This is a genomic window from Streptomyces sp. NPDC091972 (genome assembly GCF_044756385.1).
Lineage (GTDB): Bacteria > Actinomycetota > Actinomycetes > Streptomycetales > Streptomycetaceae > Streptomyces.
Genome location: NZ_JBIVSV010000008.1, coordinates 141990 through 199660, shown reverse-complemented (window position 1 = coordinate 199660; position 57671 = coordinate 141990). Strand labels below are relative to the sequence as shown.

General features: G+C 71.2%; 51 protein-coding genes, 1 pseudogene and 1 riboswitch (2 of these 53 cut by a window edge). Of the genes and pseudogenes, 39 read left to right on the top strand and 13 right to left on the bottom strand.

Features of this window, described 5'->3' with window-relative positions; genetic code table 11:
* Both ACIQJT_RS24705 and ACIQJT_RS24700 read left to right on the top strand, forming a co-directional pair.
* Window positions 1–716: the 3' portion of an NAD(P)H-dependent glycerol-3-phosphate dehydrogenase gene (locus ACIQJT_RS24705; RefSeq protein ID WP_402646813.1), read on the top strand. 295 nt of this gene lie to the left of the window's left edge; only the last 716 of its 1011 coding nucleotides appear in the window; the start codon falls outside the window, past its left edge; its stop codon occupies window positions 714–716.
* Between the two features lie 81 nt (window positions 717–797).
* Window positions 798–1955 carry a D-alanine--D-alanine ligase family protein gene (locus tag ACIQJT_RS24700; protein ID WP_365460527.1) on the top strand — a complete coding sequence of 386 codons (1158 nt, stop codon included), beginning with the start codon at window positions 798–800 and terminating at the stop codon, window positions 1953–1955.
* A 584-nt stretch (window positions 1956–2539) separates the two neighbouring features.
* Here ACIQJT_RS24700 and ACIQJT_RS24695 read toward each other — a convergent pair.
* Together ACIQJT_RS24695 and ACIQJT_RS24690 are read right to left on the bottom strand one after the other, a co-directional pair.
* The gene (locus ACIQJT_RS24695) at window positions 2540–3022 is read right to left on the bottom strand and encodes a DUF3515 domain-containing protein (RefSeq protein ID WP_402646810.1); all 483 of its coding nucleotides are present in this window, start codon (window positions 3020–3022) and stop codon (window positions 2540–2542) included.
* A gap of 20 nt (window positions 3023–3042) precedes the next feature.
* On the bottom strand, window positions 3043–3276 hold the full coding sequence (locus tag ACIQJT_RS24690) for an Lrp/AsnC family transcriptional regulator (RefSeq protein ID WP_003997603.1): 234 nt from the start codon (window positions 3274–3276) through the stop codon (window positions 3043–3045).
* A 206-nt stretch (window positions 3277–3482) separates the two neighbouring features.
* Here ACIQJT_RS24690 and ACIQJT_RS24685 point away from each other — a divergent pair, with 206 nt between their 5' ends.
* On the top strand, window positions 3483–4451 hold the full coding sequence (locus ACIQJT_RS24685) for a thiamine-phosphate kinase (protein WP_053852884.1): 969 nt from the start codon (window positions 3483–3485) through the stop codon (window positions 4449–4451).
* On the top strand, window positions 4448–5260 hold the full coding sequence (gene thiD, locus ACIQJT_RS24680) for a bifunctional hydroxymethylpyrimidine kinase/phosphomethylpyrimidine kinase (RefSeq protein ID WP_402646806.1): 813 nt from the start codon (window positions 4448–4450) through the stop codon (window positions 5258–5260). The genes ACIQJT_RS24685 and thiD overlap by 4 nt, the downstream gene beginning before the upstream one ends.
* 266 nt (window positions 5261–5526) lie before the next feature.
* Here the strand turns inward: thiD and rpmB are convergent, their stop codons facing one another.
* Complete coding sequence (rpmB, locus tag ACIQJT_RS24675) at window positions 5527–5712, bottom strand: 50S ribosomal protein L28 (protein ID WP_007384934.1); 186 nt, start codon at window positions 5710–5712, stop codon at window positions 5527–5529.
* A 255-nt stretch (window positions 5713–5967) separates the two neighbouring features.
* On the opposite strand from rpmB, the gene ACIQJT_RS24670 reads away from it, so the two are divergent.
* The gene (locus tag ACIQJT_RS24670; protein ID WP_402647033.1) at window positions 5968–7731 is read left to right on the top strand and encodes a DAK2 domain-containing protein; all 1764 of its coding nucleotides are present in this window, start codon (window positions 5968–5970) and stop codon (window positions 7729–7731) included.
* A 42-nt stretch (window positions 7732–7773) separates the two neighbouring features.
* Here the strand turns inward: ACIQJT_RS24670 and ACIQJT_RS24665 are convergent, their stop codons facing one another.
* On the bottom strand, window positions 7774–10707 hold the full coding sequence (locus tag ACIQJT_RS24665; RefSeq protein ID WP_402646803.1) for a tetratricopeptide repeat protein: 2934 nt from the start codon (window positions 10705–10707) through the stop codon (window positions 7774–7776).
* Entirely contained in the window at window positions 10707–12542 is a 1836-nt protein-coding gene (locus tag ACIQJT_RS24660; protein ID WP_402646800.1) for an HSP90 family protein, read from the bottom strand. The genes ACIQJT_RS24665 and ACIQJT_RS24660 overlap by 1 nt, the downstream gene beginning before the upstream one ends.
* Before the next feature lie 168 nt (window positions 12543–12710).
* Between ACIQJT_RS24660 and recG the strand changes: the two genes are divergently transcribed.
* The 8 genes from recG to mutM all read left to right on the top strand — a co-directional run bounded on the left by recG (window position 12711) and on the right by mutM (window position 20043).
* On the top strand, window positions 12711–14939 hold the full coding sequence (gene recG / locus ACIQJT_RS24655) for an ATP-dependent DNA helicase RecG (protein WP_402646797.1): 2229 nt from the start codon (window positions 12711–12713) through the stop codon (window positions 14937–14939).
* 75 nt (window positions 14940–15014) lie between these two features.
* Window positions 15015–15617, top strand: a complete 603-nt coding sequence (rsmD, locus tag ACIQJT_RS24650) for a 16S rRNA (guanine(966)-N(2))-methyltransferase RsmD (RefSeq protein WP_365460545.1) — start codon at window positions 15015–15017, stop codon at window positions 15615–15617.
* Window positions 15618–15643: 26 nt separating this feature from the next.
* Window positions 15644–16123, top strand: a complete 480-nt coding sequence (gene coaD, locus ACIQJT_RS24645; RefSeq protein WP_365460662.1) for a pantetheine-phosphate adenylyltransferase — start codon at window positions 15644–15646, stop codon at window positions 16121–16123.
* 57 nt (window positions 16124–16180) lie between these two features.
* The gene (locus tag ACIQJT_RS24640) at window positions 16181–17275 is read left to right on the top strand and encodes an ATP synthase F0 subunit B (protein ID WP_402646794.1); all 1095 of its coding nucleotides are present in this window, start codon (window positions 16181–16183) and stop codon (window positions 17273–17275) included.
* Between the two features lie 132 nt (window positions 17276–17407).
* Window positions 17408–18061 carry a DUF177 domain-containing protein gene (locus tag ACIQJT_RS24635; RefSeq protein WP_365460551.1) on the top strand — a complete coding sequence of 218 codons (654 nt, stop codon included), beginning with the start codon at window positions 17408–17410 and terminating at the stop codon, window positions 18059–18061.
* A gap of 2 nt (window positions 18062–18063) precedes the next feature.
* Entirely contained in the window at window positions 18064–18237 is a 174-nt protein-coding gene (rpmF, locus tag ACIQJT_RS24630; RefSeq protein ID WP_006139588.1) for a 50S ribosomal protein L32, read from the top strand.
* A 19-nt stretch (window positions 18238–18256) separates the two neighbouring features.
* Window positions 18257–19075, top strand: coding sequence for a ribonuclease III (gene rnc / locus ACIQJT_RS24625; RefSeq protein ID WP_365460664.1), 819 nt, complete (start codon window positions 18257–18259; stop codon window positions 19073–19075).
* 107 nt (window positions 19076–19182) lie between these two features.
* The gene (gene mutM / locus ACIQJT_RS24620) at window positions 19183–20043 is read left to right on the top strand and encodes a bifunctional DNA-formamidopyrimidine glycosylase/DNA-(apurinic or apyrimidinic site) lyase (RefSeq protein ID WP_365460555.1); all 861 of its coding nucleotides are present in this window, start codon (window positions 19183–19185) and stop codon (window positions 20041–20043) included.
* Here the strand turns inward: mutM and ACIQJT_RS24615 are convergent.
* Window positions 20016–20417, bottom strand: coding sequence for a helix-turn-helix domain-containing protein (locus ACIQJT_RS24615; protein WP_365460558.1), 402 nt, complete (start codon window positions 20415–20417; stop codon window positions 20016–20018). The genes mutM and ACIQJT_RS24615 overlap by 28 nt on opposite strands.
* A gap of 86 nt (window positions 20418–20503) precedes the next feature.
* A complete protein-coding gene (locus ACIQJT_RS24610; RefSeq protein WP_402646789.1) occupies window positions 20504–21604 on the bottom strand; it encodes a CAP domain-containing protein in 1101 nt (366 codons plus the stop codon).
* Between the two features lie 172 nt (window positions 21605–21776).
* Between ACIQJT_RS24610 and ACIQJT_RS24605 the strand changes: the two genes are divergently transcribed.
* From ACIQJT_RS24605 to ACIQJT_RS24590, 4 genes are all read left to right on the top strand, one after another.
* Window positions 21777–22058, top strand: a complete 282-nt coding sequence (locus ACIQJT_RS24605) for an acylphosphatase (RefSeq protein WP_053848536.1) — start codon at window positions 21777–21779, stop codon at window positions 22056–22058.
* A gap of 381 nt (window positions 22059–22439) precedes the next feature.
* Complete coding sequence (locus tag ACIQJT_RS24600) at window positions 22440–22643, top strand: hypothetical protein (RefSeq protein WP_016432419.1); 204 nt, start codon at window positions 22440–22442, stop codon at window positions 22641–22643.
* A gap of 243 nt (window positions 22644–22886) precedes the next feature.
* A complete protein-coding gene (smc, locus tag ACIQJT_RS24595; protein WP_402646786.1) occupies window positions 22887–26468 on the top strand; it encodes a chromosome segregation protein SMC in 3582 nt (1193 codons plus the stop codon).
* Between the two features lie 168 nt (window positions 26469–26636).
* Complete coding sequence (locus tag ACIQJT_RS24590; protein ID WP_402646783.1) at window positions 26637–28055, top strand: sugar porter family MFS transporter; 1419 nt, start codon at window positions 26637–26639, stop codon at window positions 28053–28055.
* Window positions 28056–28251: 196 nt separating this feature from the next.
* Here the strand turns inward: ACIQJT_RS24590 and ACIQJT_RS24585 are convergent, their stop codons facing one another.
* Window positions 28252–29223 (bottom strand): LLM class flavin-dependent oxidoreductase, encoded by a 972-nt coding sequence (locus ACIQJT_RS24585; protein ID WP_402646781.1) that lies wholly within the window; start codon window positions 29221–29223, stop codon window positions 28252–28254.
* A gap of 221 nt (window positions 29224–29444) precedes the next feature.
* On the opposite strand from ACIQJT_RS24585, the gene ftsY reads away from it, so the two are divergent.
* Window positions 29445–30641: a signal recognition particle-docking protein FtsY gene (gene ftsY / locus ACIQJT_RS24580; protein ID WP_053848468.1), complete on the top strand. Its 1197-nt coding sequence runs from the start codon at window positions 29445–29447 to the stop codon at window positions 30639–30641.
* An 84-nt stretch (window positions 30642–30725) separates the two neighbouring features.
* On the opposite strand, the gene ACIQJT_RS24575 is transcribed toward ftsY, so the two are convergent.
* Complete coding sequence (locus tag ACIQJT_RS24575) at window positions 30726–31382, bottom strand: bifunctional DNA primase/polymerase (RefSeq protein ID WP_365460572.1); 657 nt, start codon at window positions 31380–31382, stop codon at window positions 30726–30728.
* A 433-nt stretch (window positions 31383–31815) separates the two neighbouring features.
* On the opposite strand from ACIQJT_RS24575, the gene ACIQJT_RS24570 reads away from it, so the two are divergent.
* The 5 genes from ACIQJT_RS24570 (at window position 31816) to ffh (ending at window position 39401) form a co-directional block, all read left to right on the top strand.
* On the top strand, window positions 31816–33309 hold the full coding sequence (locus tag ACIQJT_RS24570; protein WP_365460576.1) for a hypothetical protein: 1494 nt from the start codon (window positions 31816–31818) through the stop codon (window positions 33307–33309).
* 313 nt (window positions 33310–33622) lie between these two features.
* Window positions 33623–34954 carry an ammonium transporter gene (locus ACIQJT_RS24565; protein ID WP_365460579.1) on the top strand — a complete coding sequence of 444 codons (1332 nt, stop codon included), beginning with the start codon at window positions 33623–33625 and terminating at the stop codon, window positions 34952–34954.
* Window positions 34951–35289 (top strand): P-II family nitrogen regulator, encoded by a 339-nt coding sequence (locus ACIQJT_RS24560; RefSeq protein WP_003997576.1) that lies wholly within the window; start codon window positions 34951–34953, stop codon window positions 35287–35289. The genes ACIQJT_RS24565 and ACIQJT_RS24560 overlap by 4 nt, the downstream gene beginning before the upstream one ends.
* A gap of 26 nt (window positions 35290–35315) precedes the next feature.
* Window positions 35316–37763, top strand: coding sequence for a [protein-PII] uridylyltransferase (locus ACIQJT_RS24555; RefSeq protein WP_402646775.1), 2448 nt, complete (start codon window positions 35316–35318; stop codon window positions 37761–37763).
* Between the two features lie 84 nt (window positions 37764–37847).
* Window positions 37848–39401, top strand: coding sequence for a signal recognition particle protein (gene ffh / locus ACIQJT_RS24550; RefSeq protein ID WP_053848463.1), 1554 nt, complete (start codon window positions 37848–37850; stop codon window positions 39399–39401).
* 72 nt (window positions 39402–39473) lie between these two features.
* On the opposite strand, the gene ACIQJT_RS24545 is transcribed toward ffh, so the two are convergent.
* A complete protein-coding gene (locus ACIQJT_RS24545) occupies window positions 39474–40331 on the bottom strand; it encodes an SAM-dependent methyltransferase (RefSeq protein ID WP_365460586.1) in 858 nt (285 codons plus the stop codon).
* Window positions 40332–40530: 199 nt separating this feature from the next.
* Here ACIQJT_RS24545 and proS point away from each other — a divergent pair, with 199 nt between their 5' ends.
* The 16 genes and pseudogenes from proS to ACIQJT_RS24465 all read left to right on the top strand — a co-directional run.
* Window positions 40531–41946, top strand: a complete 1416-nt coding sequence (gene proS / locus ACIQJT_RS24540; protein WP_402646772.1) for a proline--tRNA ligase — start codon at window positions 40531–40533, stop codon at window positions 41944–41946.
* Window positions 41947–42207: 261 nt separating this feature from the next.
* Entirely contained in the window at window positions 42208–42810 is a 603-nt protein-coding gene (locus ACIQJT_RS24535; RefSeq protein ID WP_020138752.1) for a hypothetical protein, read from the top strand.
* 254 nt (window positions 42811–43064) lie between these two features.
* Window positions 43065–43493 carry a 30S ribosomal protein S16 gene (rpsP, locus tag ACIQJT_RS24530; RefSeq protein ID WP_053848460.1) on the top strand — a complete coding sequence of 143 codons (429 nt, stop codon included), beginning with the start codon at window positions 43065–43067 and terminating at the stop codon, window positions 43491–43493.
* A 2-nt stretch (window positions 43494–43495) separates the two neighbouring features.
* Complete coding sequence (locus tag ACIQJT_RS24525) at window positions 43496–43735, top strand: RNA-binding protein (protein WP_003973401.1); 240 nt, start codon at window positions 43496–43498, stop codon at window positions 43733–43735.
* Between the two features lie 93 nt (window positions 43736–43828).
* Window positions 43829–44371, top strand: a complete 543-nt coding sequence (rimM, locus tag ACIQJT_RS24520; RefSeq protein WP_053848459.1) for a ribosome maturation factor RimM — start codon at window positions 43829–43831, stop codon at window positions 44369–44371.
* Window positions 44372–44374: 3 nt separating this feature from the next.
* The gene (gene trmD / locus ACIQJT_RS24515) at window positions 44375–45208 is read left to right on the top strand and encodes a tRNA (guanosine(37)-N1)-methyltransferase TrmD (protein ID WP_365460594.1); all 834 of its coding nucleotides are present in this window, start codon (window positions 44375–44377) and stop codon (window positions 45206–45208) included.
* Between the two features lie 132 nt (window positions 45209–45340).
* Window positions 45341–45691, top strand: a complete 351-nt coding sequence (gene rplS, locus ACIQJT_RS24510) for a 50S ribosomal protein L19 (RefSeq protein WP_053848457.1) — start codon at window positions 45341–45343, stop codon at window positions 45689–45691.
* A gap of 45 nt (window positions 45692–45736) precedes the next feature.
* Window positions 45737–46432: a signal peptidase I gene (gene lepB / locus ACIQJT_RS24505; RefSeq protein ID WP_402646767.1), complete on the top strand. Its 696-nt coding sequence runs from the start codon at window positions 45737–45739 to the stop codon at window positions 46430–46432.
* The gene (gene lepB, locus ACIQJT_RS24500) at window positions 46425–47519 is read left to right on the top strand and encodes a signal peptidase I (protein WP_402646765.1); all 1095 of its coding nucleotides are present in this window, start codon (window positions 46425–46427) and stop codon (window positions 47517–47519) included. The genes lepB (ACIQJT_RS24505) and lepB (ACIQJT_RS24500) overlap by 8 nt, the downstream gene beginning before the upstream one ends.
* Window positions 47407–48378, top strand: coding sequence for a signal peptidase I (gene lepB, locus ACIQJT_RS24495; RefSeq protein WP_365460600.1), 972 nt, complete (start codon window positions 47407–47409; stop codon window positions 48376–48378). Before lepB (ACIQJT_RS24500) ends, lepB (ACIQJT_RS24495) begins: the two co-directional genes overlap by 113 nt.
* A gap of 126 nt (window positions 48379–48504) precedes the next feature.
* The gene (gene lepB, locus ACIQJT_RS24490; protein WP_402646762.1) at window positions 48505–49278 is read left to right on the top strand and encodes a signal peptidase I; all 774 of its coding nucleotides are present in this window, start codon (window positions 48505–48507) and stop codon (window positions 49276–49278) included.
* Complete coding sequence (locus ACIQJT_RS24485; protein ID WP_402646759.1) at window positions 49268–49792, top strand: NUDIX hydrolase; 525 nt, start codon at window positions 49268–49270, stop codon at window positions 49790–49792. Before lepB (ACIQJT_RS24490) ends, ACIQJT_RS24485 begins: the two co-directional genes overlap by 11 nt.
* Window positions 49793–49848: 56 nt before the next feature.
* Entirely contained in the window at window positions 49849–50157 is a 309-nt protein-coding gene (locus tag ACIQJT_RS24480) for a DUF2469 domain-containing protein (protein WP_003965949.1), read from the top strand.
* Between the two features lie 138 nt (window positions 50158–50295).
* Window positions 50296–50658 (top strand): YraN family protein, encoded by a 363-nt coding sequence (locus ACIQJT_RS24475; protein ID WP_330264205.1) that lies wholly within the window; start codon window positions 50296–50298, stop codon window positions 50656–50658.
* A 1-nt stretch (window position 50659) separates the two neighbouring features.
* Window positions 50660–52285: a YifB family Mg chelatase-like AAA ATPase gene (locus ACIQJT_RS24470; RefSeq protein WP_053848451.1), complete on the top strand. Its 1626-nt coding sequence runs from the start codon at window positions 50660–50662 to the stop codon at window positions 52283–52285.
* A gap of 14 nt (window positions 52286–52299) precedes the next feature.
* Window positions 52300–52962: pseudogene (locus tag ACIQJT_RS24465) on the top strand (DNA-processing protein DprA); the annotation flags it as partial.
* 215 nt (window positions 52963–53177) lie between these two features.
* Window positions 53178–53300: riboswitch (SAM riboswitch) on the top strand.
* 328 nt (window positions 53301–53628) lie between these two features.
* Here the strand turns inward: ACIQJT_RS24465 and ACIQJT_RS24460 are convergent.
* The 3 genes in view from ACIQJT_RS24460 to ACIQJT_RS24450 are tightly spaced (at most 2 nt apart) and all read right to left on the bottom strand, a layout consistent with a single transcriptional unit that may run on beyond the window.
* Window positions 53629–54153, bottom strand: coding sequence for a DUF6262 family protein (locus ACIQJT_RS24460; protein WP_402646755.1), 525 nt, complete (start codon window positions 54151–54153; stop codon window positions 53629–53631).
* Window positions 54154–54155: 2 nt separating this feature from the next.
* Window positions 54156–56624 (bottom strand): tyrosine-type recombinase/integrase, encoded by a 2469-nt coding sequence (locus ACIQJT_RS24455; protein ID WP_402646753.1) that lies wholly within the window; start codon window positions 56622–56624, stop codon window positions 54156–54158.
* Window positions 56621–57671, bottom strand: partial view of a tyrosine-type recombinase/integrase gene (locus tag ACIQJT_RS24450; protein WP_402646750.1) — the 3' portion only. The gene runs 107 nt beyond the window's last position; 1051 of the gene's 1158 nt are visible here — the last part of the coding sequence; its start codon lies off the right edge, out of view; the stop codon is at window positions 56621–56623. Before ACIQJT_RS24450 ends, ACIQJT_RS24455 begins: the two co-directional genes overlap by 4 nt.

Genomic DNA, 57671 nt, shown 5'->3' with positions numbered 1-57671 from the left:
CGCCGGACACCGTCCTCGTCTCCCTCATGAAGGGCGTCGAGCTCGGCTCCGCCATGCGGATGAGCGAGGTGATCGAGGACGTCGCCAAGGTCGGCGCCGACCGCATCGCCGTGGTCACCGGGCCCAACCTCGCGCGGGAGATCGCCGCCCGGATGCCGGCCGCCGCCGTGGTCGCCTGCACCGACGAGGCGGTGGCCCGGCGCCTCCAGGCCGTCTGCCACACGCCCTACTTCCGCCCCTACACCAACACCGACGTGGTGGGCTGCGAACTGGGCGGCGCCGTCAAGAACGTCATCGGGCTCGCCGTCGGCATCGCCGACGGCATGGGACTCGGCGACAACGCCAAGGGCTCGCTCATCACGCGCGGTCTGGCGGAGACGACCCGGCTGGGCCTCGCGATGGGCGCCGACCCCCTCACCTTCTCCGGACTCGCCGGGCTCGGCGACCTGGTGGCGACCTGCTCCTCGCCGCTGTCGCGCAACCACACCTTCGGCACCAACCTCGGCAAGGGCATGACCCTCCAGGAGACCATCGCGGTCACCAAGCAGACCGCGGAGGGCGTCAAGTCGTGCGAGTCCGTGCTGGATCTCGCCCGCAGGCACGGCGTCGACATGCCGATCACCGAGACGGTCGTCGGCATCGTGCACGAGGGCAAGTCCCCGGTGGTCGCCGTCAAGGAGCTGATGTCGCGCAGCGCGAAGCCCGAGCGACGCTGAGCCACGGCGGCTTTTTTGCCTCGTTCGCCGCAGGGGTGGGCGCTGTCTCAGGGCACTACCACCGGGTACTCTCATCGCGATATGAGCACCGAGAACCTCCCCCAGAGCCCTGAGCAGCCGCCTCGCAAGCCGCGCGTGGCCGTCGTGTTCGGCGGGCGCAGCTCCGAACACGGGATCTCCGTGGTCACCGCCGGCGCCGTACTGCGGGCCATCGACCGGACGAAGTACGACGTCCTGCCGATCGGCATCACCAAGGACGGCCGCTGGGCGCTCACCGCCGACGAACCGGAACGCATGGCGATCACCGAGCGCCGCACGCCGGACGTCGAGGAGCTCGCCGAGTCCAGCGAGGGCGGCGTGGTGCTCCCCGTCGACCCCGCCAACCGCGAAGTGGTCTACAGCGAGCCCGGATCGGTGCCCAAGGCGCTCGGTGAGGTCGACGTCGTCTTCCCCGTCCTGCACGGCCCCTACGGCGAGGACGGCACCCTCCAGGGCCTCCTGGAGCTCTCCGGCGTCCCGTACGTCGGCTCGGGCGTGCTCGCCTCGGCCGTCGGCCAGGACAAGGAGTACATGAAGCGGGTGTTCACCTCCTTCGGGCTCAAGGTCGGCCCGTACCTGGTGATCCGGCCGCGCGAGTGGGAGCGGGACGAGTCCGCGGCCCGCAAGAGGATCGTGGACTTCGCGGGCGAGCACGGCTGGCCGCTGTTCGTGAAGCCCGCCCGCGCGGGTTCGTCGATCGGCATCACCAAGGTCGACGACCTGTCCGGTCTGGACGAGGCGATCGCCGAGGCGCAGGCCCACGACCCGAAGATCCTCGTGGAGGCGGCGCTGCGGGGCCGCGAGATCGAGTGCGGTGTCCTGGAGTTCGAGGACGGTCCGCGCGCGTCGGTCCCCGCGGAGATCCCGCCGCCGCAGGAGCACGCGTACTACGACTTCGAGGCGAAGTACATCGACTCGACCCCCGGGATCGTGCCGGCGCCGCTGACGCCCGAGGAGACGGCCGAGGTCCAGAGGCTCGCCGTCGACGCCTTCGAGGCGGCCTCCTGCGAGGGCCTGGTCCGCGCGGACTTCTTCCTCACCGAGGACGGCGAGTTCGTGATCAACGAGATCAACACCCTCCCGGGCTTCACGCCGATCTCGATGTACCCGCAGATGTGGGAGAAGAGCGGGATCAGCTACCCGGAGCTGGTGGACCGCCTCATCGGAGCGGCCCTGCGCAGGTCGACGGGGCTTCGGTAGCACGGGGCGGGCGACTTCGGCGGCGGGGCCGACAGGGCTTCCGTCGCGGTCGGCGGGGCTTCCGGGTTGATCTGAAGCTCGCTGGTCGCTGGTCGCTGGTCGCCGCGTGACGGTCGACGGGGCTTGTGCGCGGGACGGGAGTGCTGCGGCCCGGTCGGTGAGGCTCCGGCCGCCGGTCGGCGGGCTTGCTGCGGCGCGTCGGGAGTGCTTCGGCGGCGGTCGGTGGGGCGCTGGCTGCCGGTGGTGGGGCTCGCTGGGCGGGGTGCCGTCTCCGCGTCTGGTCACAGGCGCCTCGGTGGTGGGGGGCGGGGGCGGCTGCTCGGGGGGGCCTCAAGGGCGGGTCGGAAGTGCTCCGGCGGCGGCCGGTGCGCAGGACTCCCGCCGCCGGGCGCTGGGGCTCCGGACGTGGGACGCTGAGGCTTCCGCCGTCGAGGCGCTGGGGTTCCGGACGTGGGGCGCGGGGGCTTCCGCCGCCGGTCGGTGAGAACCGTGCCCCGGTCGGTAAGAACCGCGCCGCCGGTCGGCGGGAGTTCCGCGGCCGGTCCCGAGGCCGGTTCCGAGGGGCCCGGGATGTTCGGGTGGGGCTAGTCGGCGATTCCCGCGGGGATCGCCTTCTTTATGCCCGACGCCAGGTCCACCAGCGGCGCCATGCCGTCCGCGGTGCGGTCCTCGGGGATCGTGACCTCGACGTACGCCTTGCGCAGGGTCGTGGTGAACCGGAACGAACCGTCGTCCTGCTTCTCCAGGAGCCAGCCCACCCCGTTCACCTCGACCCCGTCGGCTTCCGGATCGTCCATCTCGGCGGGCCGCCCGACACCGCACCGCAGTATGATCGCCGGGTCACCCCAGCCCGCGGTCAGCGCGGACGCGGGCTCGGGATCCCGACGGTCCTGGTCGTCGACCTTGGACGGCAGTACCCGGTCCAGTTCCCGGCACAGCTTCGTGACGCCCGCCCCCGGCGAGGGAACCGCAGCCGACGCGCTGTCGTCTGCGGAGGAGCAGCCCGCGACCGTGATCAGCAGGGCGAGCGCGGACAGACCGAGAGGCCGGTGACGGAAGAAGTTCACCGGCCAAGGGTAGACGGGGGCTACAGATGGACGACCGGGCAGGTCAGGGTGCGCGTGATGCCGTCCACTTGCTGGACCTTGGCGACCACCATGCGGCCCAGGTCGTCCACGGTGTCGGCCTGTGCGCGGACGATCACGTCATACGGTCCTGTCACGTCCTCGGCCTGGATGACACCAGGGATCTTGCTGATCGTCTCGGCGACGGTCGACGCCTTGCCGACCTCCGTCTGGATCAGGATGTACGCCTGTACCACGGAACCTCCAGGGCGGCCACGAGGATCATGTGGGGAAAAGGAACGCCACGGTATCGCGTCGCCGGTCGCTGCGGGGAGACCCGCGGGGACGCGGACACCCGTGCCGGGGTGCGGACACGACAGAAGTTCACGGTCCCCTCGACCGTATCGAGGACACTGATGACGCGCGACCGGGCACGGCACGGCACAGAAGGGGCGTAAGGGCCATGAAGGGCACTGTTGGTGAGCTCGGCGAGTTCGGGCTCATCAGGGAGCTCACCTCCCGTCTCACCACCACCCCGGCGGTCCGGGTGGGCCCCGGCGACGACGCCGCGGTGGTCGCCGCGCCCGACCGCAGGGTCGTGGCGAGCACCGACATCCTTCTGGAGGGCCGGCACTTCCGCCGCGACTGGTCCACGGCCTACGACGTCGGACGCAAGGCGGCCGCCCAGAACCTCGCGGACATCGCCGCCATGGGAGCCGTGCCGACCGCCCTGCTGCTCGGCCTGGTCGTGCCCGCCGAACTCCCGGTGACCTGGCCCTCGGAGCTCATGGACGGCCTGCGCGACGAGTGCCAGGTCGCGGGCGCCTCCGTGGTCGGCGGTGACGTCGTACGAGGGGACACGATCATGGTCTCCATCACCGCCCTCGGTGATCTGCGGGGCCAGGAACCGGTCACCCGGGCCGGCGCCCAGCCCGGCGACCTGGTGGCCGTGACCGGCTGGCTGGGCTGGTCGGCGGCCGGGTACGCGGTGCTCTCCCGCGGGTTCCGCTCGCCGCGCGCCTTCGTCGAGGCGCACCGGCGCCCCGAGCCGCCGTACCACGCGGGCCCCGCCGCCGCGGCGCTCGGCGCGACCGCGATGTGCGACGTGAGCGACGGACTGATCGCCGACCTCGGGCACATCGCCGAGGCCAGCAAGGTCCGCATCGACATCGGCTCCGGCGCGATCGACATTCCGAGCCAGATGATCGACATCGGTCAGGCCGTCGGTGTCGACCCCATCCAGTGGGTGCTGTCCGGGGGAGAGGACCACGCGATCGTGGCCACCTTCCCGCCGGACGTGAAGCTCCCGGCCCGCTGGAAGGTGATCGGCGAGGTCCTCAACCCCTCGGCGCTGCCCCAGGTGACGGTCGACGGGGCGCCCTGGACCAGCCAGGGCGGCTGGGACCACTTCGGCGGGGACATCGAGTCGTGAAGCCCCTGGTGCTCACCGTGGCGGGCTCCGACTCCGGCGGCGGCGCCGGGATCCAGGCCGACCTGAAGACGATGCTCGCGCTCGGCGTGCACGGCATGAGCGTCGTCACCGCCGTCACCGCGCAGAACTCCCTCGGCGTGCAGGGGGCTTGGGAGCTGCCGGTGGAGGCGGTGCGGGCCCAGTACCGCAGTGTCGTGGACGACATCGGCGTCCAGGCCGTCAAGACCGGGATGCTCGCCTCGGCCGAACTCGTGGAGACGGTGGCCGAGTTGATCGGCGCCACGGACGCCCCGGCCGTCGTCGACCCGGTCGGCGTCTCCAAGCACGGCGACTCGCTGCTGGCCTCGTCCGCCCTGGAGTCCGTACGGCGACGGCTGCTCCCGGTCGCCACCGTGGCCACCCCCAACCTCGACGAGGTGGCCCAACTCACCGGTGTGCGGGTCGAGTCGGAGGCCCAGCTGCGCGAGGCGGCCCGGGCCGTCCTGGCGTACGGGCCCAAGTGGGTGCTCATCAAGGGCGGTCATCTCCCGGGCGACGCCGTCGACCTGCTCACCGACGGTTCCGCGGAGCACTGGCTGCGCGCGCCCCGTCACGACAACCGGCACACCCACGGCACCGGCTGCACCCTCGCCTCCGCGATCGCCTCGCAGCTCGCGAGGGGACAGTCCGTGCCGGAGGCGGTGACGGCCGCCAAGGAGTACGTCACCGGCGCGATCGCCGCCGGGTTCGCCCTCGGCGGGGGGATCGGCCCCGTGGACCACGGCTGGGCGCTGCGGAGCGGCCCCGCACCGGGTACTCCGGCAGCTTGACCGTCGCCGACTTCTCCATGAGCCGCTCGGAGGGAGAACGGGCCCGCGGTGTCCGAGGTCTCCGGCAGGTCACGGCGAAGTCCGTGGTCCGCGCCTCGCAGACCGCGAACGCCGTACGGGGGTCCCTGCTCGCCGGGGCGCGAACCGGTGCGCGTCCGTGGTGTCGGCCCGGCACGGGTTCGAGCGGGCACGGCAAAAAGCCGGCCCACCCTGAGGTGGACCGGCTCTGCAGCGAACCAGCGGTGGCCGCGCGCTTCAGCTGTGCGTCAGCGCGAGACCTTGCCGGCCTTGATGCACGAGGTGCAGACGTTCAGGCGCTTCGGCGTCCCGCCCACCACAGTACGGACGTGCTGGATGTTCGGGTTCCAGCGACGGGACGTACGGCGGTGCGAGAAGGACACGCTGTTGCCGAAGCCCGGCCCCTTGCCACAGACGTCGCAGTTGGCAGCCACGGGTCACTCCAAAGACTTCAGATGCACTTACGGTGGATCCCGGCGGGCCGGGATCGAGATCGCAGGATCAAAGATCTGAGTGGCTCTGCCAGGGGAATGGCCCGATTGGGATCGGGCAACCGGAGCAGCATACAACGACTGCGCCAGTAGAACGAAACTACCATGACTGACCAGGCACTCGCTCCGGGCCCTCTTCCGGCGGACGCCCGCCCGGGGTCTACGCTGCGTCCAGTCCAGCAGCCCGAGGAGGCGCAGGTGGCGCAGGTGCCGCAGACATTCTTCGATGCTCTCGCGGTGCGCACCTGGTGCGGTCTGTCGCTGCGGGCGCTGGGTCGGGCGCGCGAGGAGATCGACGCGATCAACGTCTACCCCGTCGCCGACGGGGACACCGGCACCAACCTGTACCTGACCGCCGAGTCGGCGACCGCCGCCGTGGAGGCCGTCTTCGAGGCCCACGGCGCCCACGACTCGGGCGAACCGGCGCTCGCGGAGGCCGCCCGCGCGATGGCGCACGGAGCCCTCATAGGTGCCCGCGGCAACTCCGGCACGATCCTCGCCCAGTTGCTGCGCGGCATGGCCCAGGTGCTGTCCGCCGACAGTGAGACGACTCACACGGACGGCGAGGGGCTCCGTCTCGCCCTGCGGCACGCGGCCGACTCCGCCCGCCAGGCCGTGGCCCACCCCGTCGAGGGCACAGTCCTCACGGTCGCCTCGGCCGCCGCGGACGCGGCCGGGAAAGCGGAGGACGACTGCGGGGCGGTGGCCCGGGCCGCCTACGAAGGGGCGCGCGCCGCCCTCGCCGCGACACCCGGCCAGCTCGCCGTCCTGGAGCGCGCGGGCGTGGTGGACGCCGGCGGCCGGGGGCTGGTGGCGGTGCTGGGGGCGCTGGTGGAGACGTTCACGGGGGAGGTGCCCAGCGCGGTGCCGGTGGCGAGCGGCCTGCGGCACGCGCGCGTGGCGGGCGACGACCCGGACATGACCTCCGCCGCAGCGCCCGCGGACTCCGCCGAGGGCCGGGCCGACCCCGTCCCCGCCGACTCCGCCCAGGTCCCGGCGGACGTCCTCGAAGAGTGCGCCGACGCCCCGGACACCCACGGCCCCGCCTTCGAGGTCGTCTATCTCCTGGAGGCCGACGACACCGCCGTCGCGCGGCTGCGGCAGCGGCTCGACGGGCTCGGCGACTCCCTCGTGGTGGTCGGCGGCGACGGACTGTGGAACGTCCATGTGCATGTCGACGACGCCGGCGCCGCCGTGGAGGCGGGCGTCGAGGCAGGCCGGCCCTACCGGATCCGCATCACGCACTTCGGCCTCGGTGACGTGCACACCACCGGTGCCGGGCGGCCGGCCCGCGAGCGCGCCCAGCGGGCCGTCGTCGCCGTCGTGCCCGGTGAGGGGCTGGCCGGGCTGTACACGGAGGCCGGGGCGACCACCGTGCTCGCCCGCCCCGGGGAGCCGCCCGCGAGCGGGGAGCTCGTGGAGGCCGTACGACGGGCCCACGCGCGTGAGGTCGTGCTGCTGCCCAACGACGCCGACCTGCGCCACACCGCGGCCGCCGCCGCCGAGCAGGCCCGCACCGAGGGCATCCGGGTCGCGCTGATCCCGACCCGCTCCGCGGTCCAGGGCATCGCGGCGCTCGCCGTGCACGAACCGGAGCGCCGGTTCGACGAGGACGTGGTCCAGATGACCTCGGCGGCCGGCGCGACCCGCTACGCCGAGGTCGCCGTCGCCGAACGCCAGTCCTGGACCATGGCCGGCATCTGTCAGGCCGGTGACGTCCTCGGGCTCATCGACGGGGACGTGGCGGTGATCGGCTCGGACGTCACCGGCACCGCCGAGACCGTCCTCGACCGCATGCTCTCCGCCGGCGGCGAGCTGGTCACCCTGGTGCTCGGCGACGAGGCCCCCGAGGCCGTCGCCGAGCACCTGGAGACGCGCGTACGGGAGTCCTACCTCGCCGTGGACACCGTCGTGTACCGGGGCGGCCGGCAGGGGGCCGTGCTGCTCATCGGGGTCGAGTAGCACCCCGGCCGACGGCTCCCCGCGGAAGGCAGGCGGTGCCGGTCAGCCGTCCCGCCCCTCCGCCCCCTCCATGAGGCCCAGCATCTGCTCCGCCTCGGACCGCCGCGCCCGTGCCGTGGCGTCGGCCCCGTCCGTGTCGCCGTAGGCGTCGAGCACCGCACGCGCGCGTGCCGCCGCCTCCACCGGCCGGCTCAGATCGGCCGCCAGCCAGCCCGCCGCGAGTTCCGCACCGGTCCGGGCGTCCAGGCCGTCGTCCCCGAGCGAGGCGAACACGACGACCGCCTCCACCACCTCGGCCAGCGCCTCCTCCAGCACCGCCCGGATCGAGTCGTCCTCGGCGTCCTCGGGCACGGAACGGGCCAGCAGGTCCCCGAACTGCCGGTGCGTGTGCCCGAGTTCACCGACCAGTCGCTGCCGCGCCGCCTCGTCGGCCCGCGCGTCGCCCAGCGCCGCCTCGCACGCGCGGACCGCGTCCGCCATCAACTCCCGTGCCGCGTCCGCCCCGTCCTGCGCGCGCAGCGCGAGCCACGCGCGGGCACGCAGCGAGCGGACGAGACCGTGCACATTGCCGAGCTCACTCCACAGAGCACCCGCGCGCGCGTACGCCCGGTCGGCCTCGGCGGCCAGTCCCGCGGCCCCCAGCGACTCCGCGGCGAGGTGCGCGAGCGTGGCGTGGTCGTGCTGCTCGGGCCAGTGCCGGGCGATCTCCGCGGCCTGCAACCGCCGCTCGGCCGCCGCCCGGTGCTCGCCCAGCTCGGCCAGGCAGTCGCCGAGCCACCACTGCGTCTGTACGACCGTCCCCTCGCCGTGCCGCTCCGCGCTCAGGTCGGGAAGCGCCGACTCCAGCACCTCCGCGGCCTCCGCCCACCGGCCCAGACGCAGCAGGAACCCGCCGAGCTGGTGCCGGGCCAGGGCACCCAGCGTCGGCCCCTCCCCGGCCTCGTCGGCCCAGTGAGCGGCCTCCAGGGCGTGCTCCGCGGCCTCCTCGTCGAGCCCCCGGCCGCCGACGACCTCGGCGAGCTGAAGATGGAGCTGAGCCCGCCCGACCGCCTCCAGGTGCGGCCCGCCGTGCTCCAGGGCCGCCCGCAGTGCGCGTTCCGTGCCGTCCGCGTCGCCCAGGTGGTGCAGGAGCCCGGCGAGCCTGGCCTCGTACTCCACCGCGAACCAGGGCAGGCCCGCCGCCACGAACCCGGCCGCGGCCGCGGTGAACAGCTCGGCCGCCGCCGGAAGGTCCCCGGCCCGCGCGGCGAGCTCCGCCAGCATCGCCTGCGCCTCCGCGACCCGCGCGGCCAGCCGCACGTCGTCCCCGGTCCGCCCCTCGACGAGCGCGAGCACCTCCCGTACGGCCGACTCGGCGTCGGTCAGGAAAGCCACCTCGTCGCCCTCGTGCACCCGCCGCATCAGGATCCGCGCTCGGGACATCAGCACGGACGCCGTCTGCCGTACGCCGGTGTCGTCCGCGGAGTACAGCGCGAGGACCTCGTCGTACGGCCCGGCGACCGCCGCGAGCGCCGCGTCGACCTCACCCGCGAGCGCGCGGACGTACGCGGCACGCGCGCGTGCGGCCAGCGCCTCACCCGGGTCGCCCGCCTCCGCGTACAACTCGGCGGCCCGTTCGAACAGTTCGAGGCCCGCCGGGCCCAGGTCCATCGCCTCGTGGTCGGCGATCTCCGCCCGGTCGCGCGGGTCCAGCCGCCCGCCCTCGGCGGCTCGCGCGACCGCCGCCCACGCCTCCACGGCGTTGGGCCGCAGGGTGTCCGACAGTCGCCGGGCCTCGGCGACCAGCGCGGGCAGATCGGGCTCCCGCGCGGTGACGGGGGCAGCGGGCGCCGGCATCGGAGCGGCGACCGTCCGCGCCGCCCGCACTCCCAGCGGCAGCCGCTCCACCAGCGGGCGCTGCGCCATGCGCGCGCGGGTCCGTTCGCCGACGTGGGACGTGCCGTTGCGCTCGTCGAAGCGGGCGGCCAGCGCGAGGGCCTCCCCGCGCGCGTGGACGGCGAGCTCGGCCGCGGTCCAGGACCGGCCGGCGGGGCCCGGCACCGGCCGCTCGCCCAGGCCCAGCCCGGTCAGCCGGTCCATCAGCAGGGCCACCACGGCCGTGAAGTCCAGCAGGCTGCGCGGATGGCCGTCGTCCGTGAAGTACGCGGGACGCTCGGCCAGCAGCTCCAGCGCGCGTGCCTCGTTGCCGCTGAGCGCGCAGAACTCCACGTGGTCCGCGTAGGCGCCACGCATGCTCTCCATCGCCCGCACGAGCCGGAAGCCCCGCAGATGGTTGGCGCGCGCCTCGTCGAGGCGGCCCAGACGCAGCAGCGGCCTCAGGGAGGACGCGAGAACCGCGTGCGGCTCGTGGGCGCAGGTGAACTCGCCCTCCAGGACCGGCGCCCACAGGTCGAGCGCCTCCTCGTCCCGCCCGCGCTGCGACTGCCACCAGCCCTGCTCGTGCAGCTCGCAGGCGTGGCAGTCGGCCATGCTGTCCCGGTCGGCGGCCAGCCACGCGGCGTACGCGCGCTCGGCCCGCTCCACATCCCCGACGTGCGCGGCCACGCTGTACTCGGCGCTGCGCACGGCCCGTTCGGAGTGCCCGGCCAGCCGGTAGCGGTGCTCCATCTCGCCGAGCCACTTCTCCATGGCGGCGAGCGGGATGTGCGGCTGGTCGAGCATGCCGGTCGTCATCCACTTGAACACCCAGTGCAGCGAGTGCGTCTCGTACTCGTCGAAGTCCTCGGGGTGCTCGTCCCACATGCGCAGCAGCCGCGCGAAGGGCACGAACATCTTGGCCTTCTCGGAGCTGTAGTTGTAGACCTTCAGCTGGTGTCCGAGCGCCTCGATCACGGCGAGCGGGATGTTCAGCTTCTCGGCCTCGGCGAGCAGCTGCTCCGCGCGCGCGTTGCGGGCGGGTCCCTCCGGCTCCTCGGCGTTCTCCGCCATCGCCCGGCGCAGCGCGTCGAAGGCCGCGCTCCCGTCCACTGTGCTCATCAGCGGCCCTCCTCGCCGTTCGTGGCCCACTCCAGCAGGCCCATGAAGGCCCGGTTCAGCAGCGCCGAGTCCGCGGGCCGCAGCGGACGCTGGGCCATCAGCAGCGCCTGCCCGTACAGGGACTCGGTGGCCGTGCCGATCAGCTCCGGATCGCCCAGCGCACCGATCCGCCGTACCAGCGGGTTGAGGTGGTTCAGCACGAGACGCGCGCGTGGGGCGCTGCCCCGCAGCGAGCCGAGGATGCCCGCCCACAGGTCGTCGGCCTGGTCCTCGGCCTCCGCCCGCGCCTGCTCGTGCCGGGCGTCCCGGTCGTCCAGGTGCAGCGCGGGCAGGGACAGCGGCCGGAACGCACGCAGGACGACGTCACAGCCCAGCGGGTCGAGCCTGGCCCGCGCGGCGGCGAGGAAACCCGACAGGGCGAGTTCCTCGGCCGGGTCGACCAGATCCATGTGGGCGGTCACGGTGTCCGCGTCCAGCTCCGTGACGACCGTGCCCGGCCGCACCGAGGGCAGCGCCTCGACCAGGTCGCTGTCGTAGGTGTAACCGCCGTTGACCACCCCGACGCCCTGCGCGGAGGCGATCGGCGCGACCTGCCGGTACTCCTCCACGGTCCGCGTGAAGTGCACCACCGCGTGCCGCTGCGCGAACTCCTCCAGCGACAGCCGCCCGTCGGTCGTCTCGAACGGCAGCCAGGGCAGCATCGTGCGCAGCATGTCCTTGTCGTGCCGCGCGAGCGACTTCACGCCCAGGTGGTGCACGGACAGGAACGCCGCGAGCCGCTCCGGGTCCCCGGCGGCGAGCCCCGTCAGCCAGGACCGGATCCGCTCCCCGAGCGCGTCCCGTACGGCGGCCAGCGTCACGTCCTCGTACAGCGACTCGCGCGAGGCCGTGGGCCGCAGGCTGTCGGTGTCCAGGACGCAGCGCACGAAGAACGCCCAGTCCGGCAGGAGCTGTTCGGCCCGCTCGGTCAGCAGCATGCCCTTCAGGTGCACCCGATGGGTGGCCCGCTGGGCGGGACTCACCGCCGAGGGCAGGACGTACGCCACGCCCCGGATGCCGGCCAGGGGGACGTTCAGCTCGATCGAGTCCAGGGGCGTGAAGCCGAACAGCTCGTGGCAGTGCCGGGCCAGGGCGACCCGGCGGGCCGCGGGGGAGGGGTAGGGCCGGTCCCAGGGCGCGGGCAGGTCGGTGACCGCCTCGTCGCCGACCCGGACGTCGTACGGCAGCAGGGAGCCGAAGTCCCGGGCGAGCTGGAGCACCCGCGCGGGCGCCAGCCACTCGCCGGCCCCCGCCCGTGCCACCAGGTGAACCGTGGTCCCCGGCTCCGGACGGGCGTCGTGGGGCAGCGTCCGCACCCGGTACGACCCGTCGTCGCTCGCCGTCCACTCCACGGGTGGCGCGTCCGGCGTCCGGGCGCTGCGGCTGACCACGCGGATCCGCTCGGCGACCACGAAGCACGCGAGCAGACCGATCCCGAACTGCCCGAGGAAGCCCGAGCGGACCTCCTGAAGTCCCTCGGCACGCTTGGAGCTGCGCCCGATGGTCGCCAGCAGGTCGTGCACGTCCGCCTCGGTGAGCCCGACCCCGGAGTCCTCGACCCGCAGGGCGCCCTCCTCCGCGTACAACCGCACGCGGGCCGGGGCGTCCGGCTGCTCGGCCCGCCGGGCCGTGATCGCGTCCACCGCGTTCTGCAACAGCTCGCGCACGTAGACCTTGGGACTGGAGTAGAGGTGATGGGAGAGGAGGTCCACCAGACCGCGCAAGTCGACCTGGAACGTATGAGGTTGCTGAGGTACCTGGGGTGTCTGTGATGACTCTGAGGTCTGGGAATCCATCGTCGCAGCGCCGGTGGGGGGAACGATCGCGCGGCGCGGGGTCGGGCGGTCCCGGTGGGGGCGGGAGTCCGCGGGGATGGCCGGAGCGCGCCATCCTAAGTCCCCAACCAGCCGTCTGACCAGGGGTTTCCCGGTATGTATACGGCAATGTCAGTGGGGTGGTGTGCAATGGATCTCGTGCCCGCACTGGAAGAACCCCTGCAACAGCCGCTCAAGGCAGTGCTCGGCCCCGCCACCGCGAAGGTGATGGCCGAGCACCTCGGCCTGCACTCCGTCGGCGACCTCCTGCACCACTACCCGCGCAGATACGAGGAGCGGGGACAGCTCACCCACCTCGCCGACCTGCCCATGGACGAGCACGTCACCGTGGTCGCCCAGGTCGCCGACGCCCGCCTGCACACCTTCGCCTCCCCGAGGGCGCCGCGCGGCAAGGGGCAGCGGCTGGAGGTCACCATCACGGACGGCAGCGGCCGCCTCCAACTGGTCTTCTTCGGCAACGGCGTGCACAAGCCCCACAAGGAACTCCTGCCGGGCACCCGCGCGATGTTCTCCGGCAAGGTCTCCCTCTTCAACCGCCGCCTCCAACTGGCCCACCCGGCCTACGAGTTGCTGCGCGGCGCCGACGACGAGGCGGTGGAGACCTGGGCGGGCGCCCTGATCCCCCTCTACCCCGCCACCGCCAAGCTGGAGTCCTGGAAGATCGCCAAGGCGATCCAGACCGTCCTGCCGAGCGCGCAGGAGGCGATCGACCCCCTCCCGCAGTCACTGCGCGAGGGCCGGGGCCTGCTCCCCCTCCCCGAGGCGCTCCTCAAGATCCACCGCCCGCACACCAAGGCCGACATCGCGGACGCCCAGGCCCGCCTCAAGTGGGACGAGGCCTTCGTCCTCCAGGTCGCCCTGGCCCGCCGCCGCCACGCGGACGCCCAACTCCCGGCGGTCCCGAGGAAACCGGCACCGGACGGCCTCCTCACCGCCTTCGACGACCGCCTCCCCTTCACCCTCACGGAAGGCCAGCAGAAGGTCTCCAGGGAGATCTTCGACGACCTGGCCACGGACCACCCGATGCACCGGCTGCTGCAGGGGGAGGTCGGATCCGGAAAGACAATGGTGGCCCTGCGCGCCATGCTCGCCGTGGTCGACGCGGGTGGGCAGGCCGCCCTGCTGGCGCCCACCGAAGTGCTCGCGCAGCAGCATCACCGTTCGGTCGTCGAGATGATGGGCGAGCTCGCCGAGGGCGGGATGCTGGGCGGGTCCGAGCACGCCACCAAGGTCGTCCTGCTCACCGGGTCGATGGGGACGGCCGCGCGCCGGCAGGCCATGCTGGACCTGGTCACCGGTGAGGCGGGGATCGTGATCGGCACACACGCGCTGATCGAGGACAAGGTGCAGTTCCACGATCTGGGCCTGGTCGTGGTCGACGAGCAGCACCGCTTCGGCGTCGAGCAGCGCGACGCCCTGCGCGGCAAGGGCAAGCAGCCGCCCCACCTGCTGGTCATGACGGCCACCCCCATTCCGCGCACGGTCGCCATGACGGTCTTCGGCGACCTGGACACCTCCGTCCTCGACCAGCTCCCGGCCGGCCGTTCCCCGATCGCCAGCCATGTGGTGCCCGCCGCCGACAAACCGCACTTCCTCAGCCGCGCCTGGGAGCGCGTCCGCGAGGAGGTGGAGAACGGCCACCAGGCCTACGTCGTCTGCCCCCGCATCGGCGACGACGTCGACGAAGCCGCCGACCCCAAGAAGTCCCCCAGGAAGAAGTCGCCCGAGGACGAGGCCGAGAAGCGCCCGCCGCTCGCCGTCCTGGACGTCGCCGACCAGCTCGCCAAGGGCCCGCTCAGCGGCCTCAGGGTCGAGGTGCTGCACGGCCGTATGCACCCCGACGACAAGGACGCGGTCATGCGCCGCTTCGCCGCCGGCGAGACCCACGTCCTGGTCGCGACCACGGTCATCGAGGTCGGCGTCAACGTCCCCAACGCCACGGCGATGGTCATCATGGACGCCGACCGCTTCGGCGTCTCCCAGCTCCACCAGCTGCGCGGCCGGGTGGGCCGGGGCTCGGCGCCGGGCCTGTGCCTCCTGGTCTCGGAGATGCCGGAGGCCAGCGCGGCCCGCCAGCGGCTGAACGCGGTGGCGTCGACGCTGGACGGCTTCGAACTCTCCCGCATCGACCTGGAGCAGCGGAGGGAGGGCGACGTCCTCGGCCAGGCCCAGTCCGGCGCCCGGACCTCCCTGCGGGTCCTCGCCGTGATCGAGGACGAGGAGATCATCGCGCAGGCCCGGGCGGAGGCGACCGCGGTGGTGGAGGCGGACCCGGAGCTGACGGCCTTCCCCGGCCTGCGCACGGCCCTGGACGCCCTGCTGGACGAGGAGAGGGAGCAGTACCTGGAGAAGGGCTGAGAAACTGGATCCGACACCGTCCTCCGAATCGTTCGAAACCAGACCCCCGACACCATCCCCGAGCAAGGACCGAAGATGACTCGCGTGATCGCGGGCAGGGCCGGCGGACGCCGCCTGGCCGTCCCGCCAGGGAACGGCACCCGTCCCACCTCGGACCGCGCGCGCGAAGGCCTCTTCTCCACCTGGCAGTCCCTCCTCGGCGGCCCCCTGGCGGGCGAACGGGTCCTCGACCTGTACGCCGGATCGGGCGCGGTCGGCCTCGAAGCCCTGTCCCGGGGTGCGGGCCACACCCTCCTCGTGGAGGCCGACGCCCGGGCGGCCCGCACGATCCGCGAGAACGTCAGGAACCTCGGCCTCCCCGGCGCCGAGGTCCGCGCCGGCAAGGCCGAACAGATCATCCGGACAGGGGCGCCGGCCCAGCCGTACGACCTCGTCTTCCTGGATCCGCCCTACCGGGTCTCGGATCACGATCTTCGGGAGATTCTCCTCACACTCCGCTCGGAACACTGGCTAGCGCCGGAGGCCCTGGTCACCGTGGAGCGCAGCACCAGAGGCGGTGAGTTCGCCTGGCCGCCCGGTTTCGAGGCGGTCAAGGCCCGTCGCTACGGCGAGGGAACGTTTTGGTACGGTCGCGCCGCCATGGGCGACAACGCCTCTACGTGCGAAGACGCACGATGACCGGACCGGAGAGCGAGGGATCTCAAGTGCGCCGCGCCGTCTGTCCCGGGTCGTTCGACCCGATCACCAACGGACACCTCGACATCATCTCCCGCGCCTCCCGTCTGTACGACGAGGTCTATGTCGCGGTGATGATCAACAAGTCCAAGAAGGGCCTGTTCGAGATCGACGAGCGGATCGACCTGATCCGCGAGGTCACCGCCGAGTACGGCAACGTGATCGTGGAGGCCTTCCACGGCCTGCTCGTCGACTACTGCAAGGAACGCGACATCCCGGCCATCGTCAAGGGCCTGCGCGCGGTCAGCGACTTCGACTACGAGTTGCAGATGGCCCAGATGAACAACGGCCTGAGCGGTGTCGAGACCCTCTTCGTGCCGACCAACCCCACCTACAGCTTCCTGTCCTCCTCGCTCGTCAAGGAGGTCGCCACCTGGGGCGGAGACGTCTCCCACCTGGTCCCCCCGAAGGTCCTCGAAGCCCTGAACGGTCGCCTCCGCAAGGGCTGATGGGGCTACAGTCGTCCCGTCCGTCTCCAACAAGGCTTTAGAGAGTGGCGAGCACAGGTGGACGTGCAGAAGAAGCTCGACGAGATCGTCGCCGCGGTCTCCGGCGCCCGGTCGATGCCCATGTCGGCGTCGGTGATGGTCAACCGCGCCGAACTGCTCGCGATGCTCGAAGAGCTGCGCCAGGCCCTGCCCGGCTCCCTCGCGCAGGCGCAGGAGCTGATCGGCGACCGTGAGCAGATGGTCGAGCAGGCCCGCCAGGAGGCCGAGCGGATCATCTCCACGGCCCACGCCGAGCGCGGCTCCCTGATCTCCGACACCGAGATCGCCCGCCGTTCCCAGGCGGAGGCCGACCGGATCCTGAACGAGGCCCGCCAGGAGGCCGAGGAGGTCCGCGCGGAGGCCGACGACTACGTCGACTCCAAGCTCGCCAACTTCGAGGTCGTCCTCACCAAGACCCTCGGTTCGGTGGGGCGCGGCCGCGAGAAGCTCCTCGGCACCGGCCCGGGCCTCGACGAGAACGGCTACGAGGACGAGGACGCCCCCGAGCGCAGCCACGACCCCGAGACCCTGCGCAAGGACGCCGACTCCTACGTCGACGCCAAGCTCGGCGCCTTCGAGGCGGTCCTCGCCAAGACCCTGGAGGCCGTCGGCCGCGGCCGCCAGAAGCTGCACGGCCGTATCGCCACCGACGACCTCGGCGCCCTCGCCGGCGACACCTCCACCGTCCAGCACTCCAGCGACGCGGACTACCTGGCCGACCTCGCCGCCCTCGCCGAGCAGGACAGCCAGGCCGCGGCCCAGGCACAGGTCCAGGCCGAGCAGCCGGACTACGCCCAGCAGCCGGTGTACGGCTACCAGCAGCAGACCGACGCCTACGCCGGTTACCAGCAGCAGCCCGATCCCTACGCCCAGCAGGACCCGTACGGCTACCAGCAGGCCGATCCCTACGCAGCCACCTCCGGCTACGTTCCGGCGGAAGGTGCCCCCTTCCAGGGCTACGACCAGCAGCAGGCCGCCTACGACCAGCAGCACCAGGCGCAGCAGGGCCAGCAGGCCCAGCAGAACTACGCGCTCGACGAGACCAGCCTCTTCGACACCGGCATGATCACTCCGGAGCAGTTGAGGGCGTACGAGCAGGGTCGCGGCCAGTGAGGGACGACCGGATTGGGCCGTGAGCGAAAGGTCCAGTATCCTGGCTCTTCGGTCGCGTGTACGTCCGCGATCAACGCTGCCCGGCGACACCGGAGGGCGGCGTCCCTCTGAGCTCGAAGATCGAAAGCAGGAATGGCTCCCAACGCGCGCCTCGACCACCGCAACCCCCTCGTGTTCGACACACACGAGCTGGGTCGGCGTCCTGGCGCGCTGCAGCGCCTGACCCGCGAGATCGACGCTCCCAAGGATCTCGGCATCCAGGGAGTGATCGGAGTGCCGGAAGGCGCCCCGGTCGAGCTCGAACTCCGGCTCGAGTCGGTCATGGAAGGGGTGCTTGTCACAGGCACCGCCCGTGCACAGGCCGAGGGGGAGTGCGTAAGGTGTCTGGAGCCGCTTGAGCTGGCGCTCGAAGCGGACTTCCAGGAGATGTTCTCGTACCCTGACGCCGACGACCGTGGCCGTGTGAAAGCGGAACCGGCCGACGACGTCGAGGAAGACGAGGACAGGCTCTTCATCGAGGACGGCCTGTTCGACCTCGAACCCGTGCTGCGCGATGCGGTGGTGCTCGCACTGCCGATGCAGCCGGTGTGCCAGGACGACTGCCCCGGCCTGTGCTCCCAGTGCGGAGCCCGGCTGGCGGACGACCCGGACCACCACCACGACGCCGTCGACATCCGTTGGGCGGCACTGCAGGGACTCGCCGGTTCACTCGAAGACGGCGAGAAGGACGAGATGAGTGGCGAAGCGCCTCGATCGGCGCCCGCCAACGAGAAGCAGGAGAAGTAGCCGTGGCTGTTCCGAAGCGGAAGATGTCGCGCAGCAACACGCGCCACCGCCGGTCGCAGTGGAAGGCTGCGGTCCCCACCCTGGTTGCGTGCGAGCGCTGCCACGAGCCCAAGCTGCAGCACATCGCGTGCCCCGCTTGCGGCACCTACAACAAGCGCCAGGTCCTCGAGGTCTGAGCGGCTGGTGAGAGGCACTGTGTCCACGCCGAAGAAGAACTCGGGCGACAACCAGGCCTCGTCCCACACGCTGCTTGAAGGGCGGCTCGGGTACAAGCTCGAGTCCGCCCTTCTGGTGCGTGCGCTGACCCACCGTTCCTACGCGTACGAGAACGGCGGTCTGCCGACCAACGAACGCCTGGAGTTCCTCGGGGACTCCGTGCTCGGCCTCGTGGTCACGGACACGCTGTACAACACCCACCCCGACCTGCCCGAAGGCCAGCTGGCCAAGTTGCGGGCCGCGGTGGTCAACTCGCGTGCGCTGGCGGAGGTCGGCCGTGGGCTCGACCTGGGTTCCTTCATCCGGCTCGGCCGTGGTGAAGAGGGCACGGGCGGCCGGGACAAGGCATCCATCCTCGCCGACACCCTGGAAGCGGTGATCGGCGCGGTCTATCTCGACCAGGGCCTCGATGCGGCGAGCGAACTCGTTCACCGGCTCTTCGACCCACTGATCGAGAAGTCCTCCAACCTCGGTGCCGGCCTGGACTGGAAGACCAGTCTCCAGGAGCTCACCGCGACCGAAGGACTCGGCGTGCCCGAGTACCTGGTCACGGAGACCGGCCCCGACCACGAGAAGACCTTCACTGCTGCCGCCCGCGTCGGAGGCGTCTCGTACGGCACCGGCACCGGCCGCAGCAAGAAGGAGGCGGAGCAGCAGGCCGCGGAGTCCGCCTGGAGGTCCATCAGGGCCGACGCGGACGAGCGCGCCAAGGCGGCGGCGGAGAAGGCTGTCGAAGCCGTCCAGGCCGTCGAAGCCTCCGAGGACGACGACGAGGGTCCGTCGTCCGTCTCCGCCTGACGCCTGGAAGCAGCCGGAGCGTCCGAAAGAACAGCGCAGCCGAGCGCCTGCCCCGAACCCCGGGGCGGGCGCTCGGTTCGTGCACCGGTCCGTGACGGGGGAGCCCCATGCCCGAGTTGCCCGAGGTAGAGGTCGTACGGCGGGGCCTTGAGCGGTGGGTCGCCCACCGCACGGTCGCCGAGGTCGAGGTGCTGCACCCGCGTGCGGTCCGCCGTCACCTCGCCGGCGCCGACGACTTCGCGCACCGGCTCAAGGGCCACCGCGTCGGCACCCCGAGCCGCCGCGGGAAGTACCTCTGGCTGCCGCTGGAGGACACGGACCAGTCGGTCCTGGCCCATCTCGGGATGAGCGGCCAGCTGCTGGTCCAGCCGCACGCCGCGCCCGACGAGAAGCACCTCAGGATCCGCGTCGCGTTCGCGGACGAGGTCGACACCGAACTCCGGTTCGTCGACCAACGCACCTTCGGTGGGCTGTCGTTGCACGACAACACCCCGGACGGCCTGCCCGACGTCATCGCGCACATCGCCCGCGACCCCCTCGACCCGCTGTTCGACGACGACGCCTTCCACCAGGCGCTGCGCCGCAAGCGCAGTACCATCAAACGGGCCCTGCTGGACCAGTCGTTGATCAGCGGGGTCGGCAACATCTACGCGGACGAGGCGCTTTGGCGCTCCCGCATCCACTACGAGCGACCCACCGCCGGCTTCACGCGCCCGCGCACGGCCGAACTCCTGGGCCACGTCCGGGACGTGATGAACGCGGCCCTCGCGGTCGGCGGCACCAGCTTCGACAGCCTGTACGTCAACGTCAACGGCGAGTCCGGGTACTTCGACCGGTCCCTCGACGCGTACGGCCGTGAGGGGCTGCCGTGCAAGCGGTGCGGTACGCCGATGCGCCGGCGGCCCTGGATGAACCGGTCCAGCTACTTCTGCCCGAGGTGTCAGCGGGCGCCGCGCGTCACGTCGTAGCGCTCGCGGGCGGCCAGGACGTCGTCCATGCGGCCCTCGACGAAGCGGATGAGGTCCAGAAGGCGCTCGGCGACCTCGTGGCCCAGGGGGGTCAGTTCGTAGTCGACCCGGGGCGGGTTGGTGGGCTGGGCCTCGCGGTGCACCAGACCGTCGCGCTCCAGGCCCTGGAGGGTCTGGGAGAGCATCTTCTCGCTCACGCCGTCGACCCGGCGGCGCAGCTCGTTGAAGCGCAGCGAGCCCTCGTGCAGGGCGCCGAGGGTGAGCGCGCCCCACCGGCCCGTCACGTGCTCCAGGGTGCCGCGCGAGGGGCAGGCCTTGGCGAACACGTCGTACGGGAGGTCCCGCGCCTCCGGGGGCTGGTGCATGGTGTCCATGCTTCGAGCGTACTGGAAAGCAGCACTAACCGACAGATTGCACTAACTTGAAGTTAGTGCAATCTGTGATCGTCGTCGGCAGGTCTCTAGTACCCGAAGTCCTGGGTCCACCAGGGGCCGCCCGCACCGAACTGCACGCCGACGCCCAGCGTCTTGAAGTCGCAGTTCAGGATGTTGGCCTTGTGGCCGGGGCTGTTCATCCAGGCTTCCATGACCGAGGCCGCGTCGGCCTGGCCCCGGGCGATGTTCTCGCCGCCGAGGCTGGTGATGCCTGCCTTCGCGGCGCGGTCCCACGGGGAGGCGCCGCTCGGGTCGGTGTGGTCGAAGAAGCCCTGGGCGGCCATGGCCTTGCTGAAGTCCTCGGCGAGCTCGCTCAGCGCGCTGTTCGCGGCGACCGGGCTGCATCCGACCTTGGCCCGCTCGACGTTGACGAGCCGGAGCACCTCGGCCCCGGCGGCGGCCTCCGTGGAGACCTCCACCGGCGCGGTGGTCTCCTTCTTCGCCGGCTCCCGCTCCTTCTGCGAGGGCGTCGTCTCCGGCTTCTCGCTCGGCGTGGCCTCCGGCTCCCTCGTCGGCTTCTCGGTCGGCGCGGCCGTCGAGGTCGAGGTCGAGGGGGCCGGGGAGGGCGAGGAGGCGCGCTCGGCGTCCCGGCTCGTCGACGAACCGTCCTCGCGGCTCTCGGCGCCGCCGGAGGTGCCGCCCTGCTCGGCGGGGGAGTTGGTCGGCGAGCCCGCCGCCTGCACGTCGCCGCCGGTGGTGCTGCTCCCGCCGATCCTGTAGTTGTCCAGGCCCGGCACCACGCCCGTGGCGACCGCGACCGTGCCGATCGCGACGGCGGCCGAGACCCCGAGCAGACCGGACTTCACCGGCGTCGCGATGTTCTTCTTGCGGCGGCGGTGCGAACCGCCGCGACGCGGACCGTCGGCGGGCGTGTAGCTCTCGCCGCGGTACAGCGCGTACTCCTCCTCCGACGCGAACAGGTAGGCGTCACTGCGCGCGTAGGGGTCGGGGTCCTCGGGGCCCGGGAAGGTCGTGGTGGCGGCCGAGGAGAAGTCGTACGAGTCCTGCGGGTCGTAGATGCTCCCGGAGGAGCCGTAGGCGCTCCCGTAGGAGCCGTGCGTCTGTGTGAACCCCGTGGCGCGGCCCGTGGCGGCGCGGCCGGCGGCGGAGCGTCGGTGGCGTCCCATGTCCTTGCCTTCCTCGTCTGTTCTTGAGGTCGACACGTCCCCCCGGTCAACCAAAGTCACAAAACCCACACCATCGAGTGAGTTTCGTATGAGATTCATTGGCAGCGGACAGTACCGCATGCCGCCAGATGAAGGAGTGCCGGGAGAGACATTGGCCGGTTAGGTTGCACCCATGAGCGAGGATGTACGACTGGTCGCCTGGGTGCGCGGACGCGTCCAAGGTGTGGGTTTCCGCTGGTTCACGCGTGCCAAGGCCCTGGAGATCGGCGGCCTGAGTGGTTTTGCTCTCAATCTGGACGACGGACGCGTGCAAGTGGTCGCGGAAGGACCGCGCCAGGGCTGCCAGGGACTGCTCGACTGGCTCCTGGGCGACGACACGCCCGGCCGTGTCGACGGTGTCACCGAGATCTGGGACACACCCCGCGGGGGGTACGACGGCTTCGCCATCCGATGAGCGCTTTCGCGAAACGGCCCGGGCGGGTGCGGAGGGACATGCCACCGGCACCTGCCGGAAGCAGAAAGGCGCTGGTGGTTGCCAAGAAGCCCGTGCCGTGGCAGGCTCCCGGGCTAAGAATGATCGTCACGCCCCCGGGGTCCCGAGGGAGCCGCAGCGCCGCCGTTCTCAGGCCGCGCCGGTACGGGTTGCCACCAATACGGGGCGTGATCGTGTTGACCGTCAAACTTTTTGGTGAGACGCTGAAAGCACCCCGCGCACCTTAGCTGTTTGGCATGGATGAACGGCAGCACCAACTGAAGAGTGTCAAGCACCGCGGGTGCGAATCCCTCACGACCCACACCGCATCGGTCGGTCACTCATTGTGGAGGACCATCCATCATGGCAAAGGCGCTTCTCGGTTACGTCGGCGGCTCGGACCCTCGACTCCTCGCCGAGATGCGACGGCTCCAGCAGCGCGTCCAGGACCTGGAATCCGAGCTCGTACGGATCCAGGCGGAGAACGACGCGCTCGCGGCTGCCGCTTCTCACGACAGGATCATGGAGAGCATCGACGCACACCAGGCGGAGCCTGCGCTCACCTGATCACTGCATCGCTCCACGACAGCTCACGCAGTGGTCGGGCGGCCCGTAACAACCGTCGACCCGTATCAACCGCTAAGTTGTCAGAGTTTGCAAGGGACGCTTCGGCGTCCCTTCTTTCTTTCTTGCCCCCGTGCACCCTTTCACTCTCTTAACGTTTGGTGTGCCCTTCACGTTCAAGGGTGAAACCGCGGGAGACAGCGCGTTCATGGAGTGAGACACCCCCGGAAGGTAGAGTCCAGCGCCGTGCACCTCAAGGCCCTGACCCTCCGAGGGTTCAAGTCGTTCGCCTCGGCGACCACGCTCCGGTTCGAGCCGGGGATCACGTGCGTGGTCGGTCCGAACGGCTCGGGCAAGTCCAATGTCGTGGACGCCCTGAGCTGGGTCATGGGCGAACAGGGCGCCAAGTCGCTGCGCGGCGGCAAGATGGAGGACGTCATCTTCGCCGGCACCACCGGCCGCCCGCCGCTGGGCCGCGCCGAGGTGTCCCTGACCATCGACAACTCCGACGGGGCCCTGCCCATCGAGTACGCCGAGGTCACCATCACGCGGATCATGTTCCGCAACGGCGGCAGCGAGTACCAGATCAACGGCGACACCTGCCGACTCCTGGACATCCAGGAACTCCTGTCCGACTCCGGCATCGGCCGCGAGATGCACGTCATCGTCGGCCAGGGCCAGCTCGACTCCGTCCTGCACGCCGACCCGACCGGCCGCCGCGCCTTCATCGAGGAGGCCGCCGGGGTCCTCAAGCACCGCAAGCGCAAGGAGAAGGCGCTGCGCAAGCTGGACGCGATGCAGGCCAACCTCGCGCGCGTGCAGGACCTCACCGACGAACTGCGCCGCCAGCTCAAGCCGCTCGGCCGGCAGGCCGCGGTCGCCCGCCGGGCCGCCGTCATCCAGGCCGACCTGCGGGACGCCCGCCTCCGGCTGCTCGCCGACGACCTCGTGCGACTGCGACAGGCGCTCCAGGCCGAGGTCGCGGACGAGGCCGCGCTGAAGGAGCGCAAGGAGGCCGCCGAGCAGGAGCTGAAGAAGGCCCTCCAGCGCGAGGCGCTGCTGGAGGACGAGGTACGGCAGCTCACGCCCCGGCTCCAGCGCGCCCAGCAGACCTGGTACGAGCTCTCCCAGCTCGCCGAGCGGGTGCGGGGCACGATCTCGCTGGCCGACGCGCGCGTGAAGAGCGCGACCTCGGCGCCGCCCGAGGAACGGCGGGGCCGGGACCCCGAGGACATGGAACGCGAGGCCGCCCGCATCCGCGAGCAGGAGGCCGAGCTGGAGGCCGCCCTGGAGGCGGCGGAGCGTGCTCTGGAGGACACGGTCGCGCACCGCGCCGAACTGGAGCGCGAGCTCGCCCAGGAGGAGCGGCGGCTGAAGGACGTGGCCCGGGCCATCGCCGACCGGCGTGAGGGCCTCGCCCGGCTCAGCGGCCAGGTCAACGCCGCCCGGTCCCGGGCCGCCTCCGCGCAGGCCGAGATCGACCGTCTCGCGGCCGCGCGGGACGAGGCGCAGGAGCGGGCGCTCGCCGCGCAGGAGGAGTACGAGGCGCTGAAGGCCGAGGTCGACGGTCTCGACGCGGGCGACGCGGAACTGGCGGAGCAGCACGAGGCGGCCAAACGACAGCTCGCCGAGGCGGAGGCCGCACTGACGGCTGCCCGGGAGGCGGCCACCGCGGCGGAACGCAGACGCGCGGCGACGCAGGCGAGGCATGAGGCACTGGCGCTGGGGTTGCGGAGGAAGGACGGCACGGGAGCGCTCCTGGGCGCGAAGGACCGCCTCACCGGCTTGCTGGGTCCGGCGGCGGAACTCCTGACGGTGACGCCGGGCCACGAGGTTGCGCTGGCGGCAGCCTTCGGCGCGGCGGCGGACGCCCTCGCGGTGACTTCCCCGTCGGCAGCGGCAGAAGCGATCCGCCTGCTGAGAAAGCAGGACGGCGGCAGAGCGTCACTGCTCCTTGCCGGAGCACCTGACTCACCCAGGGGCGCGGGGGACTGCGCGACCAGCCACGACGGGCCCGCGGACGCCACACACCAGCACGCGGCGGATCTCGTCCGCGCCCCGTCCGACCTGACGCCCGCAGTAAGACGCCTGCTCCACGGCATCGTCGTCGTCAACACCCTTGAAGACGCCGAGGACGTCGTCTACGCCAACCCGCACCTCACCGCCGTCACCGCCGAAGGCGACCTCCTCGGCGCCCACTTCGCCCACGGCGGCTCCGCGGGCGCCCCGAGCCTCCTCGAAGTGCAGGCCTCCGTGGACGAGGCCGCCGCCGAGCTCGAGGAGCTGGCGATCCGCTGCGAGGAGCTCACCGAGGCCCAGCACACCGCCGTAGAGCAGCGCAGGGCGGCGGCCGCGCAGGTCGAGGAGCTGGGGGAGCGCCGTCGGGCCGCCGACCGCGAGAAGTCGGCCGTGGCCCAGCAGCTCGGCCGGCTCGCCGGTCAGGCGAAGGGCGCGGCGGGTGAGGCCGAGCGCTCCACCGCGGCGGCCGCACGGGCGCAGGACGCGTTGGAGAAGGCGCTTGAAGAGGTGGAGGAGCTCGCCGAACGCCTCGCCGTCGCCGAGGAGATGCCGGTCGAGGAGGAGCCCGACACGTCGGTACGGGACCGTCTCGCCGCCGACGGCGCCAACGCCCGCCAGACCGAGATGGAGGCCCGCCTCCAGGTCCGTACCCATGAGGAGCGGGTCAAGGGGCTCTCCGGCCGTGCCGACTCCCTCGACCGCGCCGCCCGCGCGGAACGGGAGGCACGCGCGCGTGCCGAACAGCGGCGGGCCCGGCTCCGGCACGAGGCCGCCGTGGCCGAGGCGGTCGCCTCGGGAGCGCGGCAACTGCTCGCGCACGTCGAGGTGTCCCTCGGGCGCGCGGACGCGGAGCGGACCGCCGCCGAGGCCGCGAAGGCGTTGCGGGAGCGGGAGCTGACCGCCGCGCGGAACACCGGCCGCGATCTCAAGGCCGAGCTCGACAAGCTCACCGACTCCGTCCACCGGGGCGAGGTGCTCGGTGCCGAGAAGCGGATGCGGATCGAGCAGCTGGAGACCAAGGCGCTGGAGGAACTGGGCGTCGAGCCGGCCGGGCTGGTCGAGGAGTACGGCCCCCACCAGCTCGTACCGCCCTCCCCGCCCGCCGAGGGCGAGGAGCTGCCCGAGGACCCGGAGCATCCGCGCAACCAGCCGAAGCAGTTCCACCGGGCCGAGCAGGAGAAGCGGCTCAGGGCGGCCGAGCGGGCGTACCAGCAGCTCGGCAAGGTCAATCCGCTCGCGCTGGAGGAGTTCGCGGCGCTGGAGGAGCGGCACAAGTTCCTGAGTGAGCAGCTGGAGGACCTGAAGAAGACCCGCGCCGACCTGCTCCAGGTGGTCAAGGAGGTCGACGAGCGCGTGGAGCAGGTCTTCACCGAGGCCTACCGGGACACCGCCCGGGAGTTCGAGGGCGTCTTCAGCCGGCTGTTCCCGGGCGGTGAGGGACGGCTGATCCTGACGGACCCCGACAACATGCTCACGACCGGCGTGGACGTCGAGGCGCGTCCGCCGGGCAAGAAGGTCAAGCGGCTCAGCCTGCTCTCGGGTGGCGAGCGGTCCCTCACGGCCGTAGCGTTGCTGGTGTCGATCTTCAAGGCGCGGCCCAGCCCGTTCTACGTGATGGACGAGGTCGAGGCCGCCCTCGACGACACCAACCTCCAGCGGCTGATCCGCATCATGCAGGAGCTGCAAGAGGCCTCGCAGCTCATCGTGATCACGCACCAGAAGCGCACGATGGAGGTCGCCGACGCGCTGTACGGCGTGTCCATGCAGGGCGACGGCGTCTCGAAGGTGATCAGTCAGCGGCTGCGCTAGCTCCTCCGGTTACCCCGTTTCCAACTCTTCACTCCTTGAACTCAACGTCCCCATCAGTTCCTGTTTTCTCACACCGTTCCCGCTGTTGATTTCGGAACTTGAAGGCATAGGGTCTGGAACGTTGTTCTTGCCTTCAGGCAGCGTTGCCGATGGCCTTAGGAGTTGAACGTGACCAGCACAGCGCAGGCGCAGAAGTCAGGAGCCGGACCGGCTCATCCCGATCATCTCGGGCACGTCATCTTCATCGCGGCGGCGGCCGCGATGGGCGGATTCCTCTTCGGTTACGACAGCTCCGTGATCAACGGTGCGGTCGAGGCCATCCGGGACCGCTACGACATCGGCTCCGCGGCCCTGGCGCAGGTCATCGCCATCGCCCTGATCGGCTGCGCGATCGGCGCGGCGACCGCCGGACGCATCGCCGACCGCATCGGCCGCATTCGCTGCATGCAGATCTCGGCCGTCCTCTTCACGGTCAGCGCCGTCGGTTCGGCGCTGCCCTTCGCGCTGTACGACCTGGCGTTCTGGCGGATCGTCGGCGGCTTCGCCATCGGCATGGCCTCGGTCATCGGCCCGGCCTACATCGCCGAGGTCGCCCCGCCGGCCTACCGGGGCCGGCTCGGCTCCTTCCAGCAGGCCGCGATCGTCATCGGCATCGCCATCTCGCAGCTCGTCAACTGGGGCCTGCTGAACGCCGCTGGCGGCGACCAGCGCGGCAAGCTGATGGGCCTGGAGGCCTGGCAGGTCATGCTCGGCGTCATGGTGATCCCGGCCGTCCTCTACGGTCTGCTCTCCTTCGCCATCCCCGAGTCCCCGCGGTTCCTGATCTCTGTCGGCAAGCACGAGCGGGCCCGGGAGATCCTCGCCGAGGTCGAGGGCGACAAGGTCGATCTGGACGCCCGCGTCGGTGAGATCGAGAACGCCATGAAGAGCGAGCACAAGTCGACCTTCAAGGACCTGCTCGGCGGTTCCTTCTTCTTCAAGCCGATCGTCTGGGTCGGCATCGGCCTGTCGGTCTTCCAGCAGTTCGTCGGCATCAACGTCGCGTTCTACTACTCCTCCACGCTGTGGCAGTCGGTCGGCGTCGACCCGACGGACTCGTTCTTCTACTCCTTCACGACGTCGATCATCAACATCGTCGGCACCGTGATCGCGATGATCTTCGTGGACCGCGTCGGCCGCCGCCCGCTCGCCCTGATCGGCTCGGTCGGCATGGTGATCGGCCTCGCGCTGGAGGCCTGGGCGTTCTCCTTCGACCTGGTCGACGGCAAGCTGCCGGCCGCGCAGGGCTGGACCGCCCTGATCGCCGCCCACGTGTTCGTCCTCTTCTTCGCCCTGTCCTGGGGTGTGGTCGTCTGGGTCTTCCTCGGCGAGATGTTCCCGAACCGGATCCGCGCCGCCGCGCTCGGTGTGGCCGCCTCCGCGCAGTGGATCGCCAACTGGGCCATCACCGCGAGCTTCCCGTCGCTGGCCGACTGGAACCTCTCCGCGACCTACGTGATCTACACGGTCTTCGCCGCGCTCTCCATCCCGTTCGTCCTCAAGTACGTCAAGGAGACGAAGGGCAAGAAGCTGGAGGAGATGGGCTGACGGCCCGCCCACGAGCCCGGGGGGAGGGGCCACCACCCCGCTGCCCCTCTCCCCGAACCGTCCGCCGTCCCCGGCCGGGCAACCGCCCAGGCCGGGGGCGGCGGAGCCGTGTACGGGGTCACCGGATGAGGACGCCGCCGCCGATCCCCCCCTTGCGGACCCCACACCGTCGTACGGCCACCGGACACCGCCCGGCTCAGCCGTCCAGTGCCGGGATCACCCGCTCCGCGAACAGCCGCAGGCTCCGCCAGCCCTCCTCCACCGGCATCCCGCCCGCCAGCGGATGCAGGACGAGGTTGTCGAGCCCCAGCTCCACGCACTCCTCGGGCGTGAGGATCCGGTACACGCCCTCCGCGCGCAGCTCCTCCACGCTCGTGGCCGCCGAGCGCACCGCCGAGCGGATGTCACCGGACTGCCAGGAGGCGTACGTCCGGGCCTCGTGCAGGAAGTGCTCCCCGTGCCGGTCCCACACCTCGTCCGGGTCCTCGGCGATGTGCAGCAACGGTGTCTCGGCCGTCGGCATCATGGTCCAGCCCTCGGTGCCGTACTCGACGAGCCGTTCCTTGTAGTACGCCTCCAGCTCCGGCAGGTGCGCGCTGGGGAAGAACGGCAGGCCGAGGCGGGCGGCCCGGCGGGCGGCCGCCTCGGAGGAACCGCCGACCAGGAGGAGGGGGTGCGGGTCGGTGAGCGGGCGCGGGGTGATCCGTACCGTACGACCCCGGTACTCGAACTCCTCGCCGGTCCAGGCCTTGAGGAGGGTCTCCAGGAGCTCGTCCTGGATCCGCCCCCGGCGCCGCCACTCCACGTCGAACAGGGCGTACTCCTCGGGGCGGTACCCGATCCCGGCGACCGTCACCAGCCGGCCGCCGCTCAGCAGGTCCAGTACGGCGATCTCCTCGGCCAGGCGGAGCGGGTCGTGCAGCGGGCCGATCACGGCGGAGACGGTGACCGCGATCCTGCGGGTCGCGCCGAACACCGCGCCCGCGAAGGCGAACGGCGAGGGCAGCCAGTTGTTGTCGACGCCGTGGTGCTCCTCGGTCTGCACGGTGGTGATGCCGTGCTCGTCGGCGTACGCGGCCATGTCCAGGGCGGCCCGGTAGCGGGCACTGAGGGAGGCGGGCGTCGCGCCGGGCTCGACGAGGTTGAAACGGACGACCGTGACGGGCATGGGGGTCCCCCTTCACCGGGCGGGTGGTGGCGGGGACGGTAGCTGACACCGCGTCAGATTGCCATGGGGTGGCACGCGCGGGCGGGGGAGGTGCGGGACGGGGACCGCCCACAGCTCGGGTCGGTCCGGCATATCCGGTGAAAAGGGATTTCAGTGGCTCGCTCCTCCGAGTGCGGCGGCGCGGTCGCTCCCGGGAGGGCGGGATGGATACTGGACGGGTTATGGAAACCGTCATCCTTGCTGTAGTCATCGCCGTGGTCGTGCTCGGTGTGCTCGGCGGGCTCGTCGTCGGCAGCCGGCGCAAGAAGCCGCTGCCCCCGCCGCCTCCCGCCGCGCCCGACATCACCGCCCCTCCGGCCGAGCCGCACGTCGGCGACGAGGCCGAGACGCCGCGCGACGAAGCGCGCCGGACCATCGAGGAGGTGGATCTCCCGGACGGCTCCGCGCCGCCCGTCACCGAAGAGCTCCCGGCGGCGGCCGGGATCGAGATCCCCGAGCCCACCGCCGGACGCCTGGTCCGGCTGCGCGCCCGGCTCTCCCGCTCGCAGAACGCGCTCGGCAAGGGGCTGCTCACGCTCCTGTCGCGCGAGCACCTCGACGACGACACCTGGGAGGAGATCGAGGACATCCTCCTCACTGCCGACGTCGGCGTGGCCCCCACCCAGGAGCTGGTCGACGGGCTGCGCGAGCGGGTGAAGGTGCTCGGCACCCGGACCCCCGACGAACTGCGCGGACTGCTGCGCGAGGAGCTGCTCAAGCTGGTCGGCACCGAGGTCGACCGCACGGTGCGGACCGAGCCGGAGGGCCGCAGGCCCGGCATCGTGATGGTCGTCGGGGTCAACGGCACCGGCAAGACCACCACCACCGGCAAGCTCGCCCGGGTGCTCGTGGCCGACGGGCGGACCGTCGTGCTCGGCGCCGCCGACACCTTCCGCGCCGCCGCCGCCGACCAGCTCCAGACCTGGGGCGAGCGGGTGGGTGCCCACACCGTGCGCGGGCCGGAGGCCGGTGACCCCGCCTCCGTCGCCTTCGACGCGGTGAAGGAGGGCAAGGAGATGGGGGTCGACGTGGTCCTCATCGACACCGCGGGGCGCCTGCACACCAAGACCGGCCTCATGGACGAGCTCGGCAAGGTCAAGCGGGTCGTCGAGAAGCACGCCCCGCTGGACGAGGTGCTGCTCGTGCTGGACGCCACGACGGGACAGAACGGCCTGGTGCAGGCCCGCGTCTTCGCCGAGGTCGTCGACATCACCGGCATCGTCCTGACCAAGCTGGACGGCACGGCCAAGGGCGGCATCGTGGTCGCCGTCCAGCGCGAACTGGGCGTACCGGTCAAGCTGATCGGCCTCGGCGAGGGCGCCGACGACCTGGCGCCGTTCGAGCCGGAGGCGTTCGTGGACGCCCTGATCGGGGAGTAGTCCCGCCCGTCCCAGCCGCCGGCGCACGCGAAGAAGCGCCCGCCCCCGAGGTGCAGTCGGGAGCGGGCGCTTCGCTGTGTACGGCTATGCGCGCGACCGGTGCGCCACGTACGCCAGCGTCCCCAGCAGCAGGCGGGCCGCCGGCGGTTTCGTCGCCGCGTCCAGGGAAGGCGGCCGCAGCCACCGCACCGGCCCCAGGCCGCCCCGGTCCGACGGCGGAGCCGTGATGTACGCGCCCGGGCCCAGGCCGCGCAGGTCGAGGGAGGCGGCGTCGTCCCAGCCCATGCGGTAGAGGAGTTCGGCCAGGTCCACCGCGGCGCCGGGGGCGACGAAGAACTGGGCGCGGCCCTCCGGGGTCGCGGTCACCGGGCCGAGCGGCAGACCCATGCGCTCCAGGCGGACCAGGGCGCGGCGCCCGGCCGGCTCGGCGACCTCGATGACGTCGAAGGCGCGGCCGACCGGCAGCATCACCGCGGCACCGGGGAACTCGGACCACGCCTTGGTCACGTCGTCGAGCGTGGCTCCGGCCGGGACCGGGGGCGCGAAGTCGAGGGGGTGGGCGCCGGGCCGGAGGCAGTCCGCGCGGCCGCAGGAGCAGGCGCCGGCCGAGGCCCGCGCGCCCGGGACGACGTCCCAGCCCCAGAGTCCGGTGAACTCGGCGACGGCGGTGCACTCCGAGGAGCGGCCGCGCCTGCGTGTACCGGAACGGATCTCCCGAATGCCGCCGATCGTGAAGCCCATGCCCCCTCCAACGGGTCCAGCGCGCCGGTGGTTACGCGGCGGACGCGCTCCGTCACTCTCCGTTTCCCCTTCCGGGCGACGGCGGCGCCCGGATGTGTCCTGGGTCGTGCGTCGAGGTTCGCGCGCCCCCGAGTGCACCGCTCCGCCCACCCCGCTCGGTCTATGTCAAGTGAATCGTGTGGAGGCGACCGTGAGTTCATTCGAAGGGGTGGCGAATGGTGGCGTTTCCGGGATCGCCATGGCTGGACGCGTGATCGTAGGATTACTTTGAGTGCACGAGTCCTGGGGGCACATGCACTTGTGGGTATGCCGGAGGCAAGTCGGTTCCCCGTTCGAAGGCTGACAACCGCCGGACGGACGGCCGTATTTACCGGCATTCTGATAGGGCTTGGCGCACTCGGCGACAAGTGGTCTCAGGGATGGGGGCGTTCCAGTGGGCGGCAACAGCGGAAGCGGGACGGGCGCCGGGAGCGCTGCGCAGGCCGAGAAGCGCCCGAACGAACTGCTCACCTCCTGGTTCGTCCGCAGCGGCTGGTCGAAGGGCGAGCTCGCCCGCCAGGTCAACCGCAGGGCCCGGCAGTTGGGGGCCAACCACATCTCCACCGACACCTCGCGGGTGCGTCGCTGGCTGGACGGCGAGAACCCCCGCGAACCCATCCCCAGAATCCTGTCCGAGCTGTTCTCCGAGCGGTTCGGCTGCGTCGTCTCCGTCGAGGACCTCGGACTGCGCGCCGCCCGCCAGTCGCCGTCCACGACCGGGGTCGACCTGCCCTGGACGGGCCCGCAGACCGTGGCCCTGCTCAGCGAGTTCTCGCGCAGCGACCTCATGCTGGCGCGGCGCGGCTTCCTCGGGAGCTCGCTGGCCCTGTCCGCGGGTCCGTCCCTCATCGAGCCCATGCAGCGCTGGCTGGTCCCCGGCCCCGCCGCCACCCCGCAGCGGGAGCCCGACCCGGCCGCCTCCCGCCGTGTCGGCCGGCTCTCCAAACCGGAGCTCGACCTCCTCGAGTCCACGACCGTCATGTTCCGCCAGTGGGACGCCCAGTGCGGCGGCGGACTGCGCCGCAAGGCGGTCGTGGGACAACTGCACGAGGTGACGGACCTCCTCCAGGAGCCCCAGCCCGAGACCACCACCCGCAAGCTGTTCAAGGTCGCCGCCGAACTGGCCGAGCTCGCGGGCTGGATGTCGTACGACGTGGGGCTCCAGCCCACCGCCCAGAAGTACTTCGTGCTCGCCCTGCACGCCGCCAAGGAGGCCGGCGACAAGCCGCTCGGCTCGTACGTCCTGTCCAGCATGAGCCGCCAGATGATCCACCTCGGCCGGCCCGAGGACGCCCTGGAGCTGATCCACCTCGCGCAGTACGGCAGCCGGGACTGCGCGAGCCCGCGCACCCAGTCGATGCTGTATGCGATGGAGGCCCGCGCGTACGCCAACATGGGCCAGCCCGGCAAGTGCAAGCGGGCCGTCCGGATGGCCGAGGACACCTTCGCGGAGGCCGACGAGTGGGACGAGCCGGACCCCGACTGGATCCGCTTCTTCTCCGAGGCCGAGCTGTACGGCGAGAACTCCCACTCCTACCGCGACCTCGCCTACGTCGCCGGCCGCAGCCCGGCCTACGCCTCCCTGGCCGAGCCCCTCATGCAGCGGGCGGTGGAGCTGTTCTCCGACGACGGCGAGCACCAGCGGTCGTACGCACTCAATCTCGTCGGCATGGCCACCGTGCACCTGCTGCGGCGCGAGCCCGAGCAGAGCACCGTCCTGGTGGAACAGGCCATGCACATCGCCAAGAAGGTGCGCTCCGAGCGCGTGAACACTCGTATTCGAAAGACGGTCGACACGGCCGTACGCGATTTCGGTGATCTCGCCGAGGTCGTGGATCTCACCGACAAGCTCGCCGTGGAACTCCCGGAGACCGCGGAAGCCGTCTGAATCCCCTGAACCCCGGCCGCGGCCGGCCCTCCCGAACTGCCCGACTCGGCTCCCCCATGCCAGGTCGTCGGAAGGCCGACCGCGGCCGGTTTCTTTCCTTCTCCGAAGGTTGCGCCACGATAACGATCGACGCGGGCGGAATCCGCCAGTTCATCGACGCGTAACACACCAGGTGTCTTCGTCACGGCGGCGAAACAACGAGGGGCTTCCACCGAAACCGCGCTGCGCCAATCTCATGGCGCATAACCGGCCCACCCCTCAATCCGCTCTGGCTTCGCCCGCACGGGGCCGTACCTACGACGAGGAGACGCCGATGGCACCAGCCATCACGCTCGCCGCAGACAAGCTGTCTGTGGCGAACACAGGCTTCATGTTGATCTGTTCCGCCCTGGTGCTGATCATGACCCCGGGTCTTGCCTTCTTCTACGGAGGCATGGTCCGCGTCAAGAGCACCCTCAACATGCTGATGATGAGCTTCATCAGCATGGGTATCGTCACCATCCTGTGGGTGCTGTACGGCTTCTCCATGGCGTTCGGTACGGACCACGGCTCGCTCATCGGCTGGGAATCCGACTTCTTCGGATGGACCGGCATCGACAAGGGCGACATCTGGTCCGGGTACACGATCCCGGTCCTCGCCTTCGCCGTCTTCCAGATGATGTTCGCGATCATCACGCCCGCACTGATAAGCGGTGCGATCGCCGACCGCGTGAAGTTCTCCGCCTGGGCGCTCTTCGTCGTGCTGTGGGCGACGGTCGTCTACTTCCCGGTCGCCCACTGGGTCTGGGGCACCGGCGGCTGGGCCTTCGAGCTCGGTGTGATCGACTTCGCCGGTGGTACCGCGGTCCACATCAACGCGGGCGCCGCGGCGCTCGGTGTCATCCTGGTCATCGGCAAGCGCGTCGGCTTCAAGAGGGACCCGATGCGACCGCACAGCCTCCCGCTGGTCATGCTCGGCGCCGGTCTGCTGTGGTTCGGCTGGTTCGGCTTCAACGCCGGCTCGTGGCTCGGCAACGACGACGGCGTCGGCTCCCTGATGTTCGTCAACACCCAGATCGCCACCGCGGCCGCCATGCTGGGCTGGCTCCTCTACGAGAAGATCCGCCACGGCGCGTTCACCACCCTCGGTGCCGCCTCCGGCGCGGTCGCCGGTCTGGTCGCCATCACCCCCTCCGGTGGTGCGGTCACCCCGGTCGGCGCGATCTGCGTGGGCGTCATCGCCGGTGTCCTGTGCGCCATGGCGGTCGGCCTGAAGTACAAGTTCGGCTACGACGACTCCCTGGACGTCGTCGGCGTCCACATGGTCGGCGGTGTCATCGGCTCCCTGCTGATCGGCTTCTTCGCCAGCGGCACCGGCCAGTCGGACGTCAAGGGCCTCTTCTACGGCGGCAACGCGGACCAGCTCTGGAAGCAGTGCGCCGGTGTCTTCGCGGTCCTCGCCTACTCCCTCATCGCCTCCGCGATCCTCGCCTTCCTCCTCGACAAGACCATCGGTATGCGGGTCAGTGAGGACGAGGAGATCTCCGGCATCGACCAGGCCGAGCACGCCGAGACCGCATACGACTTCAGCGGTGCCGGTGGCGGCGCCGCCCGGACCTCCGTCACGGCCCCGGTCGCCGACGCGGGCAAGAAGGTGGACGCATGAAGCTCATCACCGCCGTCGTCAAGCCGCACCGGCTCGACGAGATCAAGGAAGCCCTCCAGGCCTTCGGGGTGCACGGTCTGACGGTCACCGAGGCGAGCGGTTACGGTCGTCAGCGGGGCCACACCGAGGTCTACCGCGGTGCCGAGTACACCGTGGACCTGGTCCCGAAGATCCGCATCGAGGTCCTCGCCGAGGACGACGACGCCGAACAGCTGATCGACGTCATCGTCAAGGCGGCCCGTACCGGCAAGATCGGTGACGGCAAGGTCTGGTCCCTGCCGGTCGAGACCGCCGTACGGGTCCGGACGGGCGAGCGCGGCCCGGACGCGCTCTGACCGGAGAACAGAACAGGAGCTGCTGGGTGACGAGCACGAACGTGCGCAAGGATGCAGAGGACTCGGGACCCAGCGGCTACGCGGCGGCCCGGCTGCGCCTCCTCCAGGAGGGGGCGCGGTCCGGGCCGCCGCGCCGTTCCGCCCTCGCCGAACTGACCGACGACTGGCTCTCGGGGCTGTTCACCGCGGGCGCCGAGCAACTGCGCGGAGTCTCCCTGATCGCCGTCGGCGGTTACGGCCGCGGTGAGCTGTCGCCCCGCAGCGACCTGGACCTGGTCCTGCTGCACGACGGCGGCGACCCGGGCGCGGTGGCCGCCCTCGCCGACCGCATCTGGTACCCGGTGTGGGACCTGGGCCTCGCCCTCGACCACTCCGTGCGCACGCCCGCGGAGGCCCGCAAGACGGCCGCGGAGGACCTGAAGGTCCAGCTCGGCCTTCTCGACGCCCGGCACATCGCCGGTGACCTGGGACTGACGGCGGGCCTGCGGACAGCGGTCCTCGCCGACTGGCGCAACCAGGCGCCCAAGCGCCTGCCCGAGCTCCAGGAACTGTGTGCCGAGCGCGCCGAACGCCAGGGCGAGCTCCAGTACCTCCTCGAACCCGACCTCAAGGAGGCCCGCGGCGGACTCCGGGACGCCACCGCCCTGCGTGCCGTCGCCGCCTCCTGGCTGGCCGACGCCCCGCGCGAGGGCCTCGACGACGCCCGGCGCCGGCTGCTCGACGTCCGGGACGCCCTGCACCTCACCACGGGCCGCGCCACCGACCGGCTCGCCCTCCAGGAACAGGACCAGGTCGCCGCCGAACTCGGACTCCTGGACGCCGACACCCTGCTGCGCCAGGTCTACGAGGCCGCCCGGGTCATCTCGTACGCCAGTGACGTCACCTGGCGCGAGGTGGGGCGCGTGCTCAAGTCGCGTGCCGTGCGGCCCCGTCTGCGCGCCATGCTCGGCGGCGGCAAGCAGGTCGCCGAGCGGTCGCCGCTGGCGGAGGGCGTCGTGGAACAGGACGGCGAGGTGGTGCTCGCCCGTGCCGCCCGCCCCGACCGGGACCCGGTGCTCCCGCTGCGGGCCGCGGCCGCCGCCGCCCAGGCCGGACTGCCGCTCTCCCTGCACGCCGTGCGGCGCATGGCGGCCGGAGTGCGCCCGCTGCCCACGCCCTGGCCCGCCGAGGCCCGGGAACAGCTCGTCACCCTGCTCGGCTCGGGCCGGCCCACCATCGAGGTGTGGGAGGCGCTGGAGGCCGAGGGGCTGATCACCCGGATGCTGCCCGACTGGGAGCGCGTGCGCTGCCGCCCCCAGCGCAACGCCGTGCACATCTGGACCGTCGACCGGCACCTGATCGAGACGGCCGTGCGCGCCTCGGAGTTCACCCGGCGCGTCCACCGCCCCGACCTCCTCCTGGTCGCCGCGCTGCTGCACGACATCGGCAAGGGCTGGCCCGGCGACCACTCGGTGGCCGGCGAGATCATCGCGAAGGACGTCGCCGCGCGCATCGGCTTCGACCGTGACGACGTCGCCGTCCTCTCGACGCTCGTACGGCACCACCTGCTCCTCGTGGACACCGCGACCCGGCGTGACCTGGAGGACCCGGCCACCGTGCGGTCGGTCGCCGAGGCGGTCGGGTCGCAGGGCACCCTGGAGCTGCTGCACGCGCTGACCGAGGCCGACGCCCTGGCCACCGGACCGGCCGCCTGGTCGTCCTGGCGGGGCTCGCTCGTCGCCGACCTGGTCAAACGGGTGGCCGCGGTGCTCGCCGGGGACGACCTCGACCGGCCCGAGGCGGCCGCGCCCACTGCCGAGCAGGAGCGGCTCGCCATCGAGGCGCTCGCCACCGGAGGTCCGGTGCTGTCCCTGCGCGCCCAGACCGAGCCGCCCGTGGACGCCCAGCCCTCGGACGACCCGGAACCGCTCGGCGTGGAGCTCGTGATCGCCGTACCGGACCAGCCGGGTGTGCTGCCCGCGGTCGCCGGGGTGCTGGCCGTGCACCGGCTCACCGTCCGTACCGCCGAGCTGAGCGCCCAGGACCTGCCCGACGGGGTCGAGGGTTCCGTGCTCCTGCTGAACTGGCGGGTCGCCGCCCAGTACGGCTCGCTGCCCCAGGCGGCCCGCCTGCGCGCCGATCTCGTACGGGCCCTGGACGGCTCGCTGGACGTCGCCGGGCGCCTCGCCGAGCGGGACGCCGCCTATCCGCGGCGCCGGGGTGTCCTCGCGCCTCCCGCGCGCGTGACGGTCGCCCCGGCCGCCTCCCGGCACGCCACGGTGATCGAGGTGCGCGCCCAGGACGCCCCCGGACTGCTGTTCCGCATCGGACGCGCGCTGGAGGACGCCGGGGTGCGGATGCGCAGCGCCCACGTGTCGACGCTGGGCGCCAACGCCGTGGACGCCTTCTACGTCACCGACGGCAAGGGCGTCCCGCTCGGGGCCGGAGAAGCGGCTTCCGTGGCCCGGAAGCTGGAGGAGACCCTGCGGGCCTGACCGGGGGATCCCGGCCACGCGTGCCGCCGGGATACCCTGGAGGGCGATTCCCAGCTGCCACCGACCCCGAGGACCGCGAGCGCCGTGTTCGATACTCTTTCCGATCGCCTCTCAGCGACTTTCAAGAACCTGCGCGGCAAGGGACGGCTCTCCGAGGCGGACATCGACGCCACCGCGCGCGAGATCCGCATCGCGCTCCTCGAGGCGGACGTGGCCCTGCCGGTCGTCCGGTCGTTCATCAAGAACGTCAAGGAGCGCGCCCTCGGTGCCGACGTCTCCCGGGCGCTGAACCCCGCCCAGCAGGTCCTGAAGATCGTGAACGAGGAGCTCGTCACGATCCTGGGCGGCGAGACCCGGCGCCTCAGGTTCGCCAAGAACCCGCCCACCGTGATCATGCTGGCGGGTCTCCAGGGTGCCGGCAAGACCACCCTCGCGGGCAAGCTGGGCCGGTGGCTGAAGGAGCAGGGCCACTCGCCGCTGCTCGTCGCCGCCGACCTCCAGCGCCCCAACGCCGTCAACCAGCTGAGCGTCGTCGCCGAGCGCGCCGGTGTCGCGGTCTACGCCCCGGAGCCGGGCAACGGCGTCGGTGACCCGGTCAAGGTCGCCAAGGACTCCATCGAGCACGCCAAGGCGAAGGTCCACGACATCGTGATCGTGGACACCGCGGGCCGCCTCGGTATCGACGCCGAGCTGATGCAGCAGGCCGCGGACATCCGCGACGCCGTCTCCCCGGACGAGATCCTCTTCGTCGTCGACGCGATGATCGGCCAGGACGCGGTCAACACCGCCGAGGCCTTCCGTGACGGCGTCGGCTTCGACGGCGTGGTGCTCTCCAAGCTCGACGGCGACGCCCGCGGTGGCGCGGCCCTGTCGATCCGGCAGATCACCGGCAAGCCGATCATGTTCGCCTCCAACGGCGAGAAGCTGGAGGACTTCGACGCCTTCCACCCCGACCGGATGGCCTCCCGCATCCTCGACATGGGTGACCTGCTCACCCTGATCGAGCAGGCGGAGAAGACGTTCAGTCAGGAAGAGGCCGAGAAGATGGCCTCCAAGCTGGCGTCCAAGAAGGGCCAGGACTTCACCCTGGACGACTTCCTGGCCCAGATGGAGCAGGTCCGGAAGATGGGCAGCATCTCCAAGCTGCTCGGCATGCTCCCGGGCATGGGCCAGATCAAGGACCAGATCAACAACCTGGACGAGCGGGACGTCGACCGCACCGCCGCGATCATCAAGTCGATGACCCCGGCCGAGCGCCAGGAGCCGACCATCATCAACGGCTCGCGCCGCGCCCGTATCGCCAAGGGTTCCGGTGTCGAGGTCAGCGCGGTCAAGAACCTCGTCGAGCGGTTCTTCGAGGCCCGCAAGATGATGTCCCGCATGGCTCAGGGCGGCGGGATGCCGGGCATGCCGGGGATCCCGGGCATGGGTGGCGGTCCCGGCCGCGCCAAGAAGCAGCCGAAGAAGGCCAAGGGCAAGCAGCGCTCCGGAAACCCGATGAAGCGCAAGCAGCAGGAGGCCGAGGAGGCCGCGCGCAGGGCCGCGGGCGCCCAGGGCGGCGGCGCCTTCGGGGTGCCCGGCCAGCAGGCCCCGCAGGACTTCGAACTGCCCGACGAGTTCAAGAAGTTCATGGGCTGAGTCGTCGGCGTTGTCACCGGGGGCGCTCCTCTTCGCAGGGGCGCCCCCGGCGGTGTTCGCGGAGGGCGGCGGTTACGGCGTGCGCGCGATCAGGTACCGGAACACGTTCGGCATCCACACGGTGCCGTCCCGGCGCTGATGCGGATGGAGCGCCTCCGTCACCTCCTTGTCCACCTGGGCCCGGTCGGTCGCCGCGATCGCCGCGTCGAACAGCCCCGTCGACAGCAGCCCCCTGAGCGCGCTGTCGAGGTCGGCGTACCCGAAGGGGCAGGAAACCCGGCCCGAGCCGTCGGGCCTGAGGCCGGCCCGGTGGGCGACCTCCTCCAGGTCGTCGCGCAGGGCCGGGCGCCAACTGCCCGTGCTCCGCAGCGGATCCGCCAGCTTGGTGGCCACTCGCAGCACCGACGACGTCGCGCACCGCTCCGGCGGGCCCCAGCCCACGAGCGCCACGGGCGCTCCCCGCTCGGCGAGCGGTGTCGCCGCGGCGAGGAGATCGCCGAGCCCCTCGGCGTCGCCCGCGAGACACCCGATCGGCTCGAAGGCGGTCACGAGGGTGTACGGGGCGCCCCGGGCGCCGGAGGTCTCCCCGGGCACCTGGTCGACCAGGCTGGTGCCGGCACGCGCACGCGTGCCCGACGCCTCCGGCTGGAGCCGCTCCCGCGCGAGCGCCAGCCGCTCGGGCGAGGAGGGCTCGACACCGGCGACCGCGGCCCCTCTGGAGGCGGCCATCAGCAGGGCGAGCCCGCTGCCGCAGCCGAGGCCCAACAGCCGCGTCGCCGGCCCCACTTCCAGTCGCTCGTAGACGGCCTCGTACAGCGGAACCAGCATCCGCTCCTGGATCTCGGACCAGTCACGCGCGCGTGCACCGAGGTCCGCGCGGGACGCCTCTCTCGTCGAAGACAGGTGTTGCCGCACGAGCGTGGGTGTCATGGATAAGCGCCCCAATCCGCCGAGATTGACTCTGTGCCCGTTTCCGTAGCCCCCGTGACGTGCGCTCGCAGTTCCCCCGTATGCCAGGTAACTCCGCACTCGACCGCTCGTCCAGAGGCAGAAGGGCCCCGCTTGCCGGTTGGCATGTGCCGGGGAAAAGAATTCACATCCCGGCAATCTGCGCCCGTAGCATCGCGCCATGGCAAAGGCACCTGTTCTCACACCCCGGGCGGACGACTTCCCGCGCTGGTACCAGGATCTGATCACCAAGGCCGAACTGGCCGACAACGGTCCGGTGCGCGGCACCATGGTCATCCGACCGTACGGGTACGGGCTGTGGGAGCGGATGCAGGCCGAGATGGACGCCCGGATCAAGGCGACGGGCACGCAGAACGCGTACTTCCCGCTGCTGATCCCGCAGTCCTACCTCACCCGCGAGGCCGACCACGTCGAGGGCTTCGCTCCCGAGCTCGCGGTCGTCACCCACGGCGGCGGCAAGGAGCTGGAGGAGCCCGCGGTCGTCCGCCCCACCTCCGAGATGATCGTCAACGACTACTTCTCCAAGTGGGTGCAGAGCTACCGTGACCTGCCCCTGCTGATCAACCAGTGGGCCAACGTGGTGCGTTGGGAACTGCGGCCCCGTCTCTTCCTGCGTACGACGGAGTTCCTGTGGCAGGAGGGCCACACCGCGCACGCGACCCAGGAGGACGCGCGCGCGTTCGCCTCGCACATCCACCGGCAGGTCTACGAGGACTTCATGACGAACGTCCTCGCCATGGACGTGGTACCCGGCCGCAAGACCGTCAGGGAGCGGTTCGCCGGAGCGATCAACACCCTCACGCTGGAAGGCATGATGGGCGACGGCAAGGCCCTCCAGATGGCCACCAGCCACGAGCTGGGCCAGAACTTCGCGAAGGCCTTCAACACCTCGTACCTGTCGAAGGACGGCACCCAGGAACTCGTCTGGCAGACCTCCTGGGGCTCCACCACCCGCATGATCGGCGCCCTGGTGATGATGCACGGCGACGACAACGGCCTGCGGGTGCCGCCGCGGCTCGCGCAGACCCAGGTCGTCGTGCTCGCGATCAAGGCGGACGAACCGGTTCTGGCCAAGGTCCGCGAGCTCGGCGACCGGCTGCGGGCGGCGGGGCTGCGGGTCCACGTCGACGACCGCACCGACATCCCCTTCGGCCGCCGCGCGGTCGACTGGGAGCTCAAGGGCGTGCCGGTCCGCGTCGAGATCGGGCCCCGTGACCTGGAGGGCGGCACGGCGATGGTGGCCCGCCGGATCCCGGGCGGCAAGGAAGCCGTACCGCTGGATTCCCTGGCGGCCCTGCTCCCCGGGTTCCTCGAGGAGGACCAGGCCCTGCTGCTGGCCCAGTCCCGCGAGCGCCGGGAGGCCCGTACCGCCGAGGTGTCGACGTTCGACGAGGCCGTCGAGGCCGCCGTCTCCGGTGGCTGGGCGCGCATCCCGTGGGCCGTGCTCGGCGAGGAGGGCGAGGCCGGGCTGGCCGAGCACGCGGTGACCGTACGCTGTCTGGTCGCGGAGGACGGGTCGGTGCCGGGAACCGACGACGCCCCCGGTAACGTCGCAGTCGTCGCGCGCGCTTACTGAGACAGCGCCCTTCCGGTGCGAGAGCGACCGAAACGCCTCTTGCGCACCTGCGGATCCCAACCGCACCGGCGCGTGGACACGATCTACGCGCCGGGGCGTACCTCACACTACGTACCGGCTTGTTACGAGCTGTGAGGCTTCTCCGCAGATCAGCGCACCCGCCCTCGTCTCCACGCATCAGCGGCAACTGACGGGTACGTGCAAATTATTTGGGATGCCCCGGAATAGGAACACAGCGGCACCCTGGCTCGTTGTCATTACGTGAGCACGACACAGACACCACCTGTTCTCGCCGCAGAGCTGGCAGAGGCGTGGGCCGACATTCAGCGGTACCACCCCGAGCTGCCGGATCTTGCCGCGCCAGAGTCCCTGATCGGGGAGTCGTCGTCCGCTTGCGGTCACGAGCTCTCCTTCGAGCGACTGCTTCACGAGGCAGTCCACGGCATCGCCGCCGCGCGAGGCATCCGAGACACCTCCCGCGCCGGCCGCTACCACAACCGCAGATTCCTCGCGATCGCCGAGGAGATGGGCTTGGACCACCCCGAGGAGCCGCACCCGAGCAGCGGCTTCTCCCTGGTCACGCTCACCCCCGAGGCGAAGCGCCGCTACCGCCCGACCATCGAGCGGTTGCAGCGCGCCCTCAAGGCCCACACGGCGGCGACCTCCGCCGACACCGCCCGCTCCTTCCGGGGCCCGGCGGCGCGGCACGGCTCCTCCGGCGGCGGGGTCCGGGTCAAGGCGGTCTGCGACTGCGGCCGCAACGTGAGGGTCGTCCCCTCCGTCCTGGCCCAGGCGCCGATCGTCTGCGGGGGCTGCGGGAAGCCGTTCCGCATCCCCGAGATCGTGGGGGCCGCGGCGAGCTGAGGACCGCGACTGCTCGTGGCAGCCGCGATCCTGCCCGGGGGCACCCGGAGTGCCGGGTGCCCCTCAGGCATGCTCGTGCGCGGCCCCGGTCCGAGAGGAGGTCCGGGGTGTGGCACAATGGCTAGCTGTACTCGACAGCCGCACAGGAACCCTCTCGCCTCCGGCTGACGCGTCCATCGGGCACTCGGGTACCGCAACCCCACGCGGCTCTCTCGCCGTGCCCAACCACGTCAAATCCAGGAGAACCCACTCCCGTGGCAGTCAAGATCAAGCTGAAGCGTCTGGGCAAGATCCGTTCGCCTCACTACCGCATCGTCGTCGCCGACTCCCGTACCCGTCGTGACGGCCGTGCGATCGAGGAGATCGGCCTGTACCACCCGGTGCAGAACCCCTCGCGCATCGAGGTCGACTCGGAGCGCGCGCAGTACTGGCTGGGTGTCGGCGCGCAGCCGACCGAGCCCGTGCTCGCCATCCTGAAGAAGACCGGCGACTGGCAGAAGTTCAAGGGCGAGCCCGCCCCGGCTCCGCTGCTCCAGCCGGCCGAGAAGGCCGCGCGCCCCTCGTTCGAGGCCCTCGGTGGCGACGACGAGGGCAAGGGTGAGGCCATCACCCAGAAGAAGAAGGCTGAGAAGAAGGACGAGGCCTCGGCCGAGTCGTCCTCGTCTGAGTCCACCGAGGCCTGAGCATGCTCGAGGAGGCTCTCGAGCACCTCGTGAAGGGCATCGTCGACAACCCTGACGATGTGCAGGTCGCCTCGCGCAACCTGCGCCGCGGACGCGTGCTGGAGGTCCGGGTCCACCCCGACGACCTCGGCAAGGTGATCGGTCGCAACGGCCGCACCGCGCGTGCCCTGCGTACCGTCGTGGGCGCCATCGGCGGCCGCGGTGTCCGCGTCGACCTCGTCGACGTGGACCACGTCCGCTGACGTCAAACGCAGTACCGGCTCGGGCCGGGGAGGGCCATCGGGCCGTCCCCGGCCCGTAGTCGTCCCGGGCCCTACGACAGGAGATCTTCGCAAGTGCAGCTCGTAGTCGCACGGATCGGCCGCGCCCACGGCATCAAGGGCGAGGTCACCGTCGAGGTCCGTACCGACGAGCCGGAACTCCGGCTCGCGCCCGGCGCCGTCCTGGCGACCGACCCGGCCGCCACCGGCCCGCTCACCATCGAGACGGGCCGCGTCCACAGCGGCCGCCTCCTGCTGCGTTTCGAGGGCGTCCGTGACCGGACCGCCGCCGAGGCGCTGCGCAACACCCTCCTGATCGCCGAGGTCGATCCCGACGAGTTGCCCGAGGAGGAGGACGAGTACTACGACCACCAGCTCATGGACCTCGACGTCGTGACCAAGGACGGCGTGGAGGTGGGCCGGATCACCGAGATCTCGCACCTGCCCTCCCAGGACCTCTTCATCGTGGAGCGGCCCGACGGCAGCGAGGTGATGATCCCGTTCGTCGAGGAGATCGTCACCGAGATCGACCTCGCCGAGCAGAAGGCCGTCATCGACCCGCCGCCCGGGCTCATCGACGACCGGGCCGAGATCGCGTCCTCGCGGGAAGAGTCGTAGAAGATGCGCCTCGACGTCGTCACGATCTTCCCCGAGTACCTCGACCCCCTGAACGTCTCCCTGGTCGGCAAGGCACGCGCGCGCGGGCAGCTCGACGTGCACGTCCACGACCTGCGCGAGTGGACGTACGACCGCCACAACACCGTCGACGACACCCCGTACGGCGGCGGCCCGGGCATGGTCATGAAGACCGACCCCTGGGGGGACGCGCTGGACTCCGTGCTGGCGGACGGCTACGAGACGGGCTCGCACACGCCCGCCCTCGTCGTCCCCACCCCGAGCGGCCGTCCCTTCACCCAGGAACTCGCCGTGGAGCTCTCCGAGAACCCCTGGCTGATCTTCACCCCCGCGCGCTACGAGGGCATCGACCGCCGGGTGATCGACGAGTACGCCACGAGGCTGCCGGTGCACGAGGTGTCCATCGGCGACTACGTCCTCGCCGGCGGGGAGGCGGCCGTACTGGTGATCACCGAGGCGGTGGCCCGGCTGCTGCCCGGCGTCCTCGGCAACGCCGAGTCGCACCGCGACGACTCCTTCGCGCCCGGCGCCATGGCGAACCTGCTCGAGGGCCCCGTCTACACCAAGCCGCCCGAGTGGCGCGGCCGCGGCATCCCGGACGTCCTGCTCAGCGGGCACCACGGCAAGATCGCCCGCTGGCGCCGCGACGAGGCACTGAGGCGTACGGCGGCCAACCGGCCCGACCTCATCGAGCGCTGCGAGCCGGGCGCCTTCGACAAGAAGGACCGCGAGATGCTCTCCATCCTGGGCTGGGCGCCGGACCCGGCGGGGGAGCCGTACGGCCGATTTTGGCGCAGGCCGGAAGGCGTGGAAGAATAGGCCGCTGTTGTGCGTCGTCCGGCGTGCGCCCCTGCCACAGGGGGACACGACGCCCGCCCCGACACGGACAGCCTCCTCACGAAACCCGACTACCGCCGATGACCTGTGGCATGGGCGAAGAAAGCAGACGAAATGTCTCACCTGCTCGACTCCGTCGACTCCGCGTCGCTGCGCAGCGACATCCCGGCCTTCCGCCCGGGTGACACCGTCAACGTCCACGTCCGCGTCATCGAGGGCAACCGCTCTCGTGTGCAGCAGTTCAAGGGCGTCGTCATCCGCCGCCAGGGCGCCGGTGTCCGCGAGACCTTCACGGTCCGCAAGGTCTCCTTCTCCGTCGGCGTGGAGCGCACCTTCCCGGTGCACACCCCGATCGTCGAGAAGATCGAGCTGGTCACCCGCGGTGACGTGCGTCGCGCCAAGCTGTACTACCTGCGCGAGCTGCGCGGCAAGGCCGCGAAGATCAAGGAGAAGCGCGAGAACTGAGCGCTTTTCGGACGTCACAGCGCGGCCGGATAGCATCTGGCCCCGATGGACACCGAAGCACAGCCGACGGAGCGCGACCGCTCCTCCCGCCCCGGACCAGGGGCCGCGGAGGGACGGTCGCGTTTCGCGTTGGTGTCGAGAATCACCCAGTGGCTGCCGGGCGGCCGGATCTCCCTGGTCCTGCTGCTCTGCCTGGTCCTTCTCCTGCTGATCAGTACGTTCGTGGTCAGACCTTTCCAGATCCCCAGCGGATCGATGGAGAACGGATTGAGGATCGGGGACCGCGTTCTCGTAAATAGGTTGGCGTACCGTTTCGGTGCCGAGCCGCGGCGGGGAGATGTAGTCGTGTTCGACGGAACCGGGTATTTCGGGGACGGGGACTACATCAAGCGCGTTGTGGGCGTGGGGGGAGACCACGTGGTCTGCTGCGACAAGAAGGGGAGGGTCGAGGTGAACGGCCGGTCGGTCGACGAGTCGGGCTTCCTGTACCCCGGCGACAGCCCGTCCTCGGTGTCCTTCGACGTCCGGGTGCCCGGGGGCACCCTGTTCGTCCTCGGTGACCACCGCAGCGTCTCCAGCGACTCCCGGGACCATCTCGGCTCACCGGGCGGCGGCATGATCCCCGTCGACGACGTCCTCGGCCGGGCCGACTGGATCATCTGGCCCGCCGGCCACGTCACCCGGCTGCACCGTTCCGCCGCCTACGCGCGCGTGCCCGCAGTGGAGGGCGCGCATGGGTAACCGCGGCAGACCACGCGGAGTGGCGAGCACCCCCGCCGAGAACCTGCTGCCCACCGGCGTCCGGCGGTCCGCGAGCCCCGCGGGCGGCCGCTCGCGCGCGGAGCGGCGCAAGCTCCAGCGCAAGGTGAAGCGGCGCAGAAGGCGCGGAGCGGTCAAGGAGATACCCCTCCTGGTCGGAGTGGCCGTCCTGATAGCGCTCGTCCTGAAGACCTTCCTCGTCCAGGCGTTCGTGATCCCGTCCGGCTCGATGGAGCAGACGATCCGGATCGGCGACCGGGTCCTGGTCGACAAGTTCACCCCGTGGTTCGGCTCCAAGCCCGAGCGCGGGGACGTCGTCGTCTTCAAGGACCCCGGCGGCTGGCTCCAGGACGAGCAGACCACGACGAAGAAGGACGACCCCGTCGTCGTCAAACAGGTCAAGGAAGGTCTCACCTTCATCGGCCTGCTGCCGTCCGACAACGAGAAGGACCTGATCAAGCGGGTCGTCGGAGTCGGCGGCGACCGCGTCAAGTGCTGCGACACGCAGGGCCGGGTCACCGTCAACGGCGTCCCCCTGAGCGAGACCGACTACCTGTATCCCGGGAACGTCCCGTCCACCCAGCAGTTCGACATCACCGTCCCGCAGGGGCGGCTGTGGGTGATGGGCGACCACCGCGCCAACTCCGCGGACTCCCGCTCGCACCAGGACACCGACTACGGCGGCACCGTCTCCGAGGACTCGGTGGTGGGACGGGCCATGGTCATCGCCTGGCCCTTCGGGCACTGGACCACGCTGAAAGAACCGAAAACTTACTCTTCCATTGCCGACTCGGCGTCCGTCGCGACCTCAGCCTCCCGGGCGTCGCTTAGGGTTGCTCCCGACGATCCGAACGAAGCGATCCAACTCCCGAGCCCTGCGGAACTCCCGCTCGTTATGGGAGTGGTGGGCCTGCGCCGTACTCGGCGCAGGCGGCGGCACAGAGTAAGGAGTTGGCGTGGGGGATGTGGCGGTTGGCGCACGATCCGGGCACGACGGCGAGGAGCACCGCGGACGCCCCGTGGAAGCAGCCGACCCGGCCGCGGACAGCGCCGTGACCTCCGGGAGTGACTCCGGGGCGACCGAGGACGGGACGACGACGGAGGTCCGGGGAGGCGGGCCCGGCGATTCGGCCCCCACGGCGAAGAAGCAGCGCTCCTTCTGGAAGGAGCTGCCCATCCTGGTCGTCATCGCGCTGGTGCTGGCGCTGCTGATCAAGACGTTCCTGGTGCAGGCCTTCTCGATCCCGTCCGACTCGATGCAGAACACCCTCCAGCAGGGCGACCGGGTGCTGGTCGACAAGCTCACCCCGTGGTTCGGCTCCGAGCCCGAGCGCGGCGAGGTCGTCGTCTTCCACGACCCGGACAACTGGCTGGCGGGCGAGCCCACGGCGGACCCGAACGCCGTGCAGACGTTCCTGTCCTGGATCGGCCTGATGCCCTCCGCCGAGGAGAAGGACCTCATCAAGCGCGTCATCGGCGTGGGCGGTGACACCGTCTCCTGCAAGGGCACCGGCCCGCTCAAGGTCAACGGCAAGGCGCTGGAGGAGGCGTCGTACGTCTACCCCGGCAACACCCCGTGCAGCCAGGACGACCAGGGCGGCCAGTTCACCGTGAAGGTCCCCAAGGGCTACATCTGGGTGATGGGCGACCACCGGCAGAACTCCCGTGACTCGCGCTACAACCAGTCGGACAAGCACCACGGCATGGTCCCGGTCGACGACGTCGTGGGCCGCGCCATCGTGAAGGCCTGGCCGATCAACCGCTGGGGCACGCTGCCCAAGCCGGACACCTTCAGCCAGGCCGGCATCAACGACAAGGCGTCGGCCTCGGCCGCCCTCACGGTCGCGCCGCAGGGCATCGCCCTCCTCGGCGCGGTGCCGGTGGCGCTGTGGCGGCGCAGGAAGGCCACCGCCGAGCGGACCCGCTGAGCGGGGCCCCGGCCGACCGGCCGCCACCGGCCCGCCGCGAACTGGTGAAACCTTTGCGGAGCCAGTCGCTCCGGCCGGGCGGGAGGGGCTGACCCGCTCAGGTACCGCCGGGTAGGGTGCGGGTCCATGGGTGGCGAGAGCACTACGCGTACGGCCCCGCGCAGGGGTGGCACCGACACGGGCCCGGTGGGCAGCCGGACCGGACAGCGACTGTCCGGACTGGCCGTCGCGCTGGGCCTCGTGCTGTTCCTCGGGGGGTTCGCCTGGGGAGCGGTGATCTACCGTCCGTACACCGTCCCCACCAGTTCCATGACCCCCACCATCGACGCCGGCGACCGGGTGCTGGCGCAGCGCGTCGACGGCGGCGAGATACGCCGGGGTGACGTCGTCGTCTTCACCGACAAGACCTGGGTGACCAACGCGCCCGTGGTCAAGCGGGTCGTCGCGGTCGGCGGTGACACGGTCTCCTGCTGCACCGACGGGAAGCTGACCGTCAACGGCAAGCAGATCGACGAGACCTACCTCAAGGGCGGCCCGGTCGAGGTCAAGTCCATCCCGACCGTGAAGGTGCCCGAGGGCCGGCTCTTCCTGCTCGGTGACGAGCGTCAGGGTTCGCTGGACTCCTCCGCCCACCTCACGGACGCGGCGCAGGGCACCGTCGCCGTCTCGGCCGTGACCGCGCGCGTGGACGCCGTCGTCTGGCCCATGAAGGGCATGGTGGAGCGGCCCGCCTCGTTCGAGACGCTCGGCGCCCTCTCCTCGCCCGGCCCGCTGCGCACGATCGCCGTGCTGATCGTCGTCGGCGCGGTGCTGGTCCTGGGCGGCGGGGCGTACGGGCCCGTGGCCAAGCTGGCCGGCAGGCGCTCCCGGGTCCGGACGGAGCCCGTCGGTGCCCGCTGACGAGCCGGCCGGGGACGGGGCTCCGGCCGAGGGCGGGCTGCGCAAGGTGTCGCGGGTGGTGCTGCTCGATCCCGAGGACCGCATCCTGCTGCTGCACGGGCACGAGCCGGACGATCCGGCCGACGACTGGTGGTTCACGCCCGGCGGAGGACTGGAGGGCGACGAGACCCGTGAGGAGGCCGCTCTGCGGGAACTCGCCGAGGAGACCGGCATCACCGAGGTGGAGCTCGGGCCGGTGCTCTGGCGGCGGATGTGCTCGTTCCCGTTCGCGGGCCGCCGCTGGGACCAGGACGAGTGGTACTACCTGGCCCGTACGACGGTGACGGCCACCCGGGCCACGGCCCTCACCGAGCTGGAGCGGCGCAGCGTCGCCGGAGCGCGCTGGTGGACGTGTCAGGAACTTGCCCGGGCACATGAGACGGTGTATCCGACCAGACTCGCCGAGCTGCTGCGCCGGCTGCTCGACGAAGGTCCCCCGGCCGGGCCCGTGACCCTCGACACCGAAATCGTCTAGGTGCTGACGGGACTGGCGCACAATGGTGGGATCGCACGGCTGAAGGGGAACATGCCATGAGCGCCGAGGACCTCGAGAAGTACGAGACCGAGATGGAGCTGAAGCTCTACCGGGAGTACCGCGATGTCGTCGGTCTGTTCAAATACGTGATCGAGACCGAGCGGCGCTTCTACCTGACCAACGACTACGAGATGCAGGTGCACTCGGTCCAGGGTGAGGTGTTCTTCGAGGTGTCCATGGCGGATGCGTGGGTGTGGGACATGTATCGGCCGGCTCGCTTCGTGAAGCAGGTGCGGGTGTTGACGTTCAAGGACGTGAACATCGAGGAGCTGAACAAGAGCGATCTGGAGCTGCCGGGCGGGTGATGGGTGGGCGACGGGTGGGTTCGCCCGTGTGGGTTCGCCCGTGTGAGTGACGGGGTTTTCCACAACCGCTGAGTAGTCCACCAAGATCAACGCGGTGGACGGGGTTGCGTGATCGTCGGTGCCGGAGGTGGTGCCGACATGAACGCACGCAGTGCACTCGGCAAGTACGGCGAGAGTCTGGCCGCGCGGCGGCTGACCGAGGCCGGGATGACGGTCCTGGAGCGCAACTGGCGCTGTGGCAGGACCGGCGAGATCGACATCGTGGCGCGGGACGGCGAGGTCCTCGTCGTCTGCGAGGTCAAGACCCGCCGGGCCGGTGCCTTCGAGCACCCGATGGCCGCGGTGACCCCCGAGAAGGCGGAGCGCCTGCGGGGCCTCGCCGCCTGCTGGATCCACGCCCACGGAGGGGCGCCACCGGGAGGCGTCCGCATCGACCTGGTCGGCGTCGTCCTGCCACGGCGCGGCGCGCCCGTGGTCGAGCACGCGCGGGGGGTGGCCTGAGATGGGGTTCGCTCGAACGTGCTCGGTGGCGCTGGTGGGCGTCGAGGGGGTCGTGGTCGAGGTCCAGGCCGACCTGGAACCCGGGGTGGCGGCCTTCACGCTGGTGGGGCTGCCGGACAAGAGCCTGACGGAGAGCCGGGACCGGGTGCGGGCGGCCGTCGTGAACTCGGGCGGTGAGTGGCCCCAGAAGAAGCTGACGGTGGGGCTCAGCCCGGCGTCGGTGCCGAAGGCGGGCTCGGGGTTCGACCTCGCCGTCGCGTGCGCGGTGCTGGGCGCCTCCGAGCGGATCGACCCGCGCGTCCTCGCCGACATCGTGATGATCGGGGAGCTGGGGCTGGACGGCCGGGTGCGTCCGGTCCGGGGCATCCTGCCGGCCGTGCTGGCCGCCGCGGACGCCGGCTACGAACAGGTCGTCGTGCCGGAGTGCGCCGCGGCCGAGGCCTCGCTGGTGCCCGGCGTCTCCGTGCTGGGCGTCCGCAGTCTCCGGCAACTGATCGCGGTCCTCGCGGACGAACCCGTGCCCGACGAGGAACCGCACGAGCCCGGCCGCCCCGATCCGCTGCTGGCCGGTCTGCGGGTGCCGGGCACGGGCGCCGCCACCGGCATGCACAGCACCGGAGCCGCCCAGCAGGACCACGGCCACGACCTGGCCGACGTCGTCGGCCAGACCTCGGCGCGCACGGCCGTGGAGGTGGCGGCCGCCGGGGGCCACCATCTGTTCCTGGAGGGGCCGCCCGGCGCGGGCAAGACCATGCTCGCCGAACGGCTGCCGGCGGTGCTGCCGCGCCTCGCCCGGGAGGAGTCGCTCGAGGTGACCGCGGTGCACTCGGTCGCCGGTCTGCTGCCGCCGGGCAAGCCGCTGATCGACCTCGCCCCCTACTGCGCCCCGCACCACTCCGCCACCATGCAGGCGCTCGTCGGCGGCGGACCCGGCATCGCCCGCCCCGGGGCGGTGTCCCTGTCCCACCGGGGCGTCCTCTTCCTGGACGAGACACCCGAGTTCAGCACACAGGCCCTCGACGCGCTGCGGCAGCCGCTGGAGGCCGGGCACGTGGTGATCGCGCGCAGTGCGGGGGTGGTGCGGTTCCCGGCGAAGTTCCTGATGGTGCTCGCGGCCAACCCGTGCCCCTGCGGCCGCTTCTCGCAGACCGACGACTTCTGCGAGTGCCCGCCCTCGGCCGTCCGGCGCTACCAGGCCCGCCTCTCCGGCCCGCTGCTCGACCGGGTCGACCTGCGGGTGCAGGTGGACCGTGTCACGCGGGACCAGTTGGCCGGGCGGGGATCCCGGGGCGAGCCGACCGCCGTGGTCGCGGACCGGGTCCGGGCCGCCAGGGAACGCGCGGCCGTGCGCTTCGCCGGCACCCCGTGGCGGACCAACAGCGAGGTGCCCGGACGCGAGCTGCGCAGCCGCTGGCACGCCGTGTCCGGGGCGATGGACGAGGCCGAGCGCAATCTGGAGCGGGGCGTGCTGACCGCCCGGGGGCTCGACCGCGTCCTGCGCGTCGCCTGGACCGTCGCGGACCTCGTCGGACACGACCGCCCGGACGCGACGGACGTCGCCCTGGCGCTGCAACTGCGCACCGGAGTGCCCCGGGGCGTGCCCATGGCCATCGGGGCGCTGACATGACCGGCGACGAACCCGACGGCGAACTGCTCGACCGCGTCCTCCTCGCCCGGGTCGTCGAGCCCGGCGACGAGGCCGTGGGGCGGTGGGTCCGGGAGCGGGGCGTGCGGGAGGTGGCCCGGTGGCTGCGCGGGTGCGGGGAGCCACTGCCCGGGGTGAGCGGGAAACGGTGGAGCGGAATGCGGGCGCGGGCCCGGGTCGCCGAGCCGCGCCGGGACCTCGCCGTCGCGTACGAGGCCGGCGCGCGGTTCGTCGTCCCCGGCGCCGCGGAGTGGCCGGGGCAGCTCGACGACCTCGGGGACGCCCGCCCGCTCGGGCTGTGGGTACGGGGGCGGCCCAGCCTGCGGATGTGGGCGCTCAGATCCGTCGCCCTCGTCGGCGCCCGGGCCTGCACCGAGTACGGCGCCCACATGGCGGCCACGCTCGCCACCGGCCTCGCCGAGCTGGGGTGGGTCGTCGTGTCCGGCGGGGCCTACGGGGTCGACGGCGCCGCCCACCGCGGTGCCCTCGGCGCGGGCGGTGCCACCGTCGCCGTCCTGGCCTGCGGGGTCGACCGGCCCTACCCGCGCGGACACACCCAGTTGATCGGCAGGATCGCGGAACAGGGCCTGGTGGTCGGGGAGTTGCCGCCCGGCGATCATCCGACGCCCAGCAGATTCGTGCAGCGCAACAGGGTGATCCTCAGTTCTGTGGGGGATAACGACCGCCGCGAGGCATCGTGCTCAGCGTTTGTGCAGCTCAGCGTCGGCGTGATCGACAGTATCCAGTGCAACAGGTGTTGCGCCATCACCGGTGAGGGTGAAACGAGGGTGACCGAGTCCCGCCAGTGGGTTTCGGTCGTTCGCGCCTGCTCCGTTTCACCTCCGAAGGACGGTGGGTAGCATTCGAATGCATAGGTCACGAGTGGCAGCGATCAGGCCCCGGCCCGCTGTCCGGCAACCCTCTGTCGTGGCGATGGTGGGGTGCCCCGGGTGAAGACCAGGTCGCGCAGTGTTGTGGTGCGCGGCAGGAGCCTTCACATTGAGGACACCCGCAGTGCCTGCTTTGTCGTCATCTCTCATCCTGTCGACTGGGTCCCGTGTTGCTCGCCCCCTGGCGACGTTCTTGGTAGTTGCGGTGCGACTTGTGCCGGTTGTCACGGTCACGGTGTGTCTCGCGCCGACGTGGTTGGCATGGCCTGTCCTGCCTGAGAGGGTCCATAAGAGGACGCTCAACCTGGTCGTGGCGCTCGCGAAGTGGGCCAACCACGAGCCGGCGTCCGAGCGGGTCAGTTCGACTCGGTCGCGAAACCGAAGGACGTGACTACTCGCTCATCAGAGTCTGAGCTGGTGCCTGGCGCCCTGTTGTCATGGGCGTGCTTGATTCAGCGCCCTCGTCAGTTCACGGTTCGCGCCGCGGGCGGCATCGAGCTCGGCCTGGCGTTCTTCGAGCTGTCCGTTGAGTTCCACGTTCGTCTGCTCCAACTGGACGATCTGGCGCTGGAGTTCTTCGATGTCCGCCGTCGCGCCGAGCCCGGATTCCTTCCAGGCTTGGTCACCGAGGAGTTCGGAGAGCCGGTCTTCGAGTTGCCGGACCCGGGCGCTGAGCCGGACGTTGCGGTCCTGCGCGTTGGCCAGGTCGGCCTGCAAGGACGCCCGGGTCACCTGGGTGCCGCTCTCCAGCCCGACGGCGGGTGCGGCTTCGGCAGCGTGGATCTGGGCCAGCAAGTCGCGGTGCCGATAGAAGAACGTGCGGTCGACGCCGGCCCGCCGTGCGATGGCTGAGACGCTGAGCGAGTCGCCCTGCCTGATCGCTTCGTTGAGGGCCTTGACGACCCGTTCCCGGCGGCGGGCGGAGTCGGCCCGCCGTCCTTCGATCATCGGGGAGTTCATGATCACGCACCTCGTAGTTCTTCGGGAGGCAGGCCGATGCGGGGCATGCCCAGCATCACGGAGCGGCTGGAGCGGACGACCTGGACAGCCTGCTTGATCTGGGCTTGTTCGTCCGGTGTCAGGTCGTCGAGTTCTTCCTTGACCCGAGCGATGAGACGCCGGACGCGGCGGATCTCTTCGTCCGAGGGCATTGCCTCCGAGCGTGCCCACTCGTCGGCGTCGAAGGTGCTGATGAGCCTTTCGCGACTTCGCAGCAGGTCGGAGAGGTAGTTCTCCAGGTCGGGGAGGTAGGAGACGTCCGTGCGGAAGTGGCCGCAGCCCACGCAGCGAAAGCGCATGGGGCAGGCGTTTCCGCCCGCGGCCACGTTGCTCGGCTCGGTGCAGACGCCGTATGGCACGCTGGTCTCGCCGATGGACCGGCGGTCGCGCTCGGAGTCGAGGAGCGAGTGGACGTCCCGCCAGATCCGGTTGCCGTGCCGGTCGAACTGCATCGCGGTGACACGGTCGACGGCCTCGCGGCGTCGTTCGTCCCGAACGCGGTAATAGCATTGAGTTGTGGTGAGTTGCCGGTGATCCATAAGCCGTTGCAGCACGTCAGGGTGGATGCCGGCGTCCGCGTGTCGCTGGGCGTATGAATGCCGGTAGGCATAGGGAAAGATCTTGGCCTTGTCGAACGGCAGCAGCTTCACGACCGGCTGGCCGTCGACCTCGACCATGGTGGGGATGACGAACTCGGGCAGCTCCTCGACCCAGGCCCGGTGGGCGCCGGAGACGGTGTTGGGGTTGAGGGGCTTGATCCCGTCGGGGTTGGCGACCTGAGCAGGAAAGAGCGCCAGCTCGGCGACCGGCGTGGTCGGGAAGCGGCCGCGGACCCGCTCCTGCTGGTTGATGATGAGCTCGGCAGTGGGCTGCGCGATCGGAAGACGCCGTCCCAGCCGTTGTGCCTTGTGGTTGTCGTAGATCAGGACCCATGAACCGTCGGGGTCCCGCTCAAGGCAGTCGTAGGGGAGCTTGGACGCCTCGGCCGGCCGCCGCCCGGTGTCGATGAGGACCTCGACGGCGATGCGGACCTCGCGTGAGCTGCCCTGTTCGAGCAGGTCGAGCTGGTCGCAGAGCTGCCGCATCACCTCGATGGGCAAGTCCTTGCCGGCCTCGCTGTCCTCGGGGTCGTCGGGCATGTCCTCCGCGCTCAGCGCGAAGTCCGGAGGCAGGCCTTCAAGGATCTCCCCGGCCCTGGTCAGGCCGAGCGTGCGCCAGCGATTCAGGACTCGCCGGACGATGCGGGCGTCGCCGCACTGCTTGTGACGGCTGATCTTCCCGGCCTCGACCAGGAACCCGAGCCGGTTCAGGTAGTTGACGATGTCCTGGCGCACCAGCGCGGCGACGACCTCGCCGCCGTCCTCACGCTGGAGCCGAAGACTCTTGGAGAGCCGGGCGACCGCGTTGATCTCGTTCTGGCTGGTGCCGCGGACGCCCTGCCCGCGCCGCTTCGGGAAGGTGTTGTAGCACCAGACCTTCGTGGCCTCGCGCAGGGGCCGCTGGGTGATCTTCCTGAAGTCGAGCGTGCCGGTCCCGCCGAAGGCCGTCATGTCCCAGACGTCCTTCAGCCGCTCGCTCTCCGGCGTGAGACCGAGACGCTGTACGGACGTCTGAAACATCCTCAGCACCTGGAGCGCGGTCTTCCCCGGCCCGGAATGGGCCAGCTCCAGCAGTGAGTTGACCTCCTTGGCGCGGGCGAAGTCGGCCACCGGCCTGACGTTGTAGGGCCCGGTCCTGGCGCCCTTGGCCGTGCGGCATTGCAGGCCGTAGAGGATCTCGGTCACCACGAGATCCGGCAGGCCCCGAAGGCTGACCTCTCCTCCGATAGCCACCGCCGAGACTGTGCGGCGCCAGCGTTCCTCGTCGACCGGCCCCTGGCGCTGGAGAACCCGCAGGCGGTTGCCGTGGGACTGGCAGTAGAGCGTCCGCGGCCCGATCCGGTCCCGGTAGCACGAGGTCGCCAGACACGGGCCGAAGCTCGACAGGGGCCCGACGTCCGGGTGCTGGAGGAACTCCTCCAGCGGCAGCTTCAGGATGATCTTCCGGCGGTGTTCGTGGGTGGCGCAGAGCGTGCTCGTGCGGTCCTGCCAGGGGCGCGGACAGCCTGCGACGGCGCAGTCACCGATGCCGATGCCGCGATGGTTCTGGTGCGGTTGCTGAACGAAGTTGTCCAGCGCGGGCTGCCCGTCGTGTTTCCAGCGGTAGTAGCAGCCGTTGCAGAGCCGAATGCCCCGGCGGGCGGCCCGGTGATCACAGCCGATGACTTCGCAGAGCGGCGCCACCAGCACGGAGTGGTCGGTGGGGAAGATGACGACGCGGTGGTTCCAGTCCCAGCTCACGAGCTTGAGGAACGACGGCTCCAGTGCGTCGACCAGCTGGGCTTCCCGCGGGTCCGCCGGAAGCTCGGGAGTAAGGAGAGGTGCCTGGATCACTGGTCGCCGTCCCGGTGGACGAGAGACCGAGGCGACGGCACTCGCCTGACTGCTTCCCGCAGCCGATCGTGGGAGGGGTGGCGATAGGGACGCTGCGAGCTCGGGTGCTTGTGGCCCAGCAGGGCCTGGAGCTCGTCCTCGGTCGCGCCGGCGTCGGCTGCGTTGCCCGCCATGGCATGCCGGAGCATATGGGGAGCGACCGGCCTGTCCAGGTCGGCCCTGCGGCCGAGTTCCTCCAGGAGCTCGTTGATCGCGCCGGGCGGCATCGGTGCCCCGAGGGGCTCGCGGAACTCGTTCACGAGGAGCAGGTCGCTGCCGCCCGTGCCGAGTCGTTCGTGACGCTCGTCGATGTACTGGTCGTAAGCCTGAACCACGAGGAAGTCGGCTGGCTGGACCCACGACTTCTTCGACTTCGACCATGCCTGGTTGGGGTTCCGCCGGCGGACGACGTGGATGTGGGCGCCGGGGACGTCGCAGCCGAGTGCCCGCGAGTCCATCAGGAGATGGCAGTCGCTCCGGTGCAGGCCGGCGGCCTGGCCCCGGCGGAGGCCGACGCGGGCCAGCAGCAGCACGATGAGTCGGTCGCGGGCGTTTCGGCATGCCTTGAACAGCGCGACGACCTCGGCGTCGGTGGCCCTGTCGACTTCCGTCTCGGGTTCCTGCAACCGGTGCTGAACGCCGATGCGCATCGCGAGACCGTTCTCGCCCTGTAGTTCCTCGGGGAGATCCCGACCGTCCGCGATCTCGTAGATCTGCCCGAGCACGGTCGACGGTGCTTCACCGACGGACACGGCGAAGGTCAGCAGGCCTCGCACCGCCGACAGGACCTTGTTGATCCGCCGGTCACCTCGGGCCGGCTTGGCTCCCGGCCCCAGCAGGAGCGTGTCGCCGTCCGTCGACTTCGTGTGCCTCAACCACACGACGAACAGGCCGAGATCCCGGGCGGCCACCCTCCAGTCCCGGCCGGTCTTGAGGCACCACCGAAGGTAGAGGGCGGCGGAGATCGCGTACGCGTATGTCGTCAACTCGGCCCGGGATCTGCCGAAT

Coding starts and splice junctions, on each gene's coding strand:
- ACIQJT_RS24615 (WP_365460558.1), bottom strand. CDS start 20,417: ATGGACACCATGCACCAGCCCCCGGAGGCGCGGGACCTCCCGTACGAC.
- ACIQJT_RS24525 (WP_003973401.1), top strand. CDS start 43,496: ATGCTCGAGGAGGCTCTCGAGCACCTCGTGAAGGGCATCGTCGACAAC.
- proS (WP_402646772.1), top strand. CDS start 40,531: ATGGCAAAGGCACCTGTTCTCACACCCCGGGCGGACGACTTCCCGCGC.
- ACIQJT_RS24545 (WP_365460586.1), bottom strand. CDS start 40,331: ATGACACCCACGCTCGTGCGGCAACACCTGTCTTCGACGAGAGAGGCG.
- ACIQJT_RS24560 (WP_003997576.1), top strand. CDS start 34,951: ATGAAGCTCATCACCGCCGTCGTCAAGCCGCACCGGCTCGACGAGATC.
- ACIQJT_RS24605 (WP_053848536.1), top strand. CDS start 21,777: ATGAGCGAGGATGTACGACTGGTCGCCTGGGTGCGCGGACGCGTCCAA.
- ftsY (WP_053848468.1), top strand. CDS start 29,445: ATGGAAACCGTCATCCTTGCTGTAGTCATCGCCGTGGTCGTGCTCGGT.
- ACIQJT_RS24660 (WP_402646800.1), bottom strand. CDS start 12,542: ATGGATTCCCAGACCTCAGAGTCATCACAGACACCCCAGGTACCTCAG.
- ACIQJT_RS24565 (WP_365460579.1), top strand. CDS start 33,623: ATGGCACCAGCCATCACGCTCGCCGCAGACAAGCTGTCTGTGGCGAAC.
- rplS (WP_053848457.1), top strand. CDS start 45,341: ATGTCTCACCTGCTCGACTCCGTCGACTCCGCGTCGCTGCGCAGCGAC.
- ACIQJT_RS24475 (WP_330264205.1), top strand. CDS start 50,296: ATGAACGCACGCAGTGCACTCGGCAAGTACGGCGAGAGTCTGGCCGCG.
- ACIQJT_RS24585 (WP_402646781.1), bottom strand. CDS start 29,223: ATGCCCGTCACGGTCGTCCGTTTCAACCTCGTCGAGCCCGGCGCGACG.
- rsmD (WP_365460545.1), top strand. CDS start 15,015: ATGACTCGCGTGATCGCGGGCAGGGCCGGCGGACGCCGCCTGGCCGTC.
- ACIQJT_RS24460 (WP_402646755.1), bottom strand. CDS start 54,153: ATGAACTCCCCGATGATCGAAGGACGGCGGGCCGACTCCGCCCGCCGC.
- ACIQJT_RS24685 (WP_053852884.1), top strand. CDS start 3,483: ATGAAGGGCACTGTTGGTGAGCTCGGCGAGTTCGGGCTCATCAGGGAG.
- lepB (WP_402646762.1), top strand. CDS start 48,505: ATGGGTGGCGAGAGCACTACGCGTACGGCCCCGCGCAGGGGTGGCACC.
- ACIQJT_RS24600 (WP_016432419.1), top strand. CDS start 22,440: ATGGCAAAGGCGCTTCTCGGTTACGTCGGCGGCTCGGACCCTCGACTC.
- trmD (WP_365460594.1), top strand. CDS start 44,375: ATGCGCCTCGACGTCGTCACGATCTTCCCCGAGTACCTCGACCCCCTG.
- ACIQJT_RS24665 (WP_402646803.1), bottom strand. CDS start 10,707: ATGAGCACAGTGGACGGGAGCGCGGCCTTCGACGCGCTGCGCCGGGCG.
- lepB (WP_402646765.1), top strand. CDS start 46,425: ATGGGTAACCGCGGCAGACCACGCGGAGTGGCGAGCACCCCCGCCGAG.
- ACIQJT_RS24480 (WP_003965949.1), top strand. CDS start 49,849: ATGAGCGCCGAGGACCTCGAGAAGTACGAGACCGAGATGGAGCTGAAG.
- lepB (WP_402646767.1), top strand. CDS start 45,737: ATGGACACCGAAGCACAGCCGACGGAGCGCGACCGCTCCTCCCGCCCC.
- ACIQJT_RS24575 (WP_365460572.1), bottom strand. CDS start 31,382: ATGGGCTTCACGATCGGCGGCATTCGGGAGATCCGTTCCGGTACACGC.
- ACIQJT_RS24610 (WP_402646789.1), bottom strand. CDS start 21,604: ATGGGACGCCACCGACGCTCCGCCGCCGGCCGCGCCGCCACGGGCCGC.
- ACIQJT_RS24470 (WP_053848451.1), top strand. CDS start 50,660: ATGGGGTTCGCTCGAACGTGCTCGGTGGCGCTGGTGGGCGTCGAGGGG.
- mutM (WP_365460555.1), top strand. CDS start 19,183: ATGCCCGAGTTGCCCGAGGTAGAGGTCGTACGGCGGGGCCTTGAGCGG.
- ACIQJT_RS24700 (WP_365460527.1), top strand. CDS start 798: ATGAGCACCGAGAACCTCCCCCAGAGCCCTGAGCAGCCGCCTCGCAAG.
- ACIQJT_RS24635 (WP_365460551.1), top strand. CDS start 17,408: ATGGCTCCCAACGCGCGCCTCGACCACCGCAACCCCCTCGTGTTCGAC.
- recG (WP_402646797.1), top strand. CDS start 12,711: ATGGATCTCGTGCCCGCACTGGAAGAACCCCTGCAACAGCCGCTCAAG.